Annotated in this window: 51 protein-coding genes and 1 tRNA gene (2 of these 52 only partly in view); 26 read left to right on the plus strand and 26 right to left on the minus strand. The window is 65.0% G+C overall.

Going from position 1 to position 57,671, the window contains the following annotated elements; translation table 11 throughout:
* The 7 genes from ISM_RS04195 to ISM_RS04225 form a co-directional block, all read right to left on the minus strand.
* Positions 1-861, minus strand: the 5' portion of a protein-coding gene (locus ISM_RS04195; protein WP_009812873.1) for an energy transducer TonB. The gene continues 78 nt to the left of window position 1, outside the view; the window shows 861 of its 939 coding nt (coding positions 1-861); its start codon is at positions 859-861; the stop codon falls past the left edge of the window.
* Complete coding sequence (locus ISM_RS04200) at positions 858-1,247, minus strand: ExbD/TolR family protein (RefSeq protein WP_009812874.1); 390 nt, start codon at positions 1,245-1,247, stop codon at positions 858-860. The genes ISM_RS04195 and ISM_RS04200 overlap by 4 nt, the downstream gene beginning before the upstream one ends.
* The gene (locus tag ISM_RS04205; RefSeq protein ID WP_009812875.1) at positions 1,244-1,630 is read right to left on the minus strand and encodes an ExbD/TolR family protein; all 387 of its coding nucleotides are present in this window, start codon (positions 1,628-1,630) and stop codon (positions 1,244-1,246) included. The genes ISM_RS04200 and ISM_RS04205 overlap by 4 nt, the downstream gene beginning before the upstream one ends.
* Complete coding sequence (locus tag ISM_RS04210) at positions 1,623-2,291, minus strand: MotA/TolQ/ExbB proton channel family protein (RefSeq protein WP_009812876.1); 669 nt, start codon at positions 2,289-2,291, stop codon at positions 1,623-1,625. The genes ISM_RS04205 and ISM_RS04210 overlap by 8 nt, the downstream gene beginning before the upstream one ends.
* Positions 2,288-2,734 carry a hypothetical protein gene (locus ISM_RS04215; protein ID WP_009812877.1) on the minus strand — a complete coding sequence of 149 codons (447 nt, stop codon included), beginning with the start codon at positions 2,732-2,734 and terminating at the stop codon, positions 2,288-2,290. Before ISM_RS04215 ends, ISM_RS04210 begins: the two co-directional genes overlap by 4 nt.
* A 140-nt stretch (positions 2,735-2,874) precedes the next feature.
* Positions 2,875-3,669 (minus strand): alpha/beta fold hydrolase, encoded by a 795-nt coding sequence (locus tag ISM_RS04220; protein WP_009812878.1) that lies wholly within the window; start codon positions 3,667-3,669, stop codon positions 2,875-2,877.
* A complete protein-coding gene (locus ISM_RS04225) occupies positions 3,669-5,138 on the minus strand; it encodes an aldehyde dehydrogenase (RefSeq protein ID WP_009812879.1) in 1,470 nt (489 codons plus the stop codon). Before ISM_RS04225 ends, ISM_RS04220 begins: the two co-directional genes overlap by 1 nt.
* 119 nt (positions 5,139-5,257) lie before the next feature.
* On the opposite strand from ISM_RS04225, the gene ISM_RS04230 reads away from it, so the two are divergent.
* Complete coding sequence (locus ISM_RS04230) at positions 5,258-6,184, plus strand: 3-hydroxyacyl-CoA dehydrogenase family protein (protein WP_009812880.1); 927 nt, start codon at positions 5,258-5,260, stop codon at positions 6,182-6,184.
* A 68-nt stretch (positions 6,185-6,252) separates the two neighbouring features.
* On the opposite strand, the gene ISM_RS04235 is transcribed toward ISM_RS04230, so the two are convergent.
* From ISM_RS04235 to ISM_RS04250, 4 genes are all read right to left on the minus strand, one after another.
* Positions 6,253-7,209 carry an ABC transporter substrate-binding protein gene (locus tag ISM_RS04235; protein ID WP_009812881.1) on the minus strand — a complete coding sequence of 319 codons (957 nt, stop codon included), beginning with the start codon at positions 7,207-7,209 and terminating at the stop codon, positions 6,253-6,255.
* Positions 7,210-7,271: 62 nt separating this feature from the next.
* Positions 7,272-8,813: an ABC transporter permease gene (locus ISM_RS17665; protein WP_009812882.1), complete on the minus strand. Its 1,542-nt coding sequence runs from the start codon at positions 8,811-8,813 to the stop codon at positions 7,272-7,274.
* A gap of 4 nt (positions 8,814-8,817) precedes the next feature.
* Positions 8,818-9,879: a quaternary amine ABC transporter ATP-binding protein gene (locus tag ISM_RS04245; RefSeq protein WP_009812883.1), complete on the minus strand. Its 1,062-nt coding sequence runs from the start codon at positions 9,877-9,879 to the stop codon at positions 8,818-8,820.
* Positions 9,876-12,200: a DUF1989 domain-containing protein gene (locus ISM_RS04250; RefSeq protein WP_009812884.1), complete on the minus strand. Its 2,325-nt coding sequence runs from the start codon at positions 12,198-12,200 to the stop codon at positions 9,876-9,878. The genes ISM_RS04245 and ISM_RS04250 overlap by 4 nt, the downstream gene beginning before the upstream one ends.
* A gap of 188 nt (positions 12,201-12,388) precedes the next feature.
* Between ISM_RS04250 and ISM_RS04255 the strand changes: the two genes are divergently transcribed.
* On the plus strand, positions 12,389-13,399 hold the full coding sequence (locus tag ISM_RS04255) for a LacI family DNA-binding transcriptional regulator (RefSeq protein WP_009812885.1): 1,011 nt from the start codon (positions 12,389-12,391) through the stop codon (positions 13,397-13,399).
* 30 nt (positions 13,400-13,429) lie between these two features.
* On the opposite strand, the gene ISM_RS04260 is transcribed toward ISM_RS04255, so the two are convergent.
* Entirely contained in the window at positions 13,430-14,086 is a 657-nt protein-coding gene (locus ISM_RS04260) for a GntR family transcriptional regulator (RefSeq protein WP_009812886.1), read from the minus strand.
* A 140-nt stretch (positions 14,087-14,226) separates the two neighbouring features.
* On the opposite strand from ISM_RS04260, the gene dctP reads away from it, so the two are divergent.
* The 7 genes from dctP (at position 14,227) to ISM_RS04295 (ending at position 26,386) form a co-directional block, all read left to right on the plus strand.
* Positions 14,227-15,213, plus strand: a complete 987-nt coding sequence (gene dctP / locus ISM_RS04265) for a TRAP transporter substrate-binding protein DctP (protein WP_009812887.1) — start codon at positions 14,227-14,229, stop codon at positions 15,211-15,213.
* 146 nt (positions 15,214-15,359) lie between these two features.
* Entirely contained in the window at positions 15,360-15,905 is a 546-nt protein-coding gene (locus tag ISM_RS04270; protein ID WP_009812888.1) for a TRAP transporter small permease, read from the plus strand.
* Positions 15,906-15,907: 2 nt separating this feature from the next.
* A complete protein-coding gene (locus tag ISM_RS04275; RefSeq protein ID WP_040617845.1) occupies positions 15,908-17,224 on the plus strand; it encodes a TRAP transporter large permease in 1,317 nt (438 codons plus the stop codon).
* The gene (locus ISM_RS04280; RefSeq protein WP_009812890.1) at positions 17,221-18,477 is read left to right on the plus strand and encodes a malonyl-CoA decarboxylase; all 1,257 of its coding nucleotides are present in this window, start codon (positions 17,221-17,223) and stop codon (positions 18,475-18,477) included. The genes ISM_RS04275 and ISM_RS04280 overlap by 4 nt, the downstream gene beginning before the upstream one ends.
* A 5-nt stretch (positions 18,478-18,482) precedes the next feature.
* Positions 18,483-20,000, plus strand: coding sequence for a malonate--CoA ligase (locus tag ISM_RS04285; protein WP_009812891.1), 1,518 nt, complete (start codon positions 18,483-18,485; stop codon positions 19,998-20,000).
* Positions 20,001-20,210: 210 nt separating this feature from the next.
* Positions 20,211-22,007, plus strand: coding sequence for an autotransporter assembly complex protein TamA (locus tag ISM_RS04290; RefSeq protein ID WP_009812892.1), 1,797 nt, complete (start codon positions 20,211-20,213; stop codon positions 22,005-22,007).
* Positions 22,007-26,386 (plus strand): translocation/assembly module TamB domain-containing protein, encoded by a 4,380-nt coding sequence (locus ISM_RS04295; protein WP_009812893.1) that lies wholly within the window; start codon positions 22,007-22,009, stop codon positions 26,384-26,386. The genes ISM_RS04290 and ISM_RS04295 overlap by 1 nt, the downstream gene beginning before the upstream one ends.
* 6 nt (positions 26,387-26,392) lie before the next feature.
* Here the strand turns inward: ISM_RS04295 and ISM_RS04300 are convergent, their stop codons facing one another.
* Genes ISM_RS04300 through ISM_RS04315 form a run of 4 tightly spaced genes read right to left on the minus strand, consistent with a single transcriptional unit; the run spans position 26,393 to position 31,380 of the window.
* Positions 26,393-27,475, minus strand: coding sequence for a DUF1513 domain-containing protein (locus ISM_RS04300; protein ID WP_009812894.1), 1,083 nt, complete (start codon positions 27,473-27,475; stop codon positions 26,393-26,395).
* Positions 27,475-28,497 (minus strand): imelysin family protein, encoded by a 1,023-nt coding sequence (locus tag ISM_RS04305; RefSeq protein ID WP_009812895.1) that lies wholly within the window; start codon positions 28,495-28,497, stop codon positions 27,475-27,477. The genes ISM_RS04300 and ISM_RS04305 overlap by 1 nt, the downstream gene beginning before the upstream one ends.
* 1 nt (position 28,498) lies before the next feature.
* A complete protein-coding gene (locus ISM_RS04310) occupies positions 28,499-30,049 on the minus strand; it encodes a di-heme oxidoreductase family protein (RefSeq protein ID WP_009812896.1) in 1,551 nt (516 codons plus the stop codon).
* A gap of 56 nt (positions 30,050-30,105) precedes the next feature.
* Positions 30,106-31,380, minus strand: coding sequence for an imelysin family protein (locus tag ISM_RS04315; RefSeq protein WP_009812897.1), 1,275 nt, complete (start codon positions 31,378-31,380; stop codon positions 30,106-30,108).
* 287 nt (positions 31,381-31,667) lie between these two features.
* On the opposite strand from ISM_RS04315, the gene ISM_RS04320 reads away from it, so the two are divergent.
* From ISM_RS04320 to ISM_RS04335, 4 genes are all read left to right on the plus strand, one after another.
* Positions 31,668-32,318 carry a DsbA family oxidoreductase gene (locus ISM_RS04320; protein ID WP_040617846.1) on the plus strand — a complete coding sequence of 217 codons (651 nt, stop codon included), beginning with the start codon at positions 31,668-31,670 and terminating at the stop codon, positions 32,316-32,318.
* Between the two features lie 242 nt (positions 32,319-32,560).
* Positions 32,561-33,646 carry a TRAP transporter substrate-binding protein gene (locus ISM_RS04325; RefSeq protein ID WP_009812899.1) on the plus strand — a complete coding sequence of 362 codons (1,086 nt, stop codon included), beginning with the start codon at positions 32,561-32,563 and terminating at the stop codon, positions 33,644-33,646.
* Between the two features lie 73 nt (positions 33,647-33,719).
* Complete coding sequence (locus ISM_RS04330; protein ID WP_009812900.1) at positions 33,720-34,217, plus strand: TRAP transporter small permease subunit; 498 nt, start codon at positions 33,720-33,722, stop codon at positions 34,215-34,217.
* Positions 34,214-35,764 (plus strand): TRAP transporter large permease, encoded by a 1,551-nt coding sequence (locus ISM_RS04335; RefSeq protein WP_009812901.1) that lies wholly within the window; start codon positions 34,214-34,216, stop codon positions 35,762-35,764. Before ISM_RS04330 ends, ISM_RS04335 begins: the two co-directional genes overlap by 4 nt.
* Positions 35,765-35,826: 62 nt before the next feature.
* Here ISM_RS04335 and ISM_RS04340 read toward each other — a convergent pair whose 3' ends face one another.
* The 6 genes from ISM_RS04340 to ISM_RS04365 all read right to left on the minus strand — a co-directional run bounded on the left by ISM_RS04340 (position 35,827) and on the right by ISM_RS04365 (position 40,976).
* Positions 35,827-38,274, minus strand: coding sequence for a GcvT family protein (locus tag ISM_RS04340; RefSeq protein ID WP_009812902.1), 2,448 nt, complete (start codon positions 38,272-38,274; stop codon positions 35,827-35,829).
* 96 nt (positions 38,275-38,370) lie between these two features.
* Positions 38,371-38,994, minus strand: coding sequence for a LysE family translocator (locus tag ISM_RS04345; RefSeq protein ID WP_009812903.1), 624 nt, complete (start codon positions 38,992-38,994; stop codon positions 38,371-38,373).
* Positions 38,995-38,998: 4 nt separating this feature from the next.
* Positions 38,999-39,382, minus strand: coding sequence for a GFA family protein (locus tag ISM_RS04350; protein WP_009812904.1), 384 nt, complete (start codon positions 39,380-39,382; stop codon positions 38,999-39,001).
* Positions 39,379-39,759 (minus strand): GFA family protein, encoded by a 381-nt coding sequence (locus ISM_RS04355; RefSeq protein ID WP_009812905.1) that lies wholly within the window; start codon positions 39,757-39,759, stop codon positions 39,379-39,381. Before ISM_RS04355 ends, ISM_RS04350 begins: the two co-directional genes overlap by 4 nt.
* A complete protein-coding gene (locus ISM_RS04360) occupies positions 39,756-40,394 on the minus strand; it encodes a LysE family translocator (RefSeq protein ID WP_009812906.1) in 639 nt (212 codons plus the stop codon). The genes ISM_RS04355 and ISM_RS04360 overlap by 4 nt, the downstream gene beginning before the upstream one ends.
* 9 nt (positions 40,395-40,403) lie before the next feature.
* Positions 40,404-40,976: a helix-turn-helix domain-containing protein gene (locus ISM_RS04365; protein WP_009812907.1), complete on the minus strand. Its 573-nt coding sequence runs from the start codon at positions 40,974-40,976 to the stop codon at positions 40,404-40,406.
* 280 nt (positions 40,977-41,256) lie between these two features.
* Between ISM_RS04365 and ISM_RS04370 the strand changes: the two genes are divergently transcribed.
* Positions 41,257-42,657 (plus strand): selenium-binding protein SBP56-related protein, encoded by a 1,401-nt coding sequence (locus ISM_RS04370; protein ID WP_040617847.1) that lies wholly within the window; start codon positions 41,257-41,259, stop codon positions 42,655-42,657.
* Positions 42,658-42,689: 32 nt separating this feature from the next.
* The gene (locus ISM_RS04375) at positions 42,690-43,340 is read left to right on the plus strand and encodes a hypothetical protein (RefSeq protein ID WP_009812909.1); all 651 of its coding nucleotides are present in this window, start codon (positions 42,690-42,692) and stop codon (positions 43,338-43,340) included.
* 6 nt (positions 43,341-43,346) lie between these two features.
* Here ISM_RS04375 and ISM_RS04380 read toward each other — a convergent pair whose 3' ends face one another.
* Together ISM_RS04380 and ISM_RS04385 are read right to left on the minus strand one after the other, a co-directional pair.
* Complete coding sequence (locus ISM_RS04380; protein ID WP_009812910.1) at positions 43,347-44,024, minus strand: DUF1028 domain-containing protein; 678 nt, start codon at positions 44,022-44,024, stop codon at positions 43,347-43,349.
* Positions 44,021-45,031, minus strand: a complete 1,011-nt coding sequence (locus tag ISM_RS04385; protein WP_009812911.1) for an N-carbamoyl-D-amino-acid hydrolase — start codon at positions 45,029-45,031, stop codon at positions 44,021-44,023. Before ISM_RS04385 ends, ISM_RS04380 begins: the two co-directional genes overlap by 4 nt.
* Before the next feature lie 24 nt (positions 45,032-45,055).
* Here ISM_RS04385 and ISM_RS04390 point away from each other — a divergent pair, with 24 nt between their 5' ends.
* From ISM_RS04390 to ISM_RS04430, 9 genes are all read left to right on the plus strand, one after another.
* Positions 45,056-45,958, plus strand: coding sequence for a LysR substrate-binding domain-containing protein (locus ISM_RS04390; RefSeq protein ID WP_009812912.1), 903 nt, complete (start codon positions 45,056-45,058; stop codon positions 45,956-45,958).
* A gap of 135 nt (positions 45,959-46,093) precedes the next feature.
* Positions 46,094-47,185 carry an ABC transporter ATP-binding protein gene (locus ISM_RS04395; protein WP_040618310.1) on the plus strand — a complete coding sequence of 364 codons (1,092 nt, stop codon included), beginning with the start codon at positions 46,094-46,096 and terminating at the stop codon, positions 47,183-47,185.
* A 92-nt stretch (positions 47,186-47,277) separates the two neighbouring features.
* The gene (locus tag ISM_RS04400) at positions 47,278-48,411 is read left to right on the plus strand and encodes an extracellular solute-binding protein (RefSeq protein WP_009812914.1); all 1,134 of its coding nucleotides are present in this window, start codon (positions 47,278-47,280) and stop codon (positions 48,409-48,411) included.
* A 74-nt stretch (positions 48,412-48,485) separates the two neighbouring features.
* Positions 48,486-49,328: an ABC transporter permease gene (locus ISM_RS04405; protein WP_009812915.1), complete on the plus strand. Its 843-nt coding sequence runs from the start codon at positions 48,486-48,488 to the stop codon at positions 49,326-49,328.
* Positions 49,328-50,101: an ABC transporter permease gene (locus tag ISM_RS04410; protein ID WP_009812916.1), complete on the plus strand. Its 774-nt coding sequence runs from the start codon at positions 49,328-49,330 to the stop codon at positions 50,099-50,101. Before ISM_RS04405 ends, ISM_RS04410 begins: the two co-directional genes overlap by 1 nt.
* Positions 50,098-51,465, plus strand: coding sequence for an amidohydrolase family protein (locus ISM_RS04415; RefSeq protein ID WP_009812917.1), 1,368 nt, complete (start codon positions 50,098-50,100; stop codon positions 51,463-51,465). The genes ISM_RS04410 and ISM_RS04415 overlap by 4 nt, the downstream gene beginning before the upstream one ends.
* A gap of 21 nt (positions 51,466-51,486) precedes the next feature.
* Positions 51,487-52,248: a DUF1028 domain-containing protein gene (locus tag ISM_RS04420; RefSeq protein ID WP_009812918.1), complete on the plus strand. Its 762-nt coding sequence runs from the start codon at positions 51,487-51,489 to the stop codon at positions 52,246-52,248.
* Positions 52,241-53,536, plus strand: a complete 1,296-nt coding sequence (locus tag ISM_RS04425) for an NAD(P)/FAD-dependent oxidoreductase (protein WP_050754110.1) — start codon at positions 52,241-52,243, stop codon at positions 53,534-53,536. The genes ISM_RS04420 and ISM_RS04425 overlap by 8 nt, the downstream gene beginning before the upstream one ends.
* A 156-nt stretch (positions 53,537-53,692) precedes the next feature.
* Positions 53,693-53,768 (plus strand) — tRNA-Thr (locus ISM_RS04430).
* A 222-nt stretch (positions 53,769-53,990) separates the two neighbouring features.
* Here the strand turns inward: ISM_RS04430 and ISM_RS04435 are convergent.
* A complete protein-coding gene (locus ISM_RS04435) occupies positions 53,991-54,599 on the minus strand; it encodes an NAD(P)H-dependent oxidoreductase (protein ID WP_009812920.1) in 609 nt (202 codons plus the stop codon).
* A gap of 213 nt (positions 54,600-54,812) precedes the next feature.
* Between ISM_RS04435 and ISM_RS04440 the strand changes: the two genes are divergently transcribed.
* On the plus strand, positions 54,813-55,109 hold the full coding sequence (locus ISM_RS04440; RefSeq protein WP_254655645.1) for a winged helix-turn-helix transcriptional regulator: 297 nt from the start codon (positions 54,813-54,815) through the stop codon (positions 55,107-55,109).
* Here the strand turns inward: ISM_RS04440 and ISM_RS04445 are convergent.
* Positions 55,106-55,951: a helix-turn-helix domain-containing protein gene (locus tag ISM_RS04445; protein ID WP_009812922.1), complete on the minus strand. Its 846-nt coding sequence runs from the start codon at positions 55,949-55,951 to the stop codon at positions 55,106-55,108. The two genes, ISM_RS04440 and ISM_RS04445, sit on opposite strands and share 4 nt — an antisense overlap.
* Before the next feature lie 146 nt (positions 55,952-56,097).
* Here ISM_RS04445 and ISM_RS04450 point away from each other — a divergent pair, with 146 nt between their 5' ends.
* Positions 56,098-57,671, plus strand: the 5' portion of a protein-coding gene (locus tag ISM_RS04450) for an ABC transporter substrate-binding protein (RefSeq protein ID WP_009812923.1). It continues 25 nt past the right edge of the window; 1,574 of the gene's 1,599 nt are visible here — the first part of the coding sequence; the start codon lies at positions 56,098-56,100; its stop codon lies off the right edge, out of view.

Raw genomic sequence — 57,671 nt, forward strand, 5'->3', positions numbered from 1 at the left:
CACCCGCAGCGCCGCACGGTCGAGCTCGGCATGGCCCGAGGATTTCGCGATCGACACCGCCGCCAGCCTGCCATTGGGCGCGATGGTAAAGGCCACCACGGCCGTGCCGCGCCGTCCGACCCGGGGCCGCGACACGCGCGACAATTTCTTCATCACCTGACCGGGGTAATTGCTGGCCCGGGCATTGCCCGCCTCGCGGTTCTTCTGCCCCTGCGCCACGCCCTGCTGCGCCGCCTTGGCCCCTTCGCGCCCGGTGGCCGATCCGGCCCGCGCGTTCTGCTTGGCATTGCCCTGCGGCGCGCTCGCGGCCTTCTTCTGCGGCTTTGGCGCCTGCTTTACGGGCGTCTTCGGCGCGGGGGTCTTGGCCGTCTTTTGCGGCTTGGGCGGCTCTTCCCGGGTCCGCTGCTTGGGCCGGACCGAGCTTTGCGGCGCCACCTCGTCCTGCGCCTCGACCGTCTCTTGCGGCAGCACCGGCGCGGCCATCTGCGGCGCAGGCGTGAGGACCGTCGCCCGCTGCGGATCATGCGACGGCGTCAGCGCCGGGGTCACCGGCTGCGCCATCTCGGGCTGCTCCTCTGAACGCTCTTGCACCTCCTGCGGCTGCTCAACCGGCGTCTCGACCGGCGTGGGCGGCACCAGCGCCGCCTGCTCCACCGGCTTGCTCATCTCCTCAGCCGGCTCGGCGCTGAGCGTCCCCGCCGCCATATCGGCAAAGCTCGACCCGATCCGCGCCTCCGCCGCCCCGGCGCCGCTCTCCACCTCCACCGGCGTCTCGCTCACGAACCCCACGACCAACGTGCCATGCAGCGCCAGCGCCGCCACCCCGGCCATCAGCTTGGCCCATCTCGACGTCACGATCATTGCAGCCCCCGTTCCGTCACCACCAGCACCCGCGCGGCCCCCGCCCGGCGCAGCTCCGCCGTGAGCGTGACCAGCGCGCCCGCGTCAAGATCGCGGTCCGGCACCAGCCGCACGGCGATCTCCTCGCCCTCGGCCTCACGCGCCGACAGATAGGCCTCCGCCGAGGCCACATCCGCGCCGCGATAGCTCAGCCGCCCATCGGCATGAACCACCAGCGCATCGGGCGGCGCGATCCCGTCGAGCTCTTCGGTCTTCACCAGCTTCAACTCGGGATCGAGCGGCTGCGCCAACGTCCCCGCCACCATGAAGAACACCAGCATCAGAAAAACGATGTTGATGAGCGCGATGGTCGGCTCGCGTTTCGATCTCTGCCGTGGCTTGATCATGACGCCCCCAACACCGTGACCGACAGGTTGCCGACACCGCGCAGCACGCCCAGCAGGTCAATAAGCCGCTGCGCATTGACCCCGTCCTGCAGGCTCACCAGTAAGGGCTGTTCGCCCGCCTCCGGCATCTCGCCGCGCACCAAATCTTGCAAAGCATCCAGCGCCACCTCGCGCCCATTGAGGCTGAGCCCCTCGGCCCCGAGCCGCAGGAACATCGGCCGGGTCTCGCCCTGTACGGCCCCCGCGCCCGAGCCCGCCGCGCTCAGCTCGACCTCGGCGAATTTGGAAAATGTCGAACTCAGCATGAAAAACAGCAGCAACAGAAAGATCACATCGATGAGCGACGTCATCGAGAGCTTTCGCCGTGCCTGCCGTTTACGCATGGCGCGCCTGTCCCGCGACGGGCATCTCTGCGCTCGCGGCCGAAACCCCGCGCCCCTGCGGATGCAGCACCGACAGGATGGCGTGATCCGCAATCACCCGCTCCGCATCCATCCGGCTCTCGAACCAGCTCAACACCATCGACGTGGGCATCGCCACCGCAAGCCCCACCGCCGTGGTCAAAAGCGCCACCCAGATGCCCCCGGCCAGGATCGACGGATCGACCTGCGACCCCGCCTCCTGCAACGCCTGAAACGCCTGGATCATGCCGAGAACCGTGCCAAACAGCCCCAGAAGCGGCGCCAGCTGCGACACCGTATCGAGAAAGCGAAAGCCCCGCTCAAGCCGGGCAAACCGCGCCTCGGCCTCGCTGCGCAACCGGTCGAGATCATCGGCCTGCCCCGAAAACCCCATATCGATCACCGGCGCGAGATAGCTCTTGGACCGGCCCAGCGCCGCCCGCGCCGCCGCCCGGTCGCCCGCGTCCCAGGCCGTCACCGCCTCGCGCAGCGCCTTGTGCCGCCCGACGCCCGCCCGCAGAAACTGCCAGAGCTTGTAGAAGATCACCGCAACCGTGGCGATGGAAGTGGCAATGAGAACCAAAACGACCGGCCCGCCCAGATCGGCGGCCTGCATCACGGCGGATTTGACAAGCTCGATCATCCCAGCACCTCGATCTCGGTCCGCGACGTCACCTCGAGCCCCGCCTCACAGGCCCCCTCGTCGAGCGCCGCCGCCTCACAGGCATGCGCCCCGTTCACCAGGATCTGCCCAAGCCCGTCGCAGGGCGTGCCCGAGACCGAAAACTGCCGCACCCGCGGCCGCTTGGCCGGCAATTGCCCGAAATCAAACAGCGTGAGCCGATCCACCTGCCCCGCCTTGTCAAAGAGCACCGTCTCATAGACCGCCCGCGCGATATCCGCGTCATGGCCATTGATCACCACAAAGGTGAGCATACAGCCCCCCTCGCCGGATTGCGCCGCATTGAGCTCGAGCGACAGCTTGCCCTCAAGGCTCTCGTCAGCAGGCTTGACCGCCTCTTCGGCAATCGCCGCCTGCGCGAGAAACGCGGCGCTGAGAACGGATAGGATCGGGGATATACGCATCGAGGGGGCTCCGGCTGGGTGGCAGAGAAACTCTATCTGTCCCTGGCTCAGAGGCGCCCCCCTTGGCTCGGTCTTGCGAGCGGACTCACCACATTTCGGCGCCGCCTTCAATACCTAAATGAAATAGTCGGAATTATCCGCTAGTCCGGCAACCGCCCCAGAAACCCGCGCAGCGGCCCAATGAAACTCTCCGGATCCTCGATCAGCCCGAGATGTTTCTGCCCCGGCAGGATCTGACAATCGCTGCCTTCGATCTCGGCCGCAATGGCCCGGCTCATCGCCGGGGTCGAACCGCTGTCCTCCTCGCCCGTCATCACCAGCGCCGGACAGATGATCGGCGGCACGGGCCGGATCAGCTCGCGCACCCCATGCGCCAGAACCCAGCGATGCGCCGCATAATCCCCCGGATCATTGGCCAGCACCGCCGCCCGCACCCGCGCCACGCTCTCGGGCTGCGCGGCGCGAAACTCGGGCCGAAACCACCGCTCGAGCGCCGCATCGATGGTGGCAAAGGGCCCGCCCTCGCCCGCCGCCTGCGCCTGCGCCTCGACCCGCGCCTGCAACTCCTCACCCCGCTCATGCGGCGAATTGAGAATGCCGAGGCCGCGCACCCGATCCGGATGATCCATCGCCACCCGCCGGTTGATCATCCCGCCGAGCGAAAACCCCACAAGCGCCGCCCGCGCCACCCCAAGCGCATCCATCAGCGCAATCACCTGCTCCGACAGCGCCGTGAGGCTCGCGTCGCCCGGCGGCGTGGCGCTCTGCCCATGACCGTTGAGATCATAGCGGATCACCCGATACTCCCGCGCCAGCGCCGCGCCAATCGCCTCCCATGTCACCGCCGCCGTGAGGCCAAGACCATGGATCAGCACCACCGCCGGCGCGCCCTCCGGCCCGCTCACCTCGTAATAGGTGCCGCCCGCCCAAGGCATCAGCGCGCCACGAACATCGAGCCCAGCGGCTCGGACGAGGCGTTCATCCACACCGTCTTGGGGCGGGTGTAATCATACATCGCCTGAAACCCGCTCTCGCGGCCATAGCCCGATCCCTTCATGCCGCCGAACTCCGCCACCGGCGAAATCGCCCGATAGGTGTTGACCCAGACGATCCCGGCCCGCACCGCCCGCGACATGCGCAGCGCCCGCGCCCCGTCGCGCGTGAAAATCCCCGCCGCCAGCCCATGCTCGGTGTCATTGGCCAGCCGCAGCGCCTCGTCCTCCGTGCGAAACCGCAGGACCGACAGCACCGGGCCGAACAGCTCGGTATCGACGATATGCAGATCCGGCGAGGGACAGTCGATGATCGTCGGTTCGAAATACATCTCGCCCGCCTCGGCCCGCTTGCCACCACAGAGCACCCGACCGCCTTCCTCGACCGCTCGCGCCACCTCGCGCTCGATCGTCTCGAGCTGCCCAAGCGTGCAGAGCGGCCCCATCTCGGTCTCCTCCGCCATCGGATCACCGATCTTGACCGCGCGGGCGATCTCGACCATCCGGGCGAGAAACGCATCGGCCACATCCTCATGCACGATGAGCCGCGAGCCCGCGACACAGCTCTGCCCCGAGGCCCCGAAAATCCCCGCGACCGAGCCATTGACCGCGCTTTCGATGTCGGCATCCTCGAACACGATAAAGGGCGATTTCCCGCCAAGCTCGAGCGACACTTCGGCGAAATTCTTGGTCGAATTCATCAGCACATGCCGCGCCGCCCCCGGCCCTCCGGTAAAGGAAATCCGCGCCACCAATGGATGCGAGGTAAGCGCCCGACCGCAAGGCTCGCCATGGCCGGTGACGATATTGACCACCCCATCCGGAATGCCCGCCTCGGCAATGAGCTTGCCGAACTCCAGCATCGCCGCCGAGGCATGTTCCGACGCCTTGAGAACCACCGTGTTCCCCGCCGCCAGCGCCGGGCCGATCTTGACCGCCGTCAGGAAGAGCTGCGAATTCCACGGCACGATGGCCGCGATCACACCCAGCGGCTCGCGATGGGTAAAGACGAACATATCCGGCTTGTCGATGGGCAGCGTGTCGCCATGGATCTTGTCGGCACAGCCCGCATAGAAGTGAAAGAACTCGGCGATGTAATTCGCCTGCCAGCGGGTTTCCTTGAACATCTTGCCGGTGTCGCGGGTCTCGATCTCGCCGAGCCGCTCGGCGTTGTCCTTCAAGAGCTCCGCCAGACGGCGCAGACAATGGCCCCGCTCCGTCGGTGTCATCCGCGACCACGGCCCCTCGTAACAGGCGGCGTGGGCAGCGCGCACCGCCCGGTCGACATCCTCTTCCGTGGCTTCAGGGATCTTGGCCCAGACCTTGCCATCGGCGGGCGAGACCGTATCGAAACTCGCGCCATCCCCGGCCGCGACCCACGCCCCATTGATCAGCATCTCAAAGCTCTGCATTCTCATCCCTTTCACACGCCTGCTGCGCCGCAGGATGTCAAAGCCCGCATCATTTGAAAAACAAAAGTTTTCGCAGGATGAATTCGAAGAACGCGAAGCTTGAACCGGCAGGAGCCCCCATGACCGCTGATCTCGACCATCTCCCCATCACCATCCTCGGCGCCGGTCTGATCGGCATCGGCTGGGCCGCGCTCTTTGCCCATCACGGCGCGCGGGTGACGCTCTGGGATCCCCAGCCCGAGACGCTCAAGACGGCGCCGGACCGGCTCGCCAAACCGCGCGCCGATCTGACCGAGCTCGACGGTCACGGCCCACGCGGCGACATTCACTTCGTAAGCGACATCGCCGCTGCCCTGCGCGAACCCGCGCTCATCCAGGAAAACGCGCCGGAAAGCATCCCGGTCAAACATGCGCTCTATGCCGAGATCGAAACCCTGGCCCCGCCCGAGGCCATCCTCGCCTCGTCGACCTCCTCGCTGACCTGGGACGATCTCGCCCCCGGTCTCACCGATCCGCAGCGGCTCATCACCGCGCACCCGTTCAACCCGCCGCATCTCGTGCCGCTGGTGGAACTCTACGGCCCCGACCCGGCGCGGCTCGACCGGGCCGAGGCGCTCTACCGCGCCGCCGGTCGCGTCCCGGTCCGGCTCAACATTCCCGCCACCGGCCATATCGCCAATCGGCTCGCCTCCGCCCTCTGGCGCGAGGCGGTGCATATCGTCGCCGAGGGCATCGCCGATGTCGAAGCGGTGGACCGCGCGCTGATGCACGGGCCGGGGCTGCGCTGGTCGGTACTGGGCGCGCATATGGCCTATCATCTCGGCGGCGGCGCGGGCGGCATCGCCGGCTATCTCGACCATCTCGGCCCGAGCCAGGAACGCCGCTGGCAGGATCTCGGCACGCCGCGCCTCAGCCCGGAGATCAAGGACACGCTCATCGCCGGCGTCGCCACCGCCTGCGCCGGGCGCGACATCGCCACGCTCGAGGCCGAACGCGACGCCGCACTGATCGCGCTCTTGCGGGCACGCGCCAAACCCCAGACATGACAACGCCCCGCCGGGGGATCGATCCCGGCGGGGCGTCCTGATGTGCGTTGGATCAGCGCTGGATCAGCTTACTTGATCCACTCGTTGACCACATCCATGTTCTCGGCCACCCATTCCTCGGCCACGTCACGCGGGTCGAGCTTGTCACGGCCGATCTTGAGGATCCAGCCATTGACCACTGCCGGGTCGAGCTGCATCTGGCTCAGGAACTTGGCCACCGGCGGGTTGCGGGTCTCGAGCGACTTGGAATAGGCCACGAAAATCTCGGCATCCTTGCTCGCACAGGCAAAGCTCGACGCCTCGAGCCAATCTTCCTTGTCGAGATCGACATCCTCACAGCCCTCGGTCCGCGCCGGTTCCTCGATCGCGGTCAGGTCATAGGCGGCATGCACCCATTCCGGCGTCCAGTAGTAGAACATGATCGGCTGTTCGCGTTGCACCGCGGTCTTGAGCTGCGCCTTGAAGGTCGCATCCGGCAGAACCTCGGGCTCCCAGAGCTCGGACAGACCATAGCTCTTGAACTTGACCTGCCACATGCGCGTCGATTTCCAGCCCGCATCCCCGGCCCAATACTCGCCCTTGCCATTGCCGTCCTTGTCGAACATCGCGGCAATCTCGGGGTCCTTCAGATCCTCCATCGAGGTGATCCGATCGGCCATATAGGAGGGCACATACATCTTCTGCGTGCCGAGATAGGGCGAATTGTGGCCCACCGTCTGCGCGCCGTCGATGAACTCATCCCAGAGCGCCTGCCGGTTCGGCATCCACAGATCGGTATAGACATCGGCCGAGCCATCGCCCTTGTCCATCCCCGCCGCGATGATCGACCCGTCGGACAGACCGGCCACGATCTTCGCCTCCGACCCGAGCGGCCCTTCGATCACCGCCTGGATCACATGGCCGATGGCCTGCGCCCCGGTCCAGGTGAGATCGCCAATCGCGACCGTGGCATCCTCGGCCGCCATCACGCTCGCCCCCGAGGACAAGAGCATCGCGCCCGCCAGCATATGTGTCATCTTTTTCATTGGTGTTTTCCCTTTCCTGTTGGTTGTGCCGCCCCCCTCCGGGACGGCACGTTTGGTCGTTATTAGTTTTGCGTATTGGCCTTCTGCACCACCCGGTCGATCATCATCGCCAGCAATGCGATCCCGATCCCCGCGAGCACACCGCGCCCGGTCTCGGTATTCTCCAGCGCCTCGGTCACGATATAGCCCATGCCGCCCGCGCCGATCAGCGCCGCCACCACGACCATCGAGAGGCTCATCATCACCACCTGGTTGATCCCGGTCATGATCGACGGCATCGCCAGCGGCAGCTCCACCTTGGTCAGCAATTGCCGCGGGTTGGCCCCAAAGGCGAGCGCCGCCTCCTTGGTATTCTCCGGCACCTGCAGGATGCCCAGCGCCGTAAGACGCACCATCGGCGGCATCGCAAAGATCACCGTGGCGAGAATGCCGGGCGGCTTGCCGATGGAAAAGAACGCAATCGCCGGCAGCAGATAGACAAAGCTCGGGATCGTCTGCATTACGTCGAGGATCGGCGTGATGATCGCCTTGCCGCGCCGCGACTTGCTCACCCAGATGCCGAGCGGCAGACCAAAGACCACACAGATGATCGAGGCCGCCACGACAAGCGACATCGTGTCCATCGCCGTCTGCCAGAAGCCAAAGAGCGCGAGATAGGCGAGCGACGCGCCGACAAAGATCGCGGTGCGCGGCCCCGCCGTCCGATAGGCCACGAAGAGCAGCACCGCCATGGTGATCGGCCAGGGCGTGCCGACAAAGACCGAGGTGATCGCCCCGAGCATGCCGCGCAGCACATTGGTAATGCCGTCAAAGAGGAACCCGTAGAACACCGTGAGATAGCTGATCCCGTCATCGATGCTCTGCGACACATAGGTGTTGAGGCTGACGGGCGGCGCATCGGCGCTCGGCGCGGTGCGCTTGATCACCCGCTCGCCATTGTCGTCGCGCGGATAGCTGATCTCGTCCGGCCGGTCGATCCAGATAAAGGTCGGAAACTCGCCGATCACGAAACAGTCGAACCGATCCTTGAACGGCACCGCTTCGCCTTCGGCCAGCGCCCGATCCTGCTTGATGCAGGTCCGCTCATCCGGCGCGAACTGCGTCGTGCGATAGAGCAGCAAGGGCGCGATCAACGCCACCACCAGCAGCCCGAGCACGAGCCGCCGCATCTCGACGCCGTTGTTGACGCTGTGATCGGTGCGCCATTTCTCATATTGCTTGGCATAGAACCGGTCGGCCAGCCATCCGAACAGGATGCGCCCCAGCACAAAGGTGACAATCGCCCCGATGAGATGGGTCTGCGACCAGCCTTCATAGCGCGCCACGAGATAGGCCTTGTCGGCATTCTCAACCGCCGCATTCGAATATTTATAGACCAGCGCAAGGTTCACCGCGGTGATCAGATCGATGACAAAGCCTATAACGAAGAGCCCCCAATTGCCGCGCAGCGCCGCCCAGACGAAACTGCCGATCATGGCGGTCACATTGACATGGCCCCGGCCAAGCGTGGCCTTTTGGATCTTCAGAAACACATCGGCGTAATAGCTGCCGTTGTGGCCCGCGAAATCGAGGAATGGTTTGCGAATATCGGTGTCGCTGCTCATGGTCTCACACCTCTCCCTGAATGCCGCGGAGAAGGGCGTCCTTGGTGACCACCCCCACCGGTTTGTTGTCGCTCATGATGACGATCGGGTTGTCCTGACCGACCACCCGGCCCACCAGCGCATCGAGGTCATCCTCGGGATCGGCCTGCGGACATTGATCGATGGGCGGCAGCTTGCGACCGCCCTGCTCATAGGCCTCCACCGGGCGCATCACCGAATGGGCAAAGATCAGCTTGAGCTTGGAAATCCCGGCCACGAAATCCGCCACATAATCATCGGCGGGCTGGGTCACGATCTCTTCCGGCGTACCGGTCTGCACGATCTCGCCATCCTTCATGATCGCGATCCGCGACCCCATGCGAATGGCCTCATCAAGGTCATGGGTGATGAACAGCGTGGTCTTCTTCATCGTCTTCGACAGCGCCAGGAACTCATCCTGAAGCCCGCGCCGGATCAGCGGATCGAGCGCCGAAAAAGGCTCGTCCATCAGCAGGATATCAGGATCGGCCGCCATCGCCCGGGCCAGACCCACACGCTGCTGCATCCCGCCCGACAGATCGCCCGGCAACCGGTCGCCATAGCCCTGCAGGCTCACCAGCTCGATCACCCGATCGGCCAGCTCGGCACGGGTGAAGGCATCCACGTTGCGCAGCTCGAGGGCAAAGGCGATGTTGTCGCGGACCGTGCGATGCGGCAACAGCGCCATGTTCTGAAACACCATGCCGATCTTGTCGGCCCGCATCGCCCGAAGATCCTCGGCCCCGAGCCCGTTCACATCGACCCCGTTGATCAGGATCTCGCCGCCGGTCGGCTCGATGAGCCGGTTGATATGGCGCACCAGCGTCGATTTGCCGGACCCCGACAGGCCCATGATGCAAAACACCTCGCCTTCGCCGACTTCGATCGACACGTCCCGCACGCCGACCACGGCCTGAAACTCTTCGAGAACCTCCGCCTTGCTCAGGTTGTCCCGGCGCACCGCCGCCATGGCCTCTTCGGCGCGCGGGCCAAAGATTTTCCAGACGTTGCGCGTGACGACGACATTCCGTTTGGGTTCTGTGCTCATGCCCTCGCCTTCTCTCTCTTGGGATCGATAAAGGGCAGGTCCACCACCGTGGCGGGCAGCCGTTTCATATGCCCGTCCAGTCGCCCCACCTCCAGCGTGCCGCCGGTCTCGGCGCATTCAATCGCGACCCGCGCCATGGCAATCGCATGGCCCAGCTCATGCGACATGGCCCCGCTGGTGACCACGCCGACCTGTTCGCGGCCCACAAAGATCGGATCGCCATGATGCGGCGCCTCCATCCCGGTGAACTTGAGCCCGACGAGCTTGCGGCGCGGTGCCGTGGCATTCCGCTCCAGCGCCTCGCGGCCGATAAAGGCGGGTTTCTTGAAATCCACCGCAAAGCCCAGACCGGATTCCATCGCATCGCTGTCCGGGCCAAACTCGGCCCCCGCGATCATCAGCCCGGCCTCGAGCCGCAGCGGATCGAGCGCGGCACTGCCCATCGGGGTCAGCCCGTGCTTTTCGCCCGCCGCCATCAGACCGTCCCAGATCTCCACCGCGTCATTGCGATCACAGAAAATCTCGTAGCCGAGCTCACCGGTGAACCCGGTGCGGCACAGCATGAACATCGGGCCATCCCGGTCATGCAGCCGCGCCACGGTGAAGCCGAACCACTTGAGATTGTCGAGCGCCGGACGCGACGGCTGGGTGAACACCACTTCGCGCAGAATATCGCGCGACTTCGGCCCCTGAATGGCAAGGTTCTGCACCCGGTCGCCCAACGACAACACCCGCACATCGAGGCCCAGCGCCTCGGCCTGCTCCCGCAGATGCAGCGCCGAATTGTCCGAGCCACAGCACCAGCGGAACGCGGTATCCTCGAGCCGGAACAAGGTCCCGTCATCGAGAACACTGCCCCGCGCGTCGCACATCAGCGCGTAAAAGCCGCGATGCTGCGATAGCTTGGCGACGTCACGCGTCATGCAATGCTGCAAGAGCTCGACGGCATCCGGCCCGACCACGTCGAACTTGCGCAGCCCCGACATGTCCTGAATGGTCGCGGCCTTCTTACAGGCCCAATATTCCTCGACCGTGCCGGTGGCATCGAAATGCACCGGCATCCAAAGGCTCCGCGCCACGTGGAACGACGTGGTAAGCTTGGAGGTGCGCGGGTGAAACGCCGAATGCCGGGTCAGCTGTTCGGCATCCTCGGGATTGGCCCGCCATGAAACGGAATGTGTAATCGAACTGTCCTCCTCGTAGATGCGGACATGAATATCTGTGGGGTTCCAGCCGTTGATCGGGTCGACGTCATCGGGACAGGCGGTCGAAACACAGACCAGATCGGTCAGCGCCTCCATCACCACGTGATCGCCCGGCCGCGACCACGCCTCGTCGCTGGCGATCCGGTGGTCGGCCTGATCGATCCAGGAGTTGAAGAAGAAATTGATCGCGGGCCAGGCCTTGCGCGCCTGAATGCCATAGGGATCAAAGGCCGCGCTGATATTGTCGGAACAGTTGAGATGCCCGGGAAAGCCGCGCTCCTCATAGCCCCGCGCCGTACAGGCGAGCGCAAACGTGTCATGCCGCCCGACCGTGTCCTGGCGCACCGACAACAGCGGGCGAATGTCCTGATCAAAGAATTTGTCATGCAGACCGGGCGACGGATAGGCATTGCGCGCCATGGTCCGCGACACGGTGCTGTCGATGAACCGCTCGACCCCCGCATCGAGCGACGAGGCCCGCATCGCCATGAAATCCGAACATTGCTGGCCCTCGACATCGATGACCTGCACGAACTGCCCGCGCTTGAGCTCATAGGCGAGCGCCGTACCCCGGCTCACCCGCCATTCATCCACCACCTTGCCCAGCGGATCGGGCAGGATCACGTCACTGCTGCCCCCCGCCGGCGGCTGCACCCGAACCGCGAAGCGACCGCCGCCGCCTACGCTGAGAAACTCCCGGCTCACCGGCGCGATCACAAAGAGCGTCGCATCCTCGAGAACCTTGGTCACGAAAAGCTCGCCCGCCTCGGTCTCGGCATCGAAAATCTTGCAGCCCGTCGCGCCCTCGAGACTGCTGTCCCGCGACGCCGCCAGCCCCGCCATCTCCCGCGCGTCAAAGCTCTCGGGATCGAGGGTCACCTCCGCCGCCGCCCCAAGATCGAGCGCCGCGGCCGAAAACTGCCGCGCCTCAGGCCCGAGCGTCGTGACCCAGGCCACCCCGCCGCCGTCGACATTGGTGATCGACAGGATCGACCCGGCACGCACCGAAATCCGCCCCGCCTCGCCCCAGCGCACATCCACCGCCATCGGGCGCGAGGATTTAAGCCCCTGGTACCGCCGGCGCGCCAGCGGGTCTGACAACTCTGTGCCAATCATTCTCATACCTCCGTGACGCTCTGCTTTCCGGCGCCGATTCCAAATTTTGTAACCGGTTACAATTTGATCCGTCAAGATAATTCTAACCGGTTACATAAGCGCAAGACATAGCTATGATAAAAACCATCGGCCTTGCACATCGGGTTTTCAGCGCGGTATCAAGGGCCTGTACGAGGGATGAGGCAGTGATGACGAGACCAGTGGGAAAGATCCGCGATGTGGCCAAGGCAACGGGCCTGTCCATCGCCACGGTGTCGCGCGTCATGAATGGCGGCAAGAACGTCTCGCCCAATACCCGCGACAAGGTGCTCGCTGCCTGCAAACAGCTGAACTACCTGCCCAACCCGGCGGCCCGCGCGCTCTCGACCAGCCGCTCGAAAACCGTGGCGGCGATCATCCCGACCATCGAACACTCGATCTTTGCGAAATATATCGCGAGCATCGAACATAGCCTCGCCCAGCGCGGCTATTCCCTCGTCATCGCCATCTCCCATGGCGATCTCGACGAAGAACTCGCCGCCGCGCAGAAACTGCTCGGCATGGGGGCCGAGGCGTTTATCCTGAGCGGCGCCGATCACCACCCCGATCTGCTCGATCTTTTCACCCAGCGCGGCGTGCCCCATGTCTATAGCTCGATCTGGCAGCCCGCCTCCGCCGCCCCCTCCATCGGCTATGACAACACCGCCCTCGCCCGCGCCGCGATGGACTATCTCACCGGTCACGGCCACCACCATATCGCCGTGCTGCACGGCCCCCTGACCGAAAGCGACCGGACCCGCGACCGTCAGGCCGGGGCCCAGGCCGCCCAGCGCGACGGGCTGACACTCGATTTCCACGAAACCTCGCTCGATGTCGCCGGGGGCAAAGCCGCCACCCGCGCCCTGCTGCAATCCGCCAACAGGCCGAGCGCGATCTTCTGCTTTTCCGACGTTCTGGCGCTCGGCGCGCTCTTTGCCCTCTCCGAGGCCGGGCTGCGCGTCCCCGAGGATGTCTCGGTCATGGGCTTCGACAATCTCGACTGGTCGGGGGAAACCGCACCGGCGCTGACCACGATCAACCTGCCCGCCACGCGGATGGGGGCCGAGGTCGGCACGCAATTGATGGACCACCTCGACAATGGCACACCGCTCGGCCCGGTGCGCCTCGATGGGGCGATTGTCGAACGCGCCTCGGTGGCCCCGGTGACGCGGCGCGGCTAACCTCTGATGTGATGGTGAATGGCCCGCCCGCTACTCGGCGGCGCTCTTCAGGCTCGCCATGAGGTGATGGAACTTCTCGCCCTGCACCGCCACATGGTCGCGCAACACCTGCCCCGCCCGGTCCGAATCCCCCGCCGACAGCGCCGCGACAATCGCCTCATGCTCGGCCATCGACTGCCCCATCCGACCGCGAAACCGCAGCTGCTGCCGCCGAAACGGTTTGAGCCGCTTGTGCAGCTTGGCCGCCTCCTGTTCGAGAAACCCATTGCCCGACTGGCGATAGATCACCCGATGGAATCGCTCGTTCTCGGTGTAGTAGCGATCCGTGTCATTCGCCGCCACGGCGGCCTTGCACTTGCTGTTGGCATCGCGCAGCTCGGCCAGCGCCTCTTCCGTGATCCGCCGCGCCGCGAGCCGCCCACAGATCGCTTCGAGCTCGGACATGACCTCGAACATCTCCATGAGCTCGATCGGCCCGGGCTGGCGCACAAACGCCCCGCGACGCGGGATGAGCTCGACCAGCCCCGACAGGGCAAGCCGTTGAAATGCCTCACGCAGCGGCGTGCGCGAGACGCCGAACTGCTCGGCCAATCGCACCTCGTCGAGCCGCTCCCCATTGGGATAGGTCCCGTTAAAGATGCGCTCTTCCAGAGCTTCTGCAATATTGTCGGCGCGACGCTGTTCCATGGCATCGAGTTTACGATCCCCGGAACTGAAAAGCAATCTGTATAGTTTTGTATACAAAAAAGTTGACTTGAAAAACATTATGCTCTTACCCTACGGCACGCGCCGGGCAGATGCCTGTCGTTCGATAAGGGAGGAAAACAATGTCAGTCACCTGGAAGGCCACCTTGGCCGCCGCCTCGCTCGCCGTCTCGGCGAGCTTTGCCCATGCCACCGAACTGCGCCTGTCGCATCAGTGGTCCAACGAAGACATCCGTCACAAGGTCGCGCAGATCGTCGCCGATGAGGTCGCCGCCGCGGATGTCGATCTCGAGATCAAGATCTTCGGCTCGAAATCGCTGTTCAAGCCGCGCGAGCAGTACAAACCGCTGAGCCGGGGTCAGCTCGACATGACCGTGTTGCCGCTGAGCTATGCCGGCGGTCAGCAACCCGCCTATAACCTCACCCTGATGCCCGGCCTTGTGAAGAACCACGATCACGCCGCCCGGCTGAGCGACTCGCCCTTCATGGAGGCGCTCGAGGCCAAGATGGCCGAAGATGACGTGATGGTTCTGGTGCACGGCTATCTCGCGGGCGGTTTCGCCGGCAAGGACAAATGCATCACCAAACCCGCCGATGTCGAAGGGCTGCAAACCCGCGCCGCCGGCAAGGCCTTTGAACAGATGCTCGCAGGCGCTGGCGCCTCCATCGCCTCGATGGCCTCGTCGGAAATCTACAACGCCATGCAGACCGGCGTGCTCGACGCGGCCAACACCTCGTCCTCGTCCTTCGTGAGCTACCGCATCTACGAACAGGTCAAATGCTATACGCCCGCGGGCGATGTGGCGCTCTGGTTCATGTATCAGCCGCTGCTGATGAACAAATCGACCTTCGACGGTCTGACCGAAGCCCAGCAGCAGGCGCTTCTCGCCGCCTCTGAAAAGGCCGAGGCCTTCTACCTCGAAGAGGCCAAGAAAGAAGACGCGGCCTCGGTCGACGTGTTCCGCGAAGCCGGTGTCGAGATTGCCGAAATGACCTCCGAGGATTTCGACGCCTGGCGCGAGCTGGCCAAAGAGACCTCCTACAAGGCCTTCCTCGAAGAGGTGGCCGACGGTCAGGACCTGCTCGACAAGGCGCTCGCGGTCGAATGATCGCGGCCTCGGGGCGGCCCGCGCCGCCCCGAAATCCACACTGTCGTTTTACCGACGCAATACCGACGCGTCACCGACCCCTCATTTGAGGCGCAGCGCCACCTCCGGCGCGCCCTCACCCGCACTCAAAATTCAAGGAGGCGATCATGGCCGGACAAAGCTCTGCCGCTGCTGCCAATACGGGCAACAACACCTTCCTCAAGGCCGTCGCGGCCCTTTCCACCCTCGCCGGCTGGTACGCAGCCGGGGCCATCGTCGCCGCCGTGGCGATCACCTGTCAGATGATCGTCATCCGCTTCGTCCTCAACGGCTCGACCGTCTGGCAGACCGAAGCGGTGATCTATCTGGTGATCAGCGCCACCCTCATCGGCCTGCCCTATGTCCAGCGCCTGCGCGGCCATGTGAATGTCGATCTCATCCCGCTGAGCCTCGCGCCCCGCGCCCGCTTCGCGCTCGCCGTGCTGACCCAAGTGCTGTCGATCAGTATCATCGCCGTGATGTTCTGGTACGGCTATGACTACTGGCACTTCGCCTATGAACGGGGCTGGAAATCCGACACGGTCTGGGGCGTAAGACTTTGGATTCCCTACCTTTCCATGCCCATAGGCTTTGGCCTTCTGCTGCTACAGCTCATCGCTGATTTCGTCGCACTCCTGCTGCGCATCGACACCCCCTTCGGTCTGGAGAACTGATCATGGATCCGCTTGTACTCGGAGGGATTGTTGCCCTCGCCACCATCCTCGTCCTCTTCTCCGGCGTCTCTGTCGCCATGGGTCTGCTCATCGTGTCGGCCGGGTTCCTGATCGTCTTTGACGGCATGCGCTCGCTCGAACTGATGCCCGAAATCCTCTTTGGCAAGCTCGACGATTTCGCCCTTCTATCGATCCCGATGTTCATCATCATGGGGGCCTCGATCGCCTCTACCCGGGCCGGCGCCGACCTCTACGAGGCGCTCGAACGCTGGCTCACCCGGATCCCCGGCGGGCTGGTCATCTCCAACCTCGGCGCCTGCGCGCTCTTCGCCGCCATGTCCGGCTCGAGCCCCGCCACCTGCGCCGCCATCGGCAAGATGGGCATCCCCGAAATGCGCAAACGCGGCTACCCCGACGGCGTCGCCGCCGGCTCCATCGCCGCCGGTGGCACGCTGGGCATCCTGATCCCGCCCTCGGTCACCATGATCGTCTACGGCATCGCCACCGAGACCTCGATCGGGCGGCTGTTCCTCGCAGGTGTCATCCCCGGCTTCCTCTTGGTCGGGCTCTTCATGGCCTGGTCGCTCTATTCGACATGGCGCTCGGGCGATGCGGCGGTGCTCAACGCGGGCAGCTACACTTGGAAGGAACGCTTTGAGATCCTGCCGCGCGTCTTGCCCTTCCTCGCGATCATCCTCGGCGTGCTCTATGCCATGTATGGCGGCATCGCCACGCCGTCCGAGACCGCCGCCGTCGGCGCCCTGCTCTGCCTCGTCATCGCCATGGTGATCTACAAGCTCTGGCATCCCGGCGCGATCTGGGTCGTGCTGCGTGACAGCACCAAGGAAAGCGTGATGATCCTCTTCATCATCGCCGCCGCCGGTGTCTTCTCCTATATGCTGAGCTCGCTCTTCATCACCCAGTCCATCGCCGAATGGATCGGCACGCTCGAGGTCAACCGCTGGGTTCTGATGCTCTGCATCAACATCTTCCTGCTGATCGCCGGGTTCTTCCTGCCGCCCGTCGCGGTGATCCTGATGGCCGCTCCGATCCTGCTGCCGATCATCCTGACCGCCGGGTTCGATCCGATCTGGTTCGCCGTGGTGCTGACCATCAACATGGAAATCGGCCTGATCTCGCCGCCCGTCGGCCTCAACCTCTATGTGATCAACGGCATCGCGCCGGACATCTCGCTCAAGACGATCCTCACCGGCTCGCTGCCCTTCGTGGCCTGCATGGTGCTGGCGATCATCTTGCTCTGCCTCTTCCCGGGGCTCGCGACATGGCTGCCCGATGTGGTGATGGGGACCGCGGTATGACCTTGCTGGCCGATCTTCTCTCGACCGTGTTCGAACGCCGCTACCGGCAGCCGGACACGGGGCGCAAGGCCACCCGACCGCTGGCCGATCTGACCCGCGATCTGGTGGGCAGCACCGGCGAGACCTCGGGCCTCGCCATGGCCGAAGACATCCTGAACGGCTATGCCGCGCTCGATGACGAGGCCAAGCTCGGGTTCTTTCACCATCTCGCCACCGAGATGAACATCGACCCCGAACAGGTGCGCAGCACGCTCGACGCCTATGAGCGCGAACCCTCAAAGGCCAGCTATCGCAACTTCATGACCGCCGCCGAACCGCGGCGGCAGGAGTTGATCCGCAGGCTCAACCGCGTCCCCGGCGCGACCGAGGCGCTGGTCGATATGCGCGCCGATCTCCTGCGGCTCGGGCGGGGCACGCCCGAGCTCGAGGCGCTCGATCTCGACTTCCGTCATCTCTTTGCCTCCTGGTTCAATCGCGGATTTCTGGTGCTGCGCCCGATCAACTGGGGCAGTCCTGCGCATATTCTCGAAAAGATCATCGCCTATGAGGCGGTCCATGCCATCGACAGCTGGGACGATCTGCGCCGCCGCCTGCAACCGGCCGACCGGCGCTGTTTCGCCTTCTTCCACCCGGCCATGCCCGACGAGCCGCTGATTTTCGTCGAAGTGGCCCTGACCCAGGGCATCCCCTCCTCGGTGCAGGCGCTGCTTGCCGAAGACCGCGCCGCCATGCCCGCCTCGCGCGCGGATACGGCGGTCTTCTATTCGATCTCCAACTGTCAGGCGGGGCTTGCCAGCATTTCCTTTGGCAATTCGCTGATCAAACAGGTGGCCGCCGATCTCGCGGCGGAACTCGACGGGCTCAAGACCTTCGTGACCCTGTCGCCGATCCCCGGCCTGACCACATGGCTCGACCGCGAAAAGATCGACCACAAAAAGGCCACGCCGGAACAGATGCAGGCGTTCGCCGCGCATTACCTGCTCTCGGCCAAGGGGCGCGGCGATCTGCCCTTTGATCCGGTGGCCCGGTTCCACCTTGGAAATGGCGCGATTGTCCACGCGGTGCATGCCGGTGCCGACACCTCGCCCAAGGGCCAAAGCCAGTCTGGCGGCGCCATGGTCAACTATCTATACGACCTCGATAAAGTCGAACAGAACCACGAAAAATTCGCCACGACCAAATCGGTCATGGCCACGGCAGAGGTGAAATCCCTCGCGAAAACCGCCCTGCCCACCGCCAAGAAAGAAAGGTAACGCGTATGGCCAATCCTCTTTACGACCGGCTTTTTGGGGCCCATGCGGGCAAGGACACGCCGTTTTTGCATCTGCCCGACGGCACGGTCCTGACCCATAGCGCCTTTCTCGCCAAAGTGGCCCAGATCGCCCATGCCATGACCGCCCTCGGGCTCAAGCCCGGCGACCGTGTCGCGGCCCAGATCGCCAAATCGCCCGAGGCACTGGCGCTCTACGGGGCTTGCGTGCAGGCGGGTCTCGTCTTCTTGCCGCTCAACACCGCCTATACCGTCGACGAGCTGACCTATTTCATTGACAACAGCGGTGCCGCGCTCATCGTCTGCGACGCCAAATCCGAGGCGACGCTCGCCCCGGTCGCGGCCAAGCTCGGGGCGCAGGTGGTCACGCTCAACGCCGATGGCAGCGGCAGCCTCAGCGACCGCGCGTCGGATCAGCCCGAGAGCTTTGACACCGTCGCCCGCTCTGACGAGGATCTCGCGGCCTTCCTCTATACCTCCGGCACGACAGGCCGATCCAAGGGCGCGATGCTCACCCAAGCCAACCTTTTGTCCAACGCCGTAACACTGACGCAATACTGGCGCTTTACCGACGCGGATATTTTGCTCCATGCGCTGCCGATCTTTCACACCCACGGCCTCTTTGTGGCGAGCAATGTGACGCTTCTGGCCGGCGGCGCGATGATCTTTTTGCCCAAATTCGACCTCGACGACATGATCGCCTGGATGCCCAAGGCGACCGCGATGATGGGCGTTCCGACCTTCTATACAAGGCTTCTGGACGATGCCCGCTTTACCGGTGAGCTGACCAAACACATGCGGCTTTTCATCTCCGGCTCGGCCCCGCTTCTGGCGGAAACCCATGTCCAGTTCGAGACCCGCACCGGCCACCGCATCCTCGAACGCTACGGCATGACCGAAACCAATATGAACACCTCAAACCCCTACGACGGCGACCGCCGCGCCGGCACCGTGGGCTTCCCCTTGCCGGGGGTCGAGCTCAAGGTGACGGACCCGGACAGCGGAAAAACCCTGCCAGATGGCGAGGTTGGCCAGATCGAAGTGCGCGGCCCCAATGTCTTCAAGGGCTATTGGCAGATGCCCGAGAAAACCGCCGCCGAGCTGCGAGAAGATGGGTTTTTCATCACCGGCGATCTGGGCAAGATCGACGAGGATGGCTATGTCCATATCGTTGGCCGCAACAAGGACCTGATCATTTCGGGCGGCTATAACATCTACCCCAAAGAGATCGAACTCGTCCTCGACGAACAGCCCGGCGTTCTCGAAAGCGCGGTGATCGGCGTGCCGCATCCGGATTTCGGCGAAACCGTGCTGGGCATCATCGTCCCCGAGAAAGGCTCCACGCCCGATCTCGACGCCATGATGGCCGCGGTGTCTCAGGCGCTCGCCCGGTTCAAACATCCGCGCAAGCTCATCCTGCGCGACGAACTGCCCCGCAACACCATGGGCAAGGTGCAAAAGAACATCCTGCGCGACGAGTTTGGCGACATGTTCACCGCCTCCTGACCTCTGATTTTATCTCCCTGAACCTGGACAGGCGCATGATTGCGCCTGTTTTTTTGCCCTCATGCCTGACATAGACTGGGAACAAATTCGCGGCCCCGCGCGTTGCCGGGAAAACCGCTACGGCCAAATTTCGCCGAACGGAGAGATCACGATCTCTTGTAGTCGGGCAGGGGCTGCGATGAAATAAAAGCGGATCGGGGGACGTTGCTAGTGTTCGAATCAAAACGTATCAAGCCGGCGCTGTTGGCCGGGCTGCTGTCGGTGACGGGCAGCTTTGCTTTTGCTGTCGAACTTGGGTTCAAGGTCTCCGGTCAGGACCGCGATTTCGCCGAATATCTTAAGAGCGCCACGCTCACCAGCGATCTCAGGGACAAGGACGCCAGCACCAATCAGGATTACATGGCCGCCGCCCGTGCCGATTACGCGCGTCTTGTCGGCGCGCTCTATGAGCGGGGGTTTTACGGCGGCACGGTGAGCATCCGCGTGAATGGCCGCGAAGCCGATGAGATCGATCCGCTCTCGACGCCGCGCACCATCAATCGCATCGATTATCACGTGACGCCGGGGCCGAGGTTCACCTTTGGCACCGCCCGTGTCGCGCCGCTCGCCGCCGGCACCGAGATCCCCGAAGGCTTTGCCCCCAACAAGCCCGCGAATAGCGGGCTCGTCCCCGCCGCCGCCCGCGCCGGGATCGAAGGCTGGCGCAATCAGGGCCATGCCAAGGTCGATGTCGCCGGTCAGTCGGTCACCGCCTATCACCCCGACCGCAGGCTCAACGTCGATATCGGTCTCACACCGGGGCCGCGGCTGCGCTTTGGCCCGCTGATCCACGAGGGCGAAAGCCGCGTGCGCAGCGAGAGGATCGTCGCCATCGCGGGCCTGCCAGAGGGCGAGATCTATTCCCCCGAAGAGATGAAGGACGCGGCGGACAGGCTGCGCCGCACCGGGGCGTTCCGCTCTGTCGTGCTCAACGAAGCCGATGAGATCGGCCCCGGCAACACCCTGCCCGTGACGGTCGAAGTCACCGACACCAAGCCCCGGCGGTTTGGCTTTGGCGCCGAACTCTCGTCGCTCGAAGGCATCACGCTGAGCACCTTCTGGCTGCATCGCAACCTCTGGGGCGGTGCCGAACGGCTGCGGATCGACGGCGAGGTCAGCGGCATTGGCGGCGACACCGATGGCATCGATTATATCCTTTCGGCCCGTCTCGACCGGCCCGCGATCTTTACCCCGGACACCTCGCATTACTTCGATTTCCGCCTGCAGGAACTCGACGAGCCCGATTACAACGAAAGCAGCCTGCGCATCGGCACCGGGCTCAGCCATATTTTCAACGACAACCTGACCGGCGAATTGGGCGTGGCCTATCAATATTCCGAGATCGAGGATGATCTCGGCAACCGCACGCGCCAGCATCTCCTTTTCCCCGGCAAGCTCACCTTCGACAATCGCAACGACCCGCTCGATGCGACACGCGGCGTCTATCTCGGGCTTGAAGTGACGCCCTTCCTCGGGCTGAACGAGTCCGGCGGCGGGGCGCGGATTTACTCGGACACGCGGAGCTATTTCGCCTTGGGCCGCGACGAAGATATCGTGCTCGCCGGACGTGCGCAGCTTGGCACGGTGACCGGCGCCGATCTCGAAGATGTGCCGGCGGACATGCTGTTTTACTCCGGCGGCGCGGGCACGGTGCGCGGTCAGGGCTATCAATCGCTCGCCGTGGATCTCGGCGGCGGCAACCGCATTGGCGGGCGCTCCTTCATGGCCTTTTCCGCCGAAATTCGCGCCGCCGTGGCCCGCAAGATCGACCTCGTGGGCTTTGCCGACACCGGCTATGTCGGGCGCGATGCCTTTGGCGGCGGCACCGGCGATTGGCATTCCGGCGCGGGGCTCGGGCTGCGCTATGACACCGGCATTGGTCCGATCCGGGTCGATGTGGCCACCCCGCTCGACGATGACGCGGGCAAGTCCTTTGAACTCTACATCGGCATCGGGCAGGCCTTCTGATGCGCGCGCTCGCCCTTCTTTCGCTCATCGCCTGTCTCGGGCTGACGCCCGCCCCCCTGCTGGCCCAGGAGGAAAGCGCCCCGGCGAGCACCAGCGACCCCGTGCCCGAAGATGACAAAACCTATCTCGAAGAGCTGATCCAGGACTCGCTCTCCGGTGCGGGCCGCGAGGTGCGCGTCACCGGCTTTCGCGGCGCTCTGTCGTCCAATGCCACGCTGCAAGAGCTGACCATCTCGGATGAGGAGGGCGTCTGGCTCACCCTGCGCGATGCCTCGCTGCTGTGGTCGCGCAGCGCGCTCCTGTCGGGGCGGTTGTCGGTGCAGGAATTGACCGCAGAAGAGCTCATCATCGCCCGCCCGCCCATCTCGGAGGGCGGCGTGACGACACAAGATGCCGAGGCCACCGATTTCGCCCTGCCCGACCTACCCGTGTCGGTCGAAATCGGACAGGTGCGCATCGACAAGATCACGCTCGAGAAACCTGTGATCGGCGAACCTGCCCAGCTCTCGGCCAGCGGCAGCCTGAGCCTGACCGAGGGCGAGGGCAAAGCAGAGCTCGAAATTCGCCGCCTGGATCGCAACGACAAGTTCGACTTTGCGGCCTCTTTCCAACAGGAAAGCCGGGTGCTGGCGCTCGAACTTGCCATTGACGAGGCCGAAGGCGGGCTTGTCTCCAAGCTGCTCAAGATCCCCGGCCAGCCCGAAATTCAGCTGAGTGTCAGCGGCGAAGCCCCGCTGTCGGATTACGAGGCGCGGGTGACGCTGGCCACTGACGGCACGCCCCGCGTGTCGGGGGCCATCGGCATTGCCGCGCTCAACCCCGAGGCCGAAGGTGCCGCCGCCGATTATCAGTTCACCGCCCTGCTGCAGGGCGATATGCGACCGCTTTTCGCGCCCGAGTTTCACGCGTTTTTTGGCGAGACCGCCAAGCTCGACATCGCCGGGATCAAACATGCCGACAAGCGGCTGACGCTCGACCGGCTCATGATCGACGCGGCAGCGGTGCAGCTCGATGGCAATCTGCGGCTCGACGCCGACGGCTGGCCGCAGAGCTTTGCCCTCACCGGGCGGCTGGGGAACGCGGGCGACACGCCCGAGGCGGTGCGCCTGCCGGGCTCTGGCCCTGTCACCACGCTGCAACGCGCCACGCTCACGGCGGATTTCGACGCCGCAAGCAGCGAAGATTGGCGCGCGGCGGTGACGCTCAAAGGGCTCGACCGGCCCGATCTCTCCCTCGCCGATGCAGAGATTACCGGCACCGGCAAGATCACCCGCGACGGCAGTCTTGAGCAGGTCACGGCCGATCTTGCGCTGGCCCTCTCCGGTCTCGCGCTGAGCGACCCGGCGCTGGCCCAGGCCGCAGGCGACAATCTCAGTGGCACCGCCGCCCTGACATGGCAGCCCAAGCTGCCCGTCACGGTCACCGGTTTTGACCTGCGTGCAGGCGATGTCGCGGTCACCGGGTACGGCAGTATCGACGGGCTTGCCTCCGGCTATCCCGTGGCCGGTCATGCCCGCCTCATCGCCCCGGATTTCAGCCGTTTTGCCGCCCTCGCCGACCGCCCCCTCACCGGGCGGCTCGAGGCCGATCTCGCTGCCTCGGCCAAGCTTTTGGGCGGTGTGTTCGATATCGCGCTGGTCGCGAACACCGATGGGCTTGGCATCGGCGACAGCCGCGCCGATCCGCTAATCGCACCCCCGTCGCGTGTTCTGGTGGACATGTACCGGACCCAGCACGGCACCGTTCTCGATCAGCTCCGGATCGAAAACGAGGTGCTGTCGGCCCGAGCCGAAGGCGCGCTCGACGCCGAAGCGGGCGAAATCGCCGTCACCGCCCGTCTCGAAGAGCTGTCGCTGACCGAACCGAGCCTCAGTGGCCCGGCCAGTTTCACCGGCGATCTGGCGTGGAAGGCCGGCCGCCCGCTGCGCTTTGAAAACATGACGCTGGAGGCCGCCGGGGCGAGGGTTGCGGGGGCGGGTACGCTCGACCTGCAAGACAAGGCACTGCCGCTCAATGCGAAACTCGATGCCACGGTCGAGGACCTGTCGCGCTTTGCGACCCTCGCCAAGCGCCCGCTAGCGGGTCAGGCCCGCGCCCGGCTCGATGGCCGGGTCGAACTTGCCGGGGCAGACGCCCTCGGCACCTCGCGCGACATTCCGGGGCTGGCCGATCTGCCGCTCGGCACGTTTGACCTGACCCTGAACACGACGACGGCGGGGCTTGCCATTGGCGAGCCACGGCTTGATGCGGCGCTCGCCCCGGTGACCCAGCTCTATATCTCGGCCCGCCGCGACACCGATGTGCTGTCCTTGCGCGATCTGTCGCTAGACAGCGACGCGCTCAAGGCCAATGGCACCGGGCTCATCAGCAGCGAGAGCGCCCAGATCACGCTCAGCGCCCATGCCGCTGAGCTGTCGCAGTTCGATCCAAAGCTCTCGGGCGAAGGCACGCTCGCCTCTGCGGTGACTTGGGAAAAGGGCGGCGCGCTGCGCATTCTGGCGCTCGAGGCCGAGGGCAGCGGTGCCAAAATCGCGGCCGAGGGCGAGGCATTCCTCTCGGAACCGGGCCGGCCCTTTGAGGGTGCCCTGTCGCTCGACGCCGCCGACCTGTCGCGCTTTGCCGGGCTGGTGGGGCGGCCCATCGCCGGACAGGTCACGCTCGACGCGGAAGGCAAGGGCAAGCTCGACGCAAGCGCGCTCAGTGCCAGCATCGACATGGAGGGCCGGGCCGTGCGCACCGGCATGGCCGAGCTGGACCGGCTGGTGGCTGGCGACATTTCCCTGACCGGCGCGGGCAGCTATGCCAAGGGTCAGGCCCCCGATCTGCAATATCTGCGCCTCGACACCGCGCGGCTCGACGCCAACGCCTCTGGCAACGGCCCCGGCCAACCGATTAGCCTGTCGGTGCGGCTGAGCGATCTCGGCCTGCTTGCGCCCGGCTTCAACGGCCCTGCCACGGCCCGCGGCACGATTGCGGTGCTGGACGAGACCGGTCAGCGGATGCGGCTCGACATCGCCGCGCAAGGCCCCAACAACATCAACGCGACGATCACGGGCGATGTCATCAACCATGGCGAACGGCTCGACATCCGGGCGACGGGCTCTGCCCCGCTCGCCCTCGCCAACAGCTTTATCGCGCCGCGATCTCTGGCCGGGATGGTCGCCTTTGACCTGCGCGTCGCAGGCCCGCCCGCGCTCAATTCCGTCTCCGGCGAGGCGCGGCTGCAACAGGCGCGGCTGGCGCTGCCGACCCTGGGCCGCGCGGTGGAGAATATCGGCGGCGTGGTCCGGCTCAGCGGCGGGCAGGCGACACCCGATATCTCTGGCACGCTCGGCACCGGCGGCAATTTCCGGATCGGCGGCCCGATCACCCTGCGCGCGCCCTACCCCGCCGCGATACAGATTGATCTCGCCGGGCTCGGCGTGCAGGATCCGGACCTCTTTGCCACCACGGTCAATGGCCGGGTCACCATCGACGGCCCGCTCACCGGCGGCGCACGCATCGGCGGTCAGATCAACCTCGGCGAGACCGAGCTGCGCGTGCCCTCCTCCGGCGGGCTGAGCTTTGCCGACCTGCCGCCAATCAACCACGTGGGCGCCCCCGCCGCCGTGCACACCACGCTCAGACGCGCCGGGCTGAACAATGATGGCACCAGCAGCGGCAGCGGCGCGAGCGGTCCGGCCTATCCGCTTGATCTGTTGATCAACGCGCCCAACCGCATCTTTGTGCGCGGACGTGGGCTTGATGCCGAACTGGGCGGGCGGCTGCGCCTTCGTGGCACCACGTCGGATGTCATCCCCAGCGGCTATTTCGAGCTGCTGCGCGGGCGTCTCGACATTCTGACCAAGCGGCTCGACCTGACCGAGGGGCGCGTGTCGCTGCAGGGCTCCTTCGATCCCTACCTGCGCTTTGTCGCAGAAACCGAGGCCGAGGATGACGTGACCGTGCGCATCCGCGTCGAGGGCGAGGCGAGCGATCCCGAGATCACCTTCACCTCCGATCCCGACCTGCCGCAGGACGAGGTCATCGCGCGGCTCATCTTTGGGCGCGGCATCGATTCCATCTCGGCCTTTCAGGCGGCGCAACTCGCCAGTGCGGTGGCCACCCTTGCCGGGCGTGGCGGTGGCGGGGTCGTGGGCAAGCTGCGGGAATCTTTGGGGTTTGCCAATCTCGACGTGACCACGAATTCCGAGGGCGAAACCGAAGTGACCGCCGGCACCTATATCTCGGACAAGGTCTATTCCGAGGTCAGCGCCGCCAGCGATGGCACGCAAGAGATCAATCTCAACTACGATGTGAGCAAGACGATCACCCTGCGCGGCAGTGCCGGAACCGATGGCGACACCGGCATCGGGATCTTCTTTGAAAAGGACTATTGACGCGGCCTAGACCGGGGCAATCGCCACGAGGTGATTGTCCCAGTTGACCGGATGCAACATGGGCAGGGCCGTGGCCGCCGCGCCGATCACCCGGCCCGTGCCGGTGGTGAAGACCAGCCCCTGACGCCCCGCTGCCGTGCCACAGATATCCGGCTCCGTGATCTCGGCCACGCGCCGCCCACTGGTGTCGAACACAAGCGCCAGACCGCCGCGCGGCCCGGTGATCGCGATCTCTTCGCCCGAGGCCGAGATCGCCACGCTGCCCGCATAGCCGCGCATCCGCCGCTCTGTCATCCGGTCCTCATCGTCCTGACAGAATTGCAGCGCCTCGCCGCGTCGGTGCAGCACCAAGAGCGGCGGCACATCGGCCATATCGCCCTGCCACTGACAGGCCAGCGCCACCAGCCCATCGGGGCGCAGCGCCAAATGGCGGGTCGAGAGCTGATGCCACTCGGCTGGCGGCTCGTGCTGTTCCAGCAAGTCACCAGAGAGCGACAGATAGCTCAGATTGGGGCGCATCGTCGCGAGGTTGAGCTTGGCCCGCCCGGCGTCGGGATGGGTCTCGATCCCGCCATTCGCCACCACCAGGCTCGCCCCATCCGGCATCAGCCGCAGATCATGCGGCCCGACCCCGCCCGAGGCAAATTCCGCCACCCTGCGCAGCCCCTCGCGCATGTCCCAGACGCCGATCATGCCGCGCCCCTCATCATAGGCGTTTTCACCGGTGAACAAGAGATCGCCATCACGGGAAAACGCGCCATGACCGCTGAAATGCCGTCCCTCGGGGGCCGACAGCTCGGCCAGGGATTTGCCGCTCTGACAATCGATCACCAGCGCAAACCGCCCCGGCCTGCGCGCAAAGGCCACCGCCAGCGCGCGGCTCGGATGGGCAGCCGCCGCATGGCCGCGCCCCGGCAAGGGCAGCTGGAACAATGCCGCCCCTGCGCCGCTCAGGCCAAAGAGCGCATAGTCACCCGAGGCACGCCGCGCCGCCGCGAGGAACTCAGGACTGCCTAGCTCGGCCCAACCCGTCGCTGGCAAAGCCCCCGCCGCCAGAAGACCGCCGAGAAACCGCCGCCGCCCGCGCATCAGTCGCCATCCAGCGCGTTAAAGCCCGCCGCAATGCCGAGACGCGGACCAAGGTCTTCGGCAAGGCTGTGCCGGATTTCCTCCACCGCCTGCTGCAGCACTTCGACATGAAGCCGCCCCTGCGGTGTGGCGACCTCGGCAAAGATCGGATCATCGAGCGCCTCGGCCTCCGCCAGCGCCTTGGCGAACGCCGCATCCAGCCCCTGCGCCACATCGGGCGCGCCTGCCGCGAGATACCCGGTCAGCTCGCGCATCGCCTCCAGCGACAGCACCACATGGCGCAGCGACCGCCCCGACCGGCGCGCCTCGGCACGCTGCGGCCTTGGCCGGTCGAACGTGCCCATCGGTCGCCCGAGCCGCATCGCCGAGGTGAACTCGAGCCCGCCCGAAAGCGCGGTAAAGAGCTGCTGCGCCGCCTCGGCCTCTGTGCGGTAGGTGTCATTCTCGCCCGGCGCCCGCAGCCGCGCGGCATAGTCCCCGTCCCAGCCCTGCCAGATCACCGCCGCCGTCGCCGCCATATCCGCCGTCACGGCCTGTATCAGCTGACAGCGATAGCCCGCCTGTGGGGCGGGCAGATCCCCGCTGAACTCGGGATCATAGAGTAGATATTCCAGCGCATAGAACCCACGCGCCGCGATCGACACATCGGCATAGCGCGCGGCGTTTTCCGCCACCGGATCCGCCTCGGCCATCAGCTGCCCGAGCGCCTTGGGCGTCTTGCTGCGCGGATCGGGCCAATAGGCCAGCGCAAAGGCGCGGCCCTCCTCCTCGGACGGGCCAAAACGCAGATGGCTCACCTTGATCCAATCGTCAAAGGCCTGCCCATAGGCCTGTCGCAGGGCCGCATCCTCGGGCGCGCAATGATCCTGCGCCGTGCGGGCCAAGGCCCCGGTGCTCTGGCTCAGCGCGCGAAAGCCGGGCAGGATATGCCCGTCCACCGCCCCATCAAGATCGGCCACATCGGCCAGGGCCGCCCCCGGCAGGGCGAGACAAAAGACAGCGCGTGCCAGCCAGTGTTTCATATCACAAACTCTCCAGAAAGCGGATCAGCGCGGCGCGCTCATCTTGTGGCAGGGCAATGACCGCATCGCGCTGGGCCTCGGCCTCGCCGCCATGCCACAGCACCGCCTCGAGAAGCGACCGCGCCCGCCCGTCATGCAGAAAATAGCTATGCCCCGAGACCTGCTCGGTCAACCCGATCCCCCAGAGCGGCGGCGTGCGCCATTCCCGCCCCGTCGCCCGCGCCTCGGGCCGATGATCGGCCAGCCCCTCGCCCATGTCATGCAAGAGCATATCGGTATAGGGCCAGATCAGCTGAAAGCTCTGCTCGGGCTGGCCGTCGAGCCGATGGGTGACAAAGCTCGGTCGGTGACAACTGGCACAGCCCAACTCGTGAAAGAGCCGCTTGCCCGCCAGCACCTCGGGGTCCGCCACATCGCGCCGGGCAGGCACACCAAGGTTGCGGCTGTAAAACGTCACGAGATCGAGCGCCTCATCGTCAATCTCGACACCCCTTATGTCGCCATCGCCATGCGGGGCGCTGCGGCAATCGGCTTGCGCCTCGGTGCAATCGCCCCAAGCGTCCGGGTAGAGCGTGCTCGAGATCCCCACATCGCCGGAAAACGCCGCCGCCGATTGCTCGCGGATGGTCGGCATCCCGGCCTTGAGCCCGAACCGGCCAAGCATGGGGCGATCAAACTCGCGCGACCAGACGATATTGGGACGGCCAGAAATGCCATCGCCATCGCGGTCCTCTGGATCGGCACCGGCGAGGATATCCGCCGCCGGAATCGCCTCGAGCAGCCCCAGCCCGATCATCTGCGGTGCGACACGCGGGCTTAGCATCGCGTCGGGATGGAGCGGGCCATAGCCCAGCTCTGCCGCCACATAGGTTGGGCGGCGCAGCGAGGCGGTCTCGCCCCCGGCCAGCGCAACCTCCACCTCGTCATATTGGATATCGAGCCGATACTCCGCCCGTTGCCCGGGCAGTCCGAAATCCTGCATCTGGCCGCCATAGGTCGGCTCGGGCCGGGTCGCGAGATAGCCTTCGATCTCGTCGATCCCATCCTCCGGCCCGCCCGGCACCGAGACGCGCAGGAACATCGAGACAGAACTGTCTTCGGCGCTCTCTGGCGGGTGGCCGCGCCCGTCCTTGAGGTGGCAACGCTGACAGGACCGGGCGTTGAACAACGGGCCGAGCCCGTCCGACGCCAAGGTCGACGAGGGCGAGGAAACCCAGAGTTTACGGAAAAGCCCATTGCCGAGCTTGAAGGTCAGCTCGCCCTCGAAATCCACCGTCTTGGAGGGCTGCGAAAACGCATTGGCGTCGCCCGTGTTGCGCACCGTGGCGGCACCGCCCGACAGTTCTTCAAAAGGCTGCGGCGCGGTGAAATCATCGTGTGTTGTCAGCACCTTGGCGATCCGCGCGGCCTCGGATGCGCTGCGCGGCACGACCGAGAGATGCGGATCATCCTGCACCTTGGCCCAAGGAAAGGGCTCTGCCGTGTTTTGCGCGACTGAGCCCGCAGGCAAGACGGCGAAAAGGATCAGCAGCGCATGGCGAAGGCTAGGCATAGCAGGAACCGTTCTTGGCAGGACGCGGCACCACATGGGCGCCGCACCGGATCCGTTTATTGGAAAACGGCCTCGGGATTGTCGAGGCTGTCAGAGCCCTCAAAGGCGATGCCATCGACCCCGAGCGCGGCCACCACACGTTCGATGCTGCGCGTCTGATCGATCAAGCCGTTGACCCCGCCCATGATGAGCGCCTCGCCTTTGTCGTTGCCGCGCTCGAGCATCATGTCATAGCTGAAGCCGCCGTCTGCGGCGCTCTTGAGCGCGCCCAGGGCATCCATGGTCGTCGAGAGCTTGGCCTGCATCTCGGCATCGAGCGCCGCGTCCTGCGCCGCCACCAGATCGGCGAGCGACGGACCTTCGACCTTACTGCCATCGACGCGGGTATAGGCGCCGAGATAGACGTTCTGGACGCCGAGACCGTCGTAGTAATGGCTGTTATGGGTGTTGTCGGAGAAGCAGTCATGCTCTTCCTCGGGGTCGTTGAGCATCAGGCCAAGGCGCATCCTTTCGCCCGCCTGTTCGCCATAGGAGAGCGAGCCCATGCCGGTCAGCATGGCCGAGATGCCGGCATCCTCATCCGACAGAAGCGTCGCGCGGGCCGCGCCGTCGCTCGCCCATTGTGCCGCCATCCAGTCGAGATCCGAGACCAGAAGATCGGTTGCGGCCTTGAGATAGGCGGCGCGGCGGTCGCAATTGCCGTTGGTGCAGGCCTCGCCCGAGGCGAAATCGGTCCAGGGACGATCACCCGCGCCTGCTGCGTGACCGTTGAGATCCTGCCCCCAGAGCAGGAATTCGATCGCGTGATAGCCGGTGGCGACATTGGCCTCTACGCCATCGGCCTCGTGCAGCGTCTCGGCGAGCAGCGCGGGGGTGATATCGCTGGCGTCAACCTCTTGGCCCGAGAGGGTAAATTTGGGGTTGGCCACGACGTTTAGCACGGCAAAGCCGTTTTCATCGGTGGCGCCGCCATAGGAGGCATCGACGTAATCGATGAGCCCTTCGTCGAGCGGCCAGGCGTTCACCTTGCCTTCCCAATCGTCGACGATGGCGTTGCCAAAGCGGAAAACCTCGGTCTGCTGATAGGGCACGCGGGCGTCGATCCAGGCGGCGCGGGCGGCGGCGAGATTGGCCTCGGACGGGTCCGCGATCAGCGCCGCGACGGCCTCTTGCAGGGCGCGGGCGGTGGTCAGGCTGTCGCCATAGCCGGCTGCGGCGATATCGGCATAGGTGTTGAGAACCTCAGTCTTTTCAGGGGCTTCGGCCCAGAGGGGCGCGGCGCTGGCGAGGCTGAGGGCGAGGATACTGGTGGTCGCGGTGAGACGGGTCATGGGAGGGGCTCCTGCGGTCTGCGGTGGCGGGGCCTGCCGCGTGACAGGCCATTCACGGCCCTACCTGAGTGAAATACTCGGGAAATGCAAGGGTGATTCTCGGAAGGCTTCCGGGGGCCAGCCCCCGGACCCCCGGGATATTTGTCGGCCAGAAGAAACGGGACCGCGTTTTTGCCCTCCTCAATTTTGAGTGATTGCTCAAATGGGCGGTTGAGACTCGGCGGCGATCGCTTATGTGAGAGGCAGAGCCCGCCACCCCAAACCTGCCCCGGCAGATCGGAGAGACCATGACCGAGACCCCGCTTCGTATCGACATCATTTCAGACGTGATGTGCCCTTGGTGCATCATCGGATATCGCCAGCTTCAGACGGCGCTGGAGGCGACCGGCACGGGGCATAAGATCCATTGGCACCCGTTCGAGCTCAACCCGGAGATGCCGCCGGAAGGGCAAAACCTGCGCGAGCATATCATTGAAAAATATGGATCTTCTCCCGAGCAATCGGAGCAGAGCCGGGTCCAGATGACGGCCATCGGGGCGGATCTGGACTTTGAGTTTCGCTTTGCCGAGGACATGCGGATGCACAACACTTTTGCCGCCCATCAGCTCTTGCATTGGGCGGGCGAGATGGGGCGGAAGCATGACCTGAAACAGGCGCTGTTCAGCGCCCATTTCACCCATCGGCGCGACCTGTCGGACAGGGGCGTTCTGGCCGATGTGGCGGCTGAAATCGGGCTCGACCGAGACGAGGCGCTGGCGGTTTTGGAAGATCAGCGCTTTGCCGAAATCGTGCGGGAACATGAGCGGTTTTGGCTGCGGCAGGGCATCCAGGGCGTGCCGGCGGTGGTGTTTGACAGCAAACATCTGGTGACCGGGGCGCAGGGGGCCGAGACCTATGCCCGCATTTTGACCCAGCTCACCCAAGGCCAAAATACCTGAGAATCGCCACGTCGGTAACACGTCGGTATTTCGACAGTATCGCGGCAGTGCTGAATTCTTGTGCAATTTGAAGGCTGCAGCCCCTTTGCCGGGGGGCTGTGGCCAGAAATGCGTTGACATTATTATGTATGCACATGTCAATACGGGCCATCCAGTCACGCGTTGCGACGGGCGGCCATGTCATGCCGTCCAGTCGCTGTTTCAAATGGCACCGAGATCATCAGACAGGGAGTACTGACAGAATGGACAGACGCAAATTTCTCGCCGCGGGCGCGGTCGGCACCGCCGCCTCGGCCCTCGCCGCCCCGGCCATTGCCCAGGACAAGCGCCAGTGGAAAATGGTCACCGCATGGCCCAAGAACCTGCCCGGGCCGGGCGTCGCGGCACAGAATCTCGCCGACCGGATCACCACGCTTTCGGGCGGGCGGATCGAGGTCAAGCTTTTCGCCGCCGGTGAGATCGTTCCCGGCCCCGGCGTCTTTGACGCGGTGTCGGAAGGCACGGCCGAGCTCTATCACGCGGTGCCCGCCTATTGGGGCTCGAAATCCAAGGGCATCCTTCTTTTCGGGTCGCAGCCCTTTGGCCTGCGTGCCGATGAACAGGTCGGCTGGCTGACCCATGGCGGCGGTCAGGAGCTCTATGACGAGATGTATGGCCGGTTCGGCATCAAGCCCTTCCTCTGCGGCAACTCTGGCCCGCAATGGGGCGGCTGGTTCAAGACCGAGATCAATTCGGTCGAAGACCTCAAGGGTCTCAAGTTCCGCACCACGGGTCTTGCCTCGGAGATGGCCTCCAAGCTCGGCATGGCGGCGCAGGCGATGAGCGGCCCGGCGATGTTCCAGGCGCTGCAGACCGGCGCGCTCGACGCCGGCGAGTTCATCGGCCCCTGGACCGACAGCGCGCTTGGCTATTACCAGGTTGCCAAGAACTACTATTGGCCCGGTGTCGGCGAGCCCTCCTCGGCCGAGGAATGCGGCGTCAATGCCGATGTCTTTGCCGAGCTGCCCGAAGACCTGCAGCAGGTGGTGAGCTTTGCCTGCGAGAGCCTCTACAACCCGGTCTGGACCGAATATGCCACCAAACACGCGCAATCGCTGCGCACGCTGGTGGACGAGCATGAGGTTCAGGTCCGCAAGTTCCCCGAGGAGGTGATTGCCGCCATGGGTGTCGCCGCCGCCGAGGTCATCGACGAGCTGCGTCAGGACGAGGACGAACTGGTCAAGCGGATCACCGAGAGCTTTGTCGCGTACCGCGATCTCATCGGGGGTTACATGACCTATGCCGACAACGGTCAGATGAATGCCCGTGCCTCGGTGATGGGCTACTGATAGACCACAAGACAAGGGCCCCGGCGCAAGGTTGATCCCTGCGCCGGGGCTTTGCCATCAAGGGAGGGGGCAAATGGAACAGCTGGCCAATCTGTTCGACGCGATCAACCGCGTCATCGGTCGGGGGATCCGCTGGCTGGCGCTGGTGATGCTGCTGATCCAGTTCGGCATCGTCGTCGGGCGCTATGTCTTTGGCGTCAATTCCATCGCGGTGCAGGAGAGCGTGCTCTATCTCCATGCGACGCTGTTTATGCTGGGCGCGGGCTATACGCTCTTGCTCGACCGGCATGTACGGGTCGATATTTTCTATTCCAAGCTCGGCCCCCGCGCCCGGCGGCGGATCGACCTGTTTGGGCATTTCGCCTTTCTGATCCCGTCGATGCTGGTGCTGCTCTATTGGTCCTGGCCCTCGGTGCGCAACGCCTGGGCGATTTTCGAGGGGCCGATTTCCGTCGGGGGCATCAAGGGGGTGTTCCTGCTCAAGACCCTGATCCCGGCCTTTTGCGTGCTGCTTATCCTGCAATCCCTGTCGGGCATTCTGCGCCTGCTGCGCCCTGAGGCCGACCAATGACCGAGTATCTCGACCTGATCATGTTTGCCGCGTTGATGGCGGCGATCCTCACCGGCTATCCGGTGTCCTTCAGCATTGCGGGCGTGGCGGTGGGCTTTGCCTTTCTCGGCTGGGCCACCGGGGCGATGGATATTTCTCTCTTGGGCGCGCTTGGGCAGCGGGTGTTCGGGCTCATCAGCAATGAGGTGCTGATCGCCATTCCTCTGTTTGTGCTGATGGGGGCGGTGTTGGAGAAGAGCCGGATTGCCGAGGATCTTCTCGACACGATGGGGCGGCTTTTTGGCCAGCTGCGCGGCGGTCTCGGCATTTCCGTGGTTCTGGTCGGCGCGCTTTTGGCGGCCTCGACCGGGATTGTCGGCGCCACCGTGGTGGCGATGGGGATGATCGCCCTGCCGACGATGCTGCGCTCGGGCTATGATCCGCGGGTGGCGAGTGGCATCGTCTGCACCGCCGGCACGCTCGGCCAAATCATCCCGCCGTCGACCCTTCTCATCATCCTGGCCGATGTGATGTCCAACGCCTTTCAGCAGGCGCAATATGAGCAGGGCAAGTTTTCGGTCGAGGCGCTGTCGGTCGGCCAGTTCTTTGCCGCCGCCATGGGGCCGGGGCTGGCGCTGGTGCTTCTCTATCTTCTCTATATCCTGATCCGCGGGATGATCCGGCCGCAGGACATGCCGCCTGCCGCCGCCGATCTGCCGCGCCCGGAGCGGGCCGAGGTGCTGCGCGCGGTGGTGCCGCCGATTGCGCTCATCCTCGCGGTGCTGGGCGCGATCCTTGGCGGCATTGCCACGCCGACCGAGGCCGCCTCGGTGGGCGGCATTGGCGCGCTGTTGATGACCGGGCTGCGGCTTGGCTATGCGCCGCGGCTCATCGGCTTTGGCATTCTGGCGCTGGTGGTGCTGGCGGTGCTGGTGGGGATCTTTCCGGTCAGGTTGCAGCGCAGCGATCTCGACGGCGGGCAGATGGCGCTCGGCGGGTTCTACATCCTGCTGACCATCGCGGGCGCGATCGGCATCCTCGCGGCGCTGCGCGGGGCGATGCGCGAGAAAGTGGTGCATGCGGCGGTGGAATCGACCCTCACCATGACCGCGATGATCTTTGCCACGATCCTTGCGGCCGGGGTGTTTTCGCTCGTCTTCATCGGGCTTGGCGGTGAGGACCGGGTGGCGGCCATTCTCGGCAACCTGCCGGGGGGGCCGACCGGGGCGCTCATCTTTGTGATGATCTTTGTGTTCATCCTTGGCTGTTTCCTCGATTTCATCGAGATTTCGGTGATCGTGCTGCCCTTGGTGATGCCGACGCTCATCGTGATGGGGCATGATCCGATCTGGCTCGGCATTCTGATCGCGATCAATTTGCAGACCTCGTTCCTGACGCCGCCCTTTGGCTTTTCGCTGTTCTATCTGCGGGGGGCGGCGCCGAAGGAGGTCACGACGGGGCATATCTATGCCGGGGTGATGCCCTTTATCGGGTTGCAGATCCTCGGCATCGCGCTGGTCTGGGCCTGGCCCGCGCTGGCGACCTGGCTGCCCGGCGCGATTTTCTAAAGCCTGAAACGCAACACGGCCCGGGTAATGCACCGGGCCGTGTCATGTTCAAGGGGTGCGGATCAGGCGCGGATGCGGGCGTTTTCGGGGTCCCACATCGGCTGATCCTCTTGCACGGTGGCGGGGCGTTTCTCGCCGTAGATTTCCACCTCGAGCTCGGTCCCCGGCACCGTCAGATCGGCGCGCACCATGCCAAGCGCGACCGAATGGCCGACGCGGTAGCCCCAGGCGCCGCTGGTGGTTTCGCCGACGATCTCGCCCTTGTGCCAGAGCGGCGACATATAGGGCGCATCGGCCTCGCCAGCATCGACCTTGAGCGTCACAAAGCCCTTCTTGCGGCCTTGCTGTTTCTCGGCCAGAAGCGCCGCCTTGCCGGTGAAGTCCTGCGGCTTGTCGAGTTTGACGAAGCGCTCGAGCCCACCTTCGAGCAGGGTGTAATCGGTCGAGAGATCGCCCTTCCACGCGCGGTAGCCCTTTTCGATGCGCAGGCTGTTGAGCGCGTACATGCCAAAGGGTTTGGCCCCGGCCTCGATGATCGCGTCAAAGATCGCGGGCATGTCCTCATTGGCGGCATGCACCTCCCAGCCGAGTTCACCGGTAAAGCTCACCCGGATCAGGAAGGCAGGTTTGCCCGCCACGGTGCAATGCTGATGGGTGAGCCAACCGGCCGAGAGATCGGCATCGGTGAGCGGCGCCAGCAGATCGCGGCTCTTGGGACCGGCGAGCAGCAGCGCATCGCGGTCGCGGGTGGTCTCCGAAACGGTGACGCCTTCGGGCACCGCGTTGCGGATCAGGTCGCCATCATGCCATTGCGCGGTGGCGGCGGTGATCAGCACGAAATCATCCTCGTCGAGACGGATGCAGCTGAACTCGGTCACGATGCGGCCGCGCGTGTCGGCGACATAGACGAGGTTGATCCGGCCCACCTTGGGCAGACCGCCGGTCACGAAACCGCGCAGCCATTCATCGGCGCCCGCGCCCTGGATGCGGAAGCGCGAGAAGCCCGGCAGGTCGAGCACGCCACAGGCATCACGCACCGCTTCGCATTCTTCGCGGACCCGCGCCTCCCACGGGCCGGAGCGGCCCCAGGTATGCGTCGCCTCGAGCGAGGTATCGTCGCCCGGCTTGGCGTACCAATTGGCCCGTTCCCAGCCGTTATAGGCGCCCATGACACCGCCCAGCGCCTTGACCTTGTCATGCACGGGGCTGAGTTTCTTGTCGCGCGCGGCGGGCCATTCGTGATGGGGGAAATGCATGGCATATTCGTTGCCATAGACCTCCATCCCCTTTTTCACACAGTAATCGTGATCGGTGTAATCGGTGTAGCGGCGCGGATCGACCGCCCACATGTCCCATTCGGTCGCGCCATCGACGATCCATTCCGCCAGCACCTTGCCCGCGCCGCCGCCCTGGGCGATGCCGAAGGTAAAGACACAGGCCTCGAACGCGTTCTTGACGCCGGGCATCGGCCCGATCAGCGGCAGCCCGTCGGGCGCATAGGGGATCGGGCCGTTGATGACCCGGGAAATCCCCGACTGACCCAGCAGCGGCACCCGCTCCATCGCGTCGGTGACGATATCCTCGATCCGGTCGAGATCGTCGGACCAGAGCTGAAAGCTGAAATCATCGGGCATCGGGTCGCTGTCATCGGTCCAATGGGCGCGGCAGTTCGGCTCGTAGGGGCCGAGGTTGAACCCGTGCTTTTCCTGACGCAGGTAATAGGATACGTCCACGTCACGGATCAGCGGCAGCTTGCCGCCGTTTTCCTTGGTCCAGGCTTCGACCTCGGGCACCTCTTCGGACAGAAGATATTGATGGCTCATCACCATCATCGGCACGGTGCGCCCGCCATAGGGCTTGAACCATTCGCCGACGCGCTGGGCGTAATAACCCGCGGCGTTCACCACATAGTCACAGGCGATGTCGCCCTGTTCGGTGTGGACGATCCAGCTGCCGTCCTTTTCCTGCGTGACGCCGGTGGCGGGGCAGAAGCGGATGATCTTGGCGCCCATGTCGCGCGCGCCCTTGGCCAGCGCCTGGGTCACCTGTGCCGGATCGATGTCGCCATCGGTCGGGTCATAGAGCACGCCCGCGAGATCATGGGTCTCCATGAAGGGATAGCGTTCCTTGGCCTCTTCCGGGGTCCACATCTCCATCTTGATGCCCTGATAGCGGCCCATGGAGGCGGCGCGTTCGAATTCCTGCATCCGCTCGCGGGTGTGGGCCAGCCGGATCGAGCCGGTCTGATGGTAGTTCATCGGATAGTCGACCTCTTCGCCCAAGCGGCTGTAGAGCTCGGTCGAGTAGCGCTGCATGTTCATGATGCCCCAGCTCGTCGAGAAGGTCGGCACGTTGCCCGCCGCGTGCCAGGTCGAGCCTGCGGTCAACTCGTTCTTTTCCAGCAGAACGCAGTCGGTCCAGCCCTTCTTGGCCAGATGATAGAGCGAGGAACAGCCGATGACGCCACCCCCGATGATGACCACTTTCGCTTTTTTCGGCAGATCTGCCATGTCTTTCTCCTGTGTCGCCCCGTCGCGCGGGGGGTGTTTTCAACTACTGGGCCTTGGCAGTCCCTGCCGTGGCCGCATTCGGGTCGGTCCGGGCGCTCAGTCCCAGACCAGACGGGCCGCCAGCCCGCCGAACATCACCGCCGAGATCCGGCCCAAAGCCCGCGCCCGGCGGCGCAAAACATGTGCAAAGGCCCCCGCCGCCGCGCCGAGCGTCAGCGAGAAGAGAAGCCCCACCCCCATAAAGATCGCGCCGAGGATCAGGATCTGCGCCCAGACCGGGCCGAGGACGGGATCGGTGAACTGCGGGATGAAGGCAAAGATGAAGAGCGCGGTCTTGGGGTTCAGCACATTGGTGACAAAGCCGCGCCAGATCGCCCGGTGCGCGCGGCGCGCGGCATCGGTTTGAGCCACTTCGCCCGCGTGACGCCAGGCCTGCACCGCCAGAAAGACGAGATAGGCCGCGCCGATATAGCGGATCGCATCATAGGCGGCGGGCCAGGCCGCCAGCATCGCCGAGACCCCCGCCGCCGCAAGGATCAGATGCAGCGCGATGCCAAACGAGATGCCAATCGCCGCCGCCATGCCGGCGCGCGGCCCGCCTGCGATGCCGCTGGCCGAGACGAACATGAAATCCGCCCCCGGCGTCAGGTTGAGCAGAAGCCCCGCCCCGACAAAGGCCCAGAGCAGCGCCGGATCAAACCCTGTCAGTATGTCCCACATGATCTCAGGCCTTCTGCGGCAGATCGTCGGCGATGTCGTAGTAATCGCCCTTGTCCGCGGTGAAGATGTGTTTCTCGAGCCGGAGCCCGGTCGGGCCATCGAGCGCGCCGAGCGCAAAGCTCATCGTGTCCTCTTCATGAGCAGCCCAGAAGAGATTGGACCCGCAAGTGGCGCAGAAGCCGCGATGCGCCGCCTCGCTCGAGGCGTACCATGTGACCTCGCCCGTGATGTCGAGCGCGTCGCGCGGCACATAGGCCGAGGCCCAGAGATGGCCCGATTGCTTGCGGCACTGGCTGCAATGGCAGACCGAGGCGCCCTTGGGGGTGGCCTGGGTGTGAAACCTTACCGCTCCGCAGAGGCAGCGTCCGCTGTGGCCTGTCGTGCTCATCCCTCGCCCTCCTGTGGCAGATCATCGGCAATCGCGTAGTAATCGCCCGCCTCGTCGGTCCAGACATGGCGGCCGAGGCGCAGCCCGGTCGGCCCGTCGAGCGCCCCGAGGGCGACGCGGACATAGGGGCTGTCGTCGCCGCGCCAAAAGAGCGTCGCGCCGCATTGCCCGCAAAAGCCCCGGCTGGCGCTATCGCTCGCCCGGTACCAGCGCAGCCCGGCGTCGGCCTCGAACAGGAGCGCGTCCCAGCGGGCGCGCCCGGCGGCGAAATAATGACCCGATTGCTGACGGCATTCGCGGCAATGGCAGGCCAGCGGATCTTCGAGCGCGGGGCTCGTGAACCGCACCGCGCCACAGAGGCAGGTGGCGCGCATCATGCCCCCCGCCCCGGCAGGGCGGCGCTGCCCAGAAGCAGGCCGTAGAGGATGAAACAGGCGGCCAGCCCGCGCCGCAGCCAGCGGTTGAACACCGCGCCAAGCGCCGCCCGGCCCAGCCCCGCGCCAAGCGCGGTATAGCCCATATAGCTCAGCGCTGTGAGGCTGAGCGCGGTGGGGAAGATGACCCAGAGCTGCTCGGCCATGGGCACGTCGGGGGCGACGAACTGGCTGAAGGCGGCGAGATAGCCCGCGACGCTCTTGGGGTTGATCGTGGCGATGGCCAGCGCCTTCATATAGATGGCGCGGGCGGGCTGCGCGGCCTCGGTGTCGGTCACCGTGGGCACCGGGCGCGAGGCCATGATCCAGCCCCGGATGCCGAGCCCGATCAGCACCAGCGCGCCGAGGATCTGCAACGCCTGAAAGGCGGAAGGCGAGGCAAGGATGAGCGCCGTCACCCCCGCCGCCGAGCCGAGCAGAAAGACGCTCGCCTGCGTCAGGATGGCCAGCACGCCCCAGAGGCTCCGGCGAAAGCCGAGCTGCATCCCGTTGGTGATGCAATTGACGGCATTGGGCCCCGGCGTGGTGACGAACACCACCCAGAAAAGGGCAAAGACGCTCCAGTCGGACCAGCTCATCGCGGGGCCTCAGTAGACCGGGGGGGCGATGACCCAGATCGCCACCGCCGGTTCGTCGTAAGGGTTGATCCATTCATGGGCCTCGCCACGAATGCGGAAACTGTCGCCCGGCCCGACGGTGTAGAGGCGGCCTTCGATCATCAGGTCGAGCTTGCCCGAGATGATGACACCGACCTCTTGCGTGGCGCGCTGGATCGTCTCGCCCGCGCGGCTGTGCGGGGCGAAGGTGGAATGCACCATTTCGAAATCATCGGTGAGATCGGGGGACAGAAGTTCTTCGCGCAGGCCACCCTCGCCCGAGCCGATCTGCCGCCGCGCGCCGCGCCGCACCACATGGCCCGCCTCTTCGGCCGGGGCCATGGCCTGACCGAAAAGCATGGAGATCGGCACGCCGAGCACATCCGCCATCTTGCGCAGGTCGCTGATCGAGGGCTCGGAGAGATCACGTTCGACCTGGCTTAGCCAGCCGACCGACCGACCCAGCGCATCAGCCAGCGCCGCGAGCGTCACACCGCGCGCCTTGCGCAGGGCGCGCAGATCGGCACCGAGGGTCTGGCTGCGGGTGATGTCGGTCTGCTGCATGGGCTATCACATCCGTGAAATTAACGTATCGAATTTCACGATGACTCGGGTCCGTGAAAAAATCAACGGATATTTCACGCCGCAGCGCGGCAATCGCAAAGACCCGCAGGACCGCCCTGCCCCGCCTCGCCGGAGCAGAGGACCATGGGACGTGGCGCCCAAGCGCGAGACCGCTCTGACACCGCCGGAATTTGCTTAGAATCGCCCCTTGTGGCAGGCTCCGAGGACAGACGGCCAGATCGAAGCAGTGCGTGACCCCTTCTCTAGAAAGGATTTGACCATGACTCTACGGCCCGACCCCAGCTTTCACGCCAGCCCGAAACTCGCCATGCAGGCGCCCCCGGAAAAGCTGGCCTTTACCCTGATGCTGAGCCCCGATGGATCACAGCCCGACGGGCTGGCGATTGTCGATGTCGACCCGAGCTCCAAGACCTATAGCCAGATCGTGCATCAGGTGATCATGCCCAACACCGGCGACGAGTTTCACCATTTCGGCTGGAACGCCTGTTCCTCGGCCCTGTCGCCGCTCTCGGGCCATGCCTTTCTCGAACGGCGCTATCTGATCATCCCGGGCATCCGGTCGAGCCGCATCTATGTGGTGGATGTGAAAGAGCCGCGCAAAGCGAAGATCCACAAGATCATCGAGCCGGAAGAGGTCTTTGCCAAGACCGGCTATTCCCGCCCGCATACGATCCATTGCGGCCCGGAAGGCATCTATGTCAGCACGCTGGGCGGCGGTGGCAAGGATGGCACCGATGGCCCGCCGGGCATCTTCATCATGGATTGCGAAACCTTCGACATCATCGGCCGCTATGAGATGGATCGCGGCCTGCAGGACAAGCATTACGATTTCTGGTGGAACCTGCCGCGCAATTACATGGTCAGTTCCGAATGGGGCATCCCGCCGCAATTCGAAAACGGCCTCGTCCCCGAGGACCTGCTGTCGAACAAATACGGCCATAGCATCCATTTCTGGGATCTGCGCGGCCGCCGGAATATCCAGACCATCGATCTTGGTGAAAACCACCAGATGGCGCTCGAGATCAGGCCCGCCCATGACCCGGTGAAGGAGTACGGGTTTTGCGGTGTGGTGGTGGACACGACCAATCTCGAAGGGTCGATCTGGACCTGGTGGCGCAACAAGGACGGCACATTCGAGGCCAAGAAAACCGCGACGATCCCGCCGCAACCGGCCAAAGCCGAGGATCTGCCCGATCTTCTCAAAGGGTTCGAGGCGGTGCCGCCGCTGGTCACCGATATCGACCTGAGCCTTAATGACCGGTTCCTCTATGTCTCCTGCTGGGGCACCGGCGAGATGCTGCAATATGACGTCACCGACCCGATGAAGCCCGAGCTCGCCGGCAAGGTGGAGCTGGGCGGCATCGTCAGCCGCACAAAACACCCGAATGGCCGCGATTTCGGCTATGGGCCGCAGATGGTCGAGATCAGCCGCGACGGCAAACGGGTCTATTGGACCAACTCGCTCTATTCCACCTGGGACGATCAATTCTATCCCGGCGACCGGGGCGCGGCGATGGTCATGGCGGAAGTGGGCGAGACCGGCGGGCTAACCCTGGCCGAGGATTTTTGGGTCGACTTCCCCAAGGGCTATCGCAGCCATCAGATCCGTCTCGAGGGGGGCGATTGTTCCACCGACAGCTTCTGCTACCCCTCGGTCTGACCGTGCCGGGACGGGCCTGAGTGGCGGCAGGGATGGACAGCGCGGCGGCGCTCTGGGCGGCGGTGGCGGCCTCGGGGCTCTATCACGGGATCAATCCCGGCATGGGCTGGCCGCTGGCGGTGTCCGCCGCCTTGATGGAGCGCCGGGCACAGAGCCTGTGGCGCGCCTGTCTGGCGCTGGCCGTCGGGCATCTGCTGGCGATGCTGGCAATGCTCTTGCCCTTTTCGGCCCTCGTGACGCTCGTCGCATGGCAGCGCGAGATCCAGATCGGGGCGGCGCTCTTGCTCATCCTGGCCGGGGCCTATCTGTTGATCAACCGGCGGCATCCGCGTTTTCTCGCGCGGGTGCCGCCCTCGCGCCTCGCGCTGTGGTCGTTTCTCGTGGCGCTGGCGCATGGGGCGGGGCTGATGCTGGTGCCGATCTATCTCGGGCTCTGCGATCTGGCCGGGGCAGAGCCGGGCCATGCCGCCGCCGGGGCGCTGATGGGCAGCTCGATCGGCACCGCGCTTTGGGTGGCGCTGGCCCATACGCTCTGCATGACGCTTGCCGGTGGGGCGCTGGCCTGGGGCGTCTATCGCTGGATCGGGCTCGAAGTCCTGTCGCGCGGTTGGCTCAACCTCGATCTCTTTTGGGCGCTGAGCCTCGCCGCGATGGGGGTTCTGTCGCTGGTCCTCGTGCTGTGAGGCGGCTCAGGCCCGGTCGGGATGCTCGATCGTGCTCGACAGCGGCGCGGAATCGGGGTCGAGCGCGCGCAGCCGATAGGCCGGGGCCTTGGGCAGCCAGGCCTCGAGCAACCGGTAGAGATCGGCCAGCGGATCGGTGGAATCGTCGATGCGCAGATCGACATCCTTGAGCGCCTCGGCCCCCAGCACCACGACAGAGGCCGATTGCAGCGGGTCGCGTTCGCTGCCCGCCGCCTCGCCCGCGAGCATGCCCGCCATGAGCCGCTCTGACAGGTGCCCCTTGGCCGCCTCGAACCCGGCGATCATGGCCGGAAGCACCGCGTCGGAGCCCAAGAAATTGCCCAGCGCCAGCGCGTGATCCCCGGTGACCCCGCCGCAGGCCCCGAGACAGGAGGCCCCGGTGTGATGCAGCGGCGTGCCTTGCGCGGGCAGCACGCCGAGCTGTCGCCAATGCAGCGCGGTGGCGGCGTCCTGCATGGCGGCAAGCGTGGTCTCGGCGCTTGCGCTTTGTTCCCAAGCGCGCAGCCCGACCTGATGCAGCCGCGGATCGGTGCGGGCCTGCGAGAGCACGACGACGCCCTCGGCCAGCGCGCCAACCCGGGCGCCGACACAGACCGAAGAGGTGGCCACGGCAAAGCCGATGTCGCCGGTTTCCGGGTCACGCCCGGCCAGAGAGAAGGTCATGAGGGCACCTCGACGCCTGTTTGGTCTGTGATCGGCCCGTAATGTTCGATGCGGCGGTGGCGCGCGAAATCGAACACCGAGCGGCGGATATAGGCCCCGAGATCGAGGTCGCAGTCGTAGCTGATGACCTCATCCTCCTCGGAGACGGCGCGGGCCACGACTTCGCCGGTGGGGGCCACGATGGCCGAGCCGCCGATCATCGCAAACCCGTCTTCCGAGCCGCATTTCGCCGCCGCCATGACCCATGCGCCATTCTGATAGGCGGCGGATTCGAGGCTCAGCCGGTTGTGGAACTCGCGCAGATGGGCAGGTTCGGGATGGTGGATGTTGCGGGTCGGCGTGTTGTAGCCCAGCATGAACACCTCGGCCCCGCGCAGCGCCATGACGCGGAAGGTTTCCGGCCAGCGGCGGTCGTTGCAGATGCACATGCCGAACCGTCCCGAGGGCGTGGCAAAGGTCGGAAAGCCGAGATCGCCCACCTCGAAATAGCGCTTTTCCAGATGTTCGAACTCCAGATCGCCGATGGGGTCGACCGTGCCGGGCAGGTGGATTTTGCGATATTTGCCCAAGAGCGCCCCGTCCGGCCCGACCAGCACCGAAGTGTTGAAACGGCGGGTCTGGCCCGCGTCTTCGGTCTTTTCGGCATAGCCGAGGTAAAACCCCACGCCGAGATCGCGCGCCACCTCAAAGAGCGGCTGCATCGCGGGCGACGGCAGGCCCTCTTCGAAGAATTGGTCATATTCTTCCGGCGTGTCGTAGATATAGCGCGGAAAGAAGGTGGTCAGCGCCAGTTCCGGGAAAGTCACCCAGCGCGCGCCCCGGCCATGCGCCTCGCGCAGCATGTCGATGAGCCGCGCCACCACCTGCGCCTTGGTGTCGGCCAGATGGACCGGCCCCATCTGGGCCACTGCGAAAATTTCCTTGCGGGCCATCATCCCCTCCTGCTCTGCGTCCAGATCAGAGCTAGACAGGCAGAACATCAGTGTGAAATAAAATATCAGACCCATGAAATAACTCTGGATTATATCACTATGATCAACGCGCGGCAGCTCGAGGTGCTTTGCACCGTCATCGAAGTCGGCACCACAGCGCGGGCGGCCGAGCTCTTGGCGGTGAGCCAGCCGGCGGTGAGCAACATGATCCGCCACACCGAAGACCTGGTGGGATTCGCGCTCTTCGTGCGCAAACACGGGCGGCTTGTGCCGACACAGGAGGCGCTTCATATCGCGCAGGAGGCGCAGCATCTCTTCCTGCAGCAAAAGCGCATCGCGGCCATTGTCGACGAGCTGCGCGGCGGCACGATCGGGCGGCTGAGCATCGTCGCCACCCCCTCGATCGGCCATGGTCTTCTGCCCCGGGCGCTCAGCCTTTTCATGAAAACGCGGCCGAAATTGCAGCTCTCGATCGAGCTCGGCAGCATTGACGAGATCATCCGCCGTCTGGTCAGCGGACGTGCCGATCTTGGCCTGTCGATCACCCCGCCGCGTCATTCTGCGGTCTCCGTCCATGAAATCGGCGATGGCGAGATGAAATGCATCTGCCCGGCGGATCACGAGATCGCGCTGTTGCAGCGGGTGTCGGTGACCAATCTCAACCAGGTGCGCCATATTTCCTATGGCGCGCGGACGCCGCTCGGGCAGGCCATCGACAGCCTGTTTTCGCAACAGGGGCTGGAGCGGCGGTATTTCTGCGAGGTGCGCCACACCGCCACCGCGCTCGAGATGGTGCGCAACGGGCTGGGGGTGGCGCTGGTCGACAGTTTCGGCCTCATCGGCCAGCCCGCCGAGGGTATCGCGGTGCGTCCGATCACCCCCTCGCTGCCGCTCAAGACCCATGGCATCACCTCGAACCTCTTCCCCACCACCAATATCGCGCTTCAGTTTCAGAGCTTTCTTGCCGACTACCTCAAGGAGGCCTCTTCCGCCCCCGCCTGACCCGCACGTGAATAATCCCAGATTATACTGGCGTGCCGTTTTTTTATTTTATTGTTTTCACCCCCCATGGTCCCATGTGGCAACGATCCGGGCGCCCAGCGCCGCCTCGCAACAGATACGGACAGTTTGCTCATCATGACCTCTCCCATTCTTTCCATCACCAATGCGGTGAAACGCTATGGCGCGGTCAATGCGCTGGACGATGTGAGCCTCGATGTGGCGGAGGGCGAGTTTCTGACGCTGCTGGGGCCGTCGGGCTCGGGCAAGACGACGCTTCTGAGCGCGATTGCCGGGTTCATTCAGCTCGATAACGGACAGCTGCGCCTGCGCGACGAGGACATCACCAGCGAGCCGCCGGAACGGCGCGGCTTTGGCATGGTGTTTCAGGGCTATGCGCTCTTTCCGACGATGACCGTGCGCGAAAACGTGGCCTTCCCGCTCAAGGTGCGCAAACGCCCCGCCGCCGAGATTGCCGAACGGGTGCAGGATGCGCTCGATCTGGTGCAGATGGGGGCCTTTGCCGACCGCCTGCCGACCCAGCTTTCGGGCGGACAGCAACAGCGGATCGCGCTGGCCCGCGCCATGTCGTTTCAGCCGCAGGTGCTGCTTCTGGACGAGCCGCTCTCGGCGCTCGACAAGAAGCTGCGCGCCGATCTGCAATGGGAGCTGAAGGCGCTGCATGATCAGCTTGGCGTGACCTTCATCTATGTCACCCATGATCAGGACGAGGCGCTGTCGATGTCGGACCGGATCGTGATCCTCAAGGATGGCGCGATCCAGCAGCAGGGCGCGCCCGACACGCTCTACAACCGGCCGCACAACAGTTTCGTGGCCGATTTCCTCGGCAAATCGAACTTCATCGAAGCCCAGATCGAGGCCCGCGACGGGCAGGTTCTGCGCTGTTCCGCCGCCGGCGCCGGGTTCGAGGTCGAGACCGACACCGATCATGCCAAGGGCGCGGCAGTGCGCATCGCGCTGCGGCCCGAACGGCTCCGCCTCGCGGCACCGGGCGAGGAAATCCTGCCCGCCACGGTCAAACAGGTGAGCTATCTCGGCGAGCGCTGTCAGGTCATCGTGACCCATCCCGGGCTTGGCGAATTGCTGGTCTCGCGCCCGACATGGAAAACCGACATCACCCCCGCCCCCGGCCTCGCCGTGAGCATCGGCTGGGACCGCGACGCGGGCGTCGTGCTCGCCCCGGATGCGACCCCGGATACGGCCGCGTGAGACGCCCCGCCCCCCGACCGCCGGGCGCATGACATTACCCACAAGGTGACAAGAGATCACCGTCCCGCACTGATCCAACAAGGAGACAAGACATGACAGAGACAACCGATTTCGAAGCCAAGCGCGACATCGCGGAGATCGCGGTCGAACGCTATAAGCAAGGCCGCCTGACCCGGCGCGGGTTCATCGCGGCGATGGGCGCGCTCGGCATCCTGCCGGCGCTCGGCTCGCGGGCCACGGCCCAGGCCAAGGAGATCATCGTGGTGAACTGGGGCGGCACGGCCAAGGACGTGCTGCAAGAAGTGCTCTGCGACACCTACACCGCCGAGACCGGCATCCCGGTCACGGTCGACGGCTCTGGCCCCTCGGCGGGCAAGATCCGCGCCATGGTCGACAGCGGCGCGGTGGTCTGGGACCTCTGCGACAGCGGCGCGGGGTCAGCCATCATCCTCGAACAGCAGGGCGTGACCCAGCCCATCGACTATTCCATCGTTGACAAAAGCAAGGTTCTCGAGGGCACCGCCTATAACAATGGCGTCGGCAATTACGTCTATTCCTACGTGCTGGCGACCAACCCCAAGATGCTTGGCGGGAATGTTCCGCAAACCTGGGAAGACGTGTGGAACGTCAAGGATTTCCCCGGCATGCGCACCTTCCGCAAATCCGTGCGCGGTATGCTCGAAAGCGCGACACAGGCGCGTGGCGTGCCGCTCGCCGAGGTCTATGACGCGCTCGGCACCGAGGATGGTATCAAGGCCTCGATCGCCAAATTCCGCGAGCTGCGCGAGAATATCATCGTCTGGGGCTCGGGCAGCGACAGCCAGAACCTGTTCCTGCAAGAAGAGGTCGCCATCGGCAACATCTGGTCGACCCGCGCCCATCTGCTCAAGGATCAGATGCCCGAAGGCAGCTTTGACGTAAGTTTCCAGGGCGGTGTCATCGCCCCCGGCATCTGGGTCGTGCCAAAGGACAACCCGGCGGGCAGCGACGAGGTGATGAAATTCATCGCCCATGGCCAGAAACCGGAACTGCAGGTCGAATGGCTCAAGAAGATCGGCTCGGGCCCGATCAACCCGGAGGCCGCCGCCATGGTGCCGCCAGAGCTTGCGCCCTTCAACCCGTCGAGCCCCGAGAACCTCGCGACCCAGATCCTCTACAAGGATGAATGGTACGCCAAGAACCAGGTCTCGGCGGAAGAGCTCTATGTGGATGCGCTGATCAACTAAGACCACTCACGGACATCCCTCTTGGATCGGGGCCGCTCTGGCCCCGGTCCCCTCCCGACCTGCCAGGAGCCGACATGCCCCGCGTCACCGAAAAATTCAGCTATTGGATGCTCGTCCTGCCCGCGCTTGCGATCATGGTGATCTTCTACATCGTGCCGGTTCTGGGCATCTGGAAAATCGCCTTTACCGAGCCGGTGACGGGCTTTGGCAATTTCGAGAAAATGGCCGCGTCGAGCGCCGTGCAGACCAGTTTCATCATCACCTTCCGGGTGGCGGCGGTGACCACTGTGGGCTGTCTTCTGCTCGGCTATATCGTGGCCTATGCGATCAGCAATTACGCCTCGCGGCTGACGCCCTTGATGGTGGCGCTGGTGATCTTGCCGTTCTGGGTCTCGGTGCTGATCCGCTCGTTCAGCTGGATCGTGCTTCTGGGCCGGTCGGGCATCGTCAATGATGCGCTGCGCGATGCCGGGCTGATCGAGGCGCCGCTCAAGCTCATGCATAATGAGTTTGGCGTGGTGATCGCCATGATCCATGTCATGCTGCCCTTTGCGGTGCTGCCGATGCTGACCAATATGCGCGGCATTTCGGGCGCCTATGTGCAGGCCGCCCGCAGCCTCGGGGCCAGCGAATGGTACGCCTTTCGCAATGTCTATTTCCCGCAGACCATGCCCGGCGTGATGTCCGGCGCGCTGTTGGTCTTTGTGCTGTCGCTGGGCTTCTACGTGACGCCCGCGCTGCTCGGCGGGGGCCGTGTTCTGATGATCTCGGAATATATCACCTACCAGATTCAGGAATTCCTCAACTGGGGGCTCGGCTCGGCGCTGTCTGTGGCGCTCTTGGTCGCCACCGCCCTCGTCCTTCTTGTCGCCGCGCGCTTTGTGAACCTGCGTGCCACATTGCTGGATCGGAAATAATGGCCCGTTCGACCTTTCAGATCTTCTTTCAGACCGGCGCCTGGTTGATCATCGCCTTTCTGGTGCTGCCCATCCTCGTGGTGATCCCGATCTCGCTCACCGATACGAGCTATATCGGCCTGCCCAAGGAGGCGCTGTCGCTGCAGCATTACGCCAATTACTTCTCCGACGGCGATTGGCTCGGCGCGACCTGGACGAGCATCTGGGTCGGGCTGGTGGTGGCGAGCTGCGCCACCGTGCTCGGCACCGCCTTTGCCATCGGCTGCTGGTTCCTGTCGGACCGCGCCGCGATGGTCGCCCGCTGGGTGCTCATCACGCCGATCCTCGTGCCGCCGGTGGTGCAGGCGCTGGGCTTTTACCGCTTTTGGGTGGTGCTCGGGCTGATCGACACGCATTTCGGCGTGATCCTCGCCCATACGCTGCTCGCCCTGCCCTATGTGTCGATCTCGGTCTTTGCCTCGCTCACCAATCTCGACCGCAACATCCCGCGCGCCGCGCGCAGCCTCGGGGCCTCGGTGCTGCAGACGGTGCGGGCGGTGATCGTGCCGGCCATCAAACCCGGCATCCTGAGCGGCTTTATCTTTGCCTTCATCGTCAGCTTTGACGAGATCGTCGGCGTGCTCTTCATCACCGTGCGCCGGGTGCAGACCCTGCCCAAGATGATCTGGGAAGGCATTCAGGACAATATCGACCCGACCATTGCGGCGGTGGCCACGCTCTTGGTTCTTCTCACCCTTCTCGCCACCTTGTTCGGAGCCCTGCGCAGATCATGACCCGCCTGCTGCTGAAAAACGCCCGCTATATCACCCATGCCTCGGGCCTGCCCGAGGTTACCGCCGGCCATATCGCTATCGACGGCAGCCAGATCGTCGCCCTGCCCGAGACGCTCGACGGCACCGAGTTCGACAGTTTCGAGCCGATCGACATGTCGGACAAGCTCGTCTCACCGGGGCTGATCAATTCCCACACCCATGCCGTGCTCTTGGTGCTGCGCGGCACGGTCGAGGATATCGAGGGGAACCTTGTCTATCAGTATATGGTGCCCGCCTCCTATCTGCTCGAGCCGCGCGAACGGGCGGCGATTGCCCGGCTCGCCTGTGCCGAGGCGATCCGATCCGGCACCACGACCATGGTCGACCCGCTGCGCCATGTCGCCGACTACGCCCCCGCGATGATCGAAACCGGCCTGCGGCTCTGGCTCGCCGAGAGCTGTGCCGATGCGGTGACCACCGAGGTGGGCCGGGGCCGCTATCGTTTTGACCGCGACTTTGGCCAGACCTTCCTCGACCGGACCGAAGCGCTCATCGAGCGGTTCCACGGCAGCGAAGACGACCGGGTGCGGGTGATGATCGCGGCCCATGGCCCCGACAATTGCAGCCCCTGGATGCTCGGCCAGCTCAAGGCGCTGGCGCGGCAACACGGGCTGCGCCGCACCGTCCACCTGAGCCAGATCATCAGCGAAAAGGAACAGGTCGAGGCGCTGCATGGCTGCACCTCCACCGAATATCTCGATCAGAATGACTTCCTCGGCGACGATCTCATCGCGATCCACTGGACCTTCTGCAACGAGAGCGACGTGGCGCGGCTGGCCGAGACCGGCACCTGGCTTGGCCATTGTCCGGCGTCGATGTCCGCCAAGGGGCCGCATCCGCTGCCGATGCGGGCGATCCTCGATCACGGGGTCAAGATCGTGCTCGGCACCGACAACATGACCGAAGACATGTTCCACGCCATGAAACTGGCCCAGACCCTGCATCGCGGCGCTTATACCCGCGCGGTCAGCCCCGGGCCGCAGCAGGTCTTCAACTATGTCACCCGCAACGCGGCAGAGGCGCTCGACCATCCCGGCATCGGCGAGATTGCCGTCGGCAAAAAGGCCGATCTGGCGATGTTCGACCTGATGACCCCGGCCATGGCGCCGCGCGTCTCGGCGCTGTCGAACCTCGTGCATTACGGCCATCCCGGCGTGGTCACCGACACGATGGTCGACGGCCGCTTCCTGATGCGCGACCGGGTGCTCACCACGATCGACGAACGCGCCGCCATCACCGAGGCGCAGGAGGCCACCGACGCCATGTGGCAGCGGTTCGACACCGAGGACCGCCATGTGCCCCTGCCCGCCACCGACCCCGTCTGACCTTCTTTCAGGAGACCGCAAGTGACCTTTTCCATCATCGGACGTTGCACCCGCACCGGCGCCTTTGGCGCGGCCATCACCACATCTGATCTGGCGGTGGGCGGGCGCTGTGTCCGGCTCGTGCATGGCAAGGGCGCGATGCTGTCGCAGCACCGCACCGACAGCCGTCTCGGCGATCTCGGCATCTCGCTTCTGGCGCAGGGCAAATCCGCCAAGGACACGGTGACCGAGGTCTGTGCCTCCTCCAAGGACATCGAATGGCGGCAGATCGGCGCGCTCGACGCCAAGGGCCAGACCGCCGTCTATCACGGGCGGCGGATGTATTCGATCTACACCCATCACACCGGCGAAAACTGTCTCGCGCTGGGCAATATCCTCGACAATGATCAGGTGACCCGTGCCATGGCCGATGCCTTTGTCGCCGATCCCGAGCTGCCTTTGGGCGAGCGTCTCATGCGGGCGCTGGAGGCCGGGCGCGACGCGGGCGGCGAGATCATCGGCCCGCTGCGCTCGGCCGCGCTTCGGGTCACTGGCGAACATGGGATCGACGCGCAGGACCTGCGCATTGACATCTCGGAGGCCACCGCCGTGGAGGATCTGCGGGTTCTGGTCGATGCCTATGCCGACCGGGCCGACATCCTGCGCCAGGTGGCGCTCGCCCCCGAAGGCCTGCCGGTGATGCGCAGCCTCTTTGATGCGAGCATCGAACGGATCAACGAACTTGGCCTCGAGGCGCGGTTCCCGACCGCGCGGCATCGCGACCGATGGGTGCTGCGTGACTGACCTGCGCCCTGACGAGAGCGTCTTTTGGGACCATGTGACCGCGCCCGAGACGCCCGCCCTGCCGCTGCCCGCCCGCACCGATGTGGCGGTGATCGGCGCGGGCTATACCGGGCTGGCCACCGCGCTGCATCTGGCGCGGGCGGGACGGCAGGTCACGCTCTTTGAGGCGGGCGGGCTTGGCGCGGGCTGTTCGTCGCGCAACGGCGGCATGGTCGGCCCGAGCTTTCACAAGCTGGGGGTCGCCGGGCTCACCGCCCGCTATGGCGCGGCGAAAACCCTCGACATCATGGGCGAAGGGCTGCGCGCGCTGGAGTATTTCGAAGGCTTCGTCGCCGACGAGGGCCTCGACTGCGATCTGCAGATGCGCGGCCGGTTTCGCGGCGCCCGCACCCGCGCCGATTACGAGGCAACGGGGCGCGAATGCGACTGGCTCGCGCGGCATCTCGGCCTGCCCTGCGAGATGATCCCCGAGGCAGAGCAGCACCGCGAAATCGGCAGTGCCGCCTATCGCGGCGGCGTCGTCTATCACCGCGATGGCGGCGTGCACCCGCGCAAACTGCTGCTGGGGCTGGCGCAAAAGGCGCAGGCCGCCGGCGTCGCGATACACTGCCACTGCCCGGTGACTGGGCTGCGTCCTGAGGGCGACGCCACCACGCTCACCACGCCGCAGGGCAAAACCGTGGCGCGCGAGGTGGTGATGGCCACCAACGCCTATGCCGATGGCGCGACCCGCGCCATGCACCGTCGCGTGGTGCAGATCCGCACCGCCGCCGTGGCCACCGAGCCGCTCGGGGCCGAGGTGATGCGCGACCTCACCCCCAAGGGGCGGATGCTCGGCGAAAGCGGCCGCATCTTCATGTGGTATCGGCCAAGCCCCGACGCCGAGCGGTTCATCTTTGGCGGTCGCCTCGGCCGGCCCGGCGGCCCCGCCGCGACCCAGCGCCGTGCGTTCGCCACCCCTGTCACCCGCGTCTTTCCACAGCTCTCGGATGTGGGGTTCAGCCATGTCTGGTCCGGCTCCGTGGCCTATACGCCCGATCACAGCCCGCATCTTGGCCGCTATGACGGCGTCTGGCTCGCCGGGGGCTATTGTGGCTCTGGCGTGACGCGCAGTGTCTATTTCGGCATGAAACTCGCCCGCAAGATCCTCGGCCAGCCCGAGGCCGACACCGCCTTTGACGATCTCGGCTTTCCGACCGTGCCCTACAAACCGCTCTCGGGCCTCGGCGCCCAGCTTCTGACCCGTTGGTACAGCCATCTCGACGCCCGCGACCTGCACCGGGACTAGACCCGTGGGGCCAAGCCGCCCCGCGACCAAACTCCGATCTTGTCCTCGCACGCGAAGCCGGGTAAACGGCTGACCACCAGCGCCGAGTCGACCCGCCCCGCGGCCCCCGACCCCGGCGCTTCGATGCAAGCGCACACCCCGCGCCACACCATCGAGGCCCCTATAGCTCAGCTGGTAGAGCAACTGATTTGTAATCAGTAGGTCCGCGGTTCGAGTCCGTGTGGGGGCACCATCTACTTCCCGATCAACCGATGATGCCTATAGGGATTTGATCCGGCTGCGTCTCCTTGAGCGACACGTCGGTTCACGCGAATTGGGTGTGGCGATGCGAAGCAACCCGGTGCCATATCTTCGAGCGATTAAGAGCTCAGGCTGTTTCGCAGATCGCCACGGCTGGGTCAGCCGAAACCTGCTGCACCCGCTTTGCTAGGTCGCTGCTGATCCAGACACGCCGTCAGGCCGCGGCATGTTCGGCCGCCGCGATCACCGCCTTCAGCTGAGCATCGAAGCGGGCGAAATCCGCCTCGATCTCGGGCGCCTTCATCACATCATAGGCTGCGAAGCTGGGCAGCGGCGTCATGCCGAAGAAACGGGCGTTCAGATGCATCGGCTGCAACAGATCATCGAGGCTGTCACCGCGGAAGAACGGCTCTGAGCGGTCATCGAAGGCCTCGCGGGGGGCGTTCAATGTGACCGACAGCATGTAACGGGTGCCGGTCAGCGCGCCACCCATGCCATAGTTTTCCTTCGGCGCTTCTGAGCGGCGACCATCGCCCTTGGTCAGGCGACCGTCCATGCCGGCCGTATAGACCTCGTCCATGTATTTCTTGAACGACCACGGCACGCCCATCCAGTTCACCGGGAATTGCATGATCACCGTGTCGGCCCAGATATGGTTCTCGATCTCCGCATCGACGTCATAGCCCTCGGCCACGGTGGTTACCCGCACAGGGTGCCCCTGTGTCGCGAGGAGGGTGCGGGCGCGGTCGGTCAGGGCGGCGTTCAGGGTGCCGGGGGCAAAGTCATAGGGCTGCGCGCCGTTCAGAATGAAAATGTTGCTCATGGTCGGTTCCTTTGTCTCTTTCGGGCCCGGCTTGACGCGCGGGCGGTGCGAGAGAAATTGCGATTGCAGGAAACCAAAATCAACCAGTATACTTTTTGTAACCTTAAACCACGATGATGGAGACATCTTATGAAGGCCAGGGTTGAGAGTGATGCACAGGGAAGGCGGCAAGTCTATGAGGCCTGTCTTGAGCCTTGCGCAATCGAACAGGGAATGCGGATCATCGGCGGAAAATGGACCGGTTCGATCCTTTGGCACCTCCAAGATGGCCCGGTGCGGTTCAACGATCTGGCCCGGATGGTGGGAGGCGCGTCCAAGAAGATGATCACCGAACGTCTGCGACAACTGGAAACGCAGGGGCTGGTGCGACGCGAGGTCATGGCGACCGCCCCGGTGTCCGTACAATACGAGATCACCGAAATCGGGCGCAGCGCCCTGGGGTTCCTCGACGAGCTTCGGAAATGGAGCGAGGAGTTGCCACAGGACATCCACGCCGCCTCCCGCCCCTAAGGAACTTGTCCAAGCTCTGAGCCACTTTCCCGACGCGCCAACCCTGCGCGGAGGAAGCACCCCCCCCAAGACACCGTCAGCGTCTCGGTGCTCAGGTAGCTGCGGATCGTCGGGTCGATCTTGCGGCTGTTGAAGGGCAGCACGCCGCAAGCGCCGAGCGCCTCGCGCGCGGGCACCTGCGCGCCGAGTTTCTTCCAGATCGACCGCGACGCATAGGGCAGCAGATAGGGGCGCGTCGCCACGCCCATCGTGATGCCTTGCAGATAGTTCACCTTCTGCCGGGGCGACGGCATGAGAATGGTCTCATCGACGCTGGCCTCGCTTCTCGCCTCCTGTTCGAGGATATAGATCCGCCCGCCGCGCCGTGTCACCACGCCATCATACCGGGCGCGATGCACAATAGTGCCATCGCGCGACGTGGCCCGCTCGAGCGACCGGACGAGAACATAACCGTCGCGCTCGTAGATGCAGCTCAGCCCGCGCAGGATGTAGCCCTCCCAGGACGGCGAGGTGATATGCGAATGGTACCAGCCGAGATAGCGGCGCATCTCGCTGGAGCCGGTTTGAAACGCCTCGGCAAAGAGATCGAGCGGCCCGGCATGGCGCGCCACGCGGTCGGTCTTGCGGCGGCGCTCGAACTCTTCATGCGGCGCCATGAGCTCGGCCTCGGTGCAGCGAAAATAGCGGGCGATCCGGCGCAGGTTATGGGCGGCTGGCATGCCCGCCCCGCTGAGGTAGCGATTGAACTGCTGCCGGTTGAGCCCGATGTCGCGACACACTTGGGCAATGCTGCCGCGATCGGCGCAGAGGCTCCGCAGGTTGCGAGAAAAATCTTCCGTCATGGGGCAAAACCTTCGCAGTCTGACGCGAGTTTACAGCAAAACGCGTACAACCACTAAAACCCGCGAAGTTTCTAGAATCAACCGCGGCTTCGATCCTTGGCCCCAATAAAGAATCGTCAAAACGCGTCCGACAGGAGAATGATATCGTGACCCACCACAAAACAGAGACCGACTGGCTCGTTGCGGAACTGCGCAAGGGGCGTTTGTCGCGGCGGGCCTTCCTCGGCCGCAGCGCGGCGCTTGGCGTGGCGCTGAGCGTCGGTCAGGGCCTCTATAGCCAGGCCATGGCCGCCACCCCCAAACGGGGCGGCCATATGCGGCTGGCGATGGGCCATGGCGCCACCTCCGACACGCTCGACCCGGCCACCTTGCTCAACGGGCTGCAATGGACGGCGGCCTATGGCATCACCAACACCCTGACCGAGCTTGCGCCCAGCGGCGAACTGGTCGGCGGGCTGGCCACCGAATGGAGCACCTCGCCCGATGCCCGCATCTGGACCTTCAAGCTGCGCGAGGGGGTGGTCTTTCACAATGGCAAGACGATGGAGGCCGAGGACGTCATCGCCTCGATCAACTACCACCGCGGCGAGACGTCGAAATCGGTGGGCAAGCCGCTGCTGGACACGGTCGTCGATATTCGCGCCGACGGGCCACAGGTCGTGGTGATCGAGCTTTCGGCAGGCAATGCCGACTTTCCCTTTAATTTCGGCGATGCGATCTTTGGCATCTACCCGGCCAAGGATAACAGCATCGATTGGCGCGCGGGCGGCACCGGCGGCTATATCCTCAAGACCGAAAAGCCCGGCCAGATCTATGAATTCGAACGCAACCCGAATTACTGGAACGGCGACAACTCGGCCTTTGCCGACACGGTCTCGCTCATGTCGATCACCGATCCGGCGGCGCGGACCAATGCGCTGATCACCGGCGAGGTCGATTGCATCGACAAGATCGAACCCAAGACGGTGGCCCTGCTTGCCCGTCGCCCGGATATGATCGTCGAAGAGGGCGCTGGCCCGCTGCATTACACCTTCCCGATGCTCACCCGGACCGCGCCCTATGACAATCCCGATCTGCGGCTGGCGCTCAAATATGCGCTCAACCGCGAAGAGCTGGTGGAAAAGGTGCTGTTCGGCCATGGGGTGGTGGGCAATGACCACCCGATCGGACCCTCCTACCGCTATCACGCCAGCGATATCGAACAGCTCAGCTATGATCCCGACAAGGCCAAGTTCCACATGGAGAAATCCGGGCTGGGCAATGCGGCGCTCAACCTGAGCGCGGCCGACGCGGCCTTTGCCGGGGCGCTGGATGCGGCGGTGCTCTATCAGGCCTCGGCCAAGGCGGCAGGCATCAACATCAATGTCGCGCGCGAGGCCAATGACGGCTATTGGGCCGATGTCTGGCAGAAAAAGCCTTGGGTCGCGAGCTATTGGGGCGGCTACGCCACCGAAGACACGATGTTCGCCACCGGTTTCGCCGCCGAGGCCGCGTGGAATGACACGCAATGGGATGACCCACAATTCAACGAGCTGATGGTCACCGCCCGGGCCGAGCTCGACGAAGGGCTGCGGGCCGAAATGTACCGCGACATGCAAGTGATCCTCCGCGACCGAGGCGGCTCGATCACCCCGATGTTCGCCAATGACATCCACGCCCGCACCGCGAATATCGCCCATGGCGATCTCTCCTGGGTGCGCGGCTTTGACGGGCGGCGCAT

Origin of the sequence: Roseovarius nubinhibens ISM (genome assembly GCF_000152625.1) — a bacterium.
Taxonomy (GTDB): Bacteria; Pseudomonadota; Alphaproteobacteria; order Rhodobacterales; family Rhodobacteraceae; genus Roseovarius; species Roseovarius nubinhibens.

Coding starts and splice junctions, on each gene's coding strand:
- ISM_RS04255 (WP_009812885.1), top strand. CDS start 12,389: ATGACGAGACCAGTGGGAAAGATCCGCGATGTGGCCAAGGCAACGGGC.
- ISM_RS04405 (WP_009812915.1), top strand. CDS start 48,486: ATGCCCCGCGTCACCGAAAAATTCAGCTATTGGATGCTCGTCCTGCCC.
- ISM_RS04280 (WP_009812890.1), top strand. CDS start 17,221: ATGACCTTGCTGGCCGATCTTCTCTCGACCGTGTTCGAACGCCGCTAC.
- dctP (WP_009812887.1), top strand. CDS start 14,227: ATGTCAGTCACCTGGAAGGCCACCTTGGCCGCCGCCTCGCTCGCCGTC.
- ISM_RS04395 (WP_040618310.1), top strand. CDS start 46,094: ATGACCTCTCCCATTCTTTCCATCACCAATGCGGTGAAACGCTATGGC.
- ISM_RS04360 (WP_009812906.1), bottom strand. CDS start 40,394: ATGAGCTGGTCCGACTGGAGCGTCTTTGCCCTTTTCTGGGTGGTGTTC.
- ISM_RS04400 (WP_009812914.1), top strand. CDS start 47,278: ATGACAGAGACAACCGATTTCGAAGCCAAGCGCGACATCGCGGAGATC.
- ISM_RS04440 (WP_254655645.1), top strand. CDS start 54,813: ATGCGGATCATCGGCGGAAAATGGACCGGTTCGATCCTTTGGCACCTC.
- ISM_RS04245 (WP_009812883.1), bottom strand. CDS start 9,879: ATGAGCACAGAACCCAAACGGAATGTCGTCGTCACGCGCAACGTCTGG.
- ISM_RS04375 (WP_009812909.1), top strand. CDS start 42,690: ATGGACAGCGCGGCGGCGCTCTGGGCGGCGGTGGCGGCCTCGGGGCTC.
- ISM_RS17665 (WP_009812882.1), bottom strand. CDS start 8,813: ATGAGCAGCGACACCGATATTCGCAAACCATTCCTCGATTTCGCGGGC.
- ISM_RS04415 (WP_009812917.1), top strand. CDS start 50,098: ATGACCCGCCTGCTGCTGAAAAACGCCCGCTATATCACCCATGCCTCG.
- ISM_RS04355 (WP_009812905.1), bottom strand. CDS start 39,759: ATGATGCGCGCCACCTGCCTCTGTGGCGCGGTGCGGTTCACGAGCCCC.
- ISM_RS04320 (WP_040617846.1), top strand. CDS start 31,668: ATGACCGAGACCCCGCTTCGTATCGACATCATTTCAGACGTGATGTGC.
- ISM_RS04315 (WP_009812897.1), bottom strand. CDS start 31,380: ATGACCCGTCTCACCGCGACCACCAGTATCCTCGCCCTCAGCCTCGCC.
- ISM_RS04220 (WP_009812878.1), bottom strand. CDS start 3,669: ATGCCTTGGGCGGGCGGCACCTATTACGAGGTGAGCGGGCCGGAGGGC.
- ISM_RS04310 (WP_009812896.1), bottom strand. CDS start 30,049: ATGCCTAGCCTTCGCCATGCGCTGCTGATCCTTTTCGCCGTCTTGCCT.
- ISM_RS04225 (WP_009812879.1), bottom strand. CDS start 5,138: ATGCAGAGCTTTGAGATGCTGATCAATGGGGCGTGGGTCGCGGCCGGG.
- ISM_RS04260 (WP_009812886.1), bottom strand. CDS start 14,086: ATGGAACAGCGTCGCGCCGACAATATTGCAGAAGCTCTGGAAGAGCGC.
- ISM_RS04340 (WP_009812902.1), bottom strand. CDS start 38,274: ATGGCAGATCTGCCGAAAAAAGCGAAAGTGGTCATCATCGGGGGTGGC.
- ISM_RS04300 (WP_009812894.1), bottom strand. CDS start 27,475: ATGCGCGGGCGGCGGCGGTTTCTCGGCGGTCTTCTGGCGGCGGGGGCT.
- ISM_RS04305 (WP_009812895.1), bottom strand. CDS start 28,497: ATGAAACACTGGCTGGCACGCGCTGTCTTTTGTCTCGCCCTGCCGGGG.
- ISM_RS04285 (WP_009812891.1), top strand. CDS start 18,483: ATGGCCAATCCTCTTTACGACCGGCTTTTTGGGGCCCATGCGGGCAAG.
- ISM_RS04350 (WP_009812904.1), bottom strand. CDS start 39,382: ATGAGCACGACAGGCCACAGCGGACGCTGCCTCTGCGGAGCGGTAAGG.
- ISM_RS04390 (WP_009812912.1), top strand. CDS start 45,056: ATGATCAACGCGCGGCAGCTCGAGGTGCTTTGCACCGTCATCGAAGTC.
- ISM_RS04325 (WP_009812899.1), top strand. CDS start 32,561: ATGGACAGACGCAAATTTCTCGCCGCGGGCGCGGTCGGCACCGCCGCC.
- ISM_RS04410 (WP_009812916.1), top strand. CDS start 49,328: ATGGCCCGTTCGACCTTTCAGATCTTCTTTCAGACCGGCGCCTGGTTG.
- ISM_RS04250 (WP_009812884.1), bottom strand. CDS start 12,200: ATGATTGGCACAGAGTTGTCAGACCCGCTGGCGCGCCGGCGGTACCAG.
- ISM_RS04370 (WP_040617847.1), top strand. CDS start 41,257: ATGACTCTACGGCCCGACCCCAGCTTTCACGCCAGCCCGAAACTCGCC.
- ISM_RS04365 (WP_009812907.1), bottom strand. CDS start 40,976: ATGCAGCAGACCGACATCACCCGCAGCCAGACCCTCGGTGCCGATCTG.
- ISM_RS04385 (WP_009812911.1), bottom strand. CDS start 45,031: ATGGGTCTGATATTTTATTTCACACTGATGTTCTGCCTGTCTAGCTCT.
- ISM_RS04275 (WP_040617845.1), top strand. CDS start 15,908: ATGGATCCGCTTGTACTCGGAGGGATTGTTGCCCTCGCCACCATCCTC.
- ISM_RS04210 (WP_009812876.1), bottom strand. CDS start 2,291: ATGATCGAGCTTGTCAAATCCGCCGTGATGCAGGCCGCCGATCTGGGC.
- ISM_RS04345 (WP_009812903.1), bottom strand. CDS start 38,994: ATGTGGGACATACTGACAGGGTTTGATCCGGCGCTGCTCTGGGCCTTT.
- ISM_RS04215 (WP_009812877.1), bottom strand. CDS start 2,734: ATGCGTATATCCCCGATCCTATCCGTTCTCAGCGCCGCGTTTCTCGCG.
- ISM_RS04295 (WP_009812893.1), top strand. CDS start 22,007: ATGCGCGCGCTCGCCCTTCTTTCGCTCATCGCCTGTCTCGGGCTGACG.
- ISM_RS04380 (WP_009812910.1), bottom strand. CDS start 44,024: ATGACCTTCTCTCTGGCCGGGCGTGACCCGGAAACCGGCGACATCGGC.
- ISM_RS04205 (WP_009812875.1), bottom strand. CDS start 1,630: ATGCGTAAACGGCAGGCACGGCGAAAGCTCTCGATGACGTCGCTCATC.
- ISM_RS04335 (WP_009812901.1), top strand. CDS start 34,214: ATGACCGAGTATCTCGACCTGATCATGTTTGCCGCGTTGATGGCGGCG.
- ISM_RS04230 (WP_009812880.1), top strand. CDS start 5,258: ATGACCGCTGATCTCGACCATCTCCCCATCACCATCCTCGGCGCCGGT.
- ISM_RS04445 (WP_009812922.1), bottom strand. CDS start 55,951: ATGACGGAAGATTTTTCTCGCAACCTGCGGAGCCTCTGCGCCGATCGC.
- ISM_RS04435 (WP_009812920.1), bottom strand. CDS start 54,599: ATGAGCAACATTTTCATTCTGAACGGCGCGCAGCCCTATGACTTTGCC.
- ISM_RS04330 (WP_009812900.1), top strand. CDS start 33,720: ATGGAACAGCTGGCCAATCTGTTCGACGCGATCAACCGCGTCATCGGT.
- ISM_RS04200 (WP_009812874.1), bottom strand. CDS start 1,247: ATGATCAAGCCACGGCAGAGATCGAAACGCGAGCCGACCATCGCGCTC.
- ISM_RS04235 (WP_009812881.1), bottom strand. CDS start 7,209: ATGAAAAAGATGACACATATGCTGGCGGGCGCGATGCTCTTGTCCTCG.
- ISM_RS04270 (WP_009812888.1), top strand. CDS start 15,360: ATGGCCGGACAAAGCTCTGCCGCTGCTGCCAATACGGGCAACAACACC.